Annotated in this window: 48 protein-coding genes and 1 tRNA gene; 10 read left to right on the top strand and 39 right to left on the bottom strand. The window is 64.0% G+C overall.

Features of this window, described 5'->3' with window-relative positions; all coding sequences use genetic code 11:
- Positions 1-277 precede the first annotated feature (277 nt).
- The gene (locus tag ACW73L_RS21365) at positions 278-814 is read left to right on the top strand and encodes a hypothetical protein (protein ID WP_498924567.1); all 537 of its coding nucleotides are present in this window, start codon (positions 278-280) and stop codon (positions 812-814) included.
- A gap of 181 nt (positions 815-995) precedes the next feature.
- Positions 996-1151, top strand: coding sequence for a hypothetical protein (locus ACW73L_RS21360; protein WP_498924566.1), 156 nt, complete (start codon positions 996-998; stop codon positions 1149-1151).
- 735 nt (positions 1152-1886) lie between these two features.
- Here ACW73L_RS21360 and ACW73L_RS21355 read toward each other — a convergent pair.
- The 20 genes from ACW73L_RS21355 to ACW73L_RS21260 form a co-directional block, all read right to left on the bottom strand.
- A tRNA-Lys gene (locus tag ACW73L_RS21355) sits at positions 1887-1962 on the bottom strand.
- 390 nt (positions 1963-2352) lie between these two features.
- Entirely contained in the window at positions 2353-2646 is a 294-nt protein-coding gene (locus ACW73L_RS21350) for a hypothetical protein (RefSeq protein ID WP_498924565.1), read from the bottom strand.
- A gap of 44 nt (positions 2647-2690) precedes the next feature.
- Positions 2691-2933: a hypothetical protein gene (locus ACW73L_RS21345; RefSeq protein WP_129884864.1), complete on the bottom strand. Its 243-nt coding sequence runs from the start codon at positions 2931-2933 to the stop codon at positions 2691-2693.
- Positions 2934-3032: 99 nt separating this feature from the next.
- Positions 3033-3710, bottom strand: a complete 678-nt coding sequence (locus ACW73L_RS21340) for a fumarylacetoacetate hydrolase family protein (RefSeq protein WP_129884863.1) — start codon at positions 3708-3710, stop codon at positions 3033-3035.
- Positions 3711-3897: 187 nt separating this feature from the next.
- A complete protein-coding gene (locus ACW73L_RS21335) occupies positions 3898-5601 on the bottom strand; it encodes an AAA family ATPase (protein WP_498924564.1) in 1704 nt (567 codons plus the stop codon).
- 55 nt (positions 5602-5656) lie between these two features.
- A complete protein-coding gene (locus ACW73L_RS21330) occupies positions 5657-5890 on the bottom strand; it encodes an FmdB family zinc ribbon protein (RefSeq protein WP_139557970.1) in 234 nt (77 codons plus the stop codon).
- A gap of 64 nt (positions 5891-5954) precedes the next feature.
- Entirely contained in the window at positions 5955-6206 is a 252-nt protein-coding gene (locus ACW73L_RS21325; protein ID WP_498924563.1) for a BolA family protein, read from the bottom strand.
- A gap of 4 nt (positions 6207-6210) precedes the next feature.
- Complete coding sequence (grxD, locus tag ACW73L_RS21320) at positions 6211-6543, bottom strand: Grx4 family monothiol glutaredoxin (protein WP_498924562.1); 333 nt, start codon at positions 6541-6543, stop codon at positions 6211-6213.
- Positions 6544-6596: 53 nt separating this feature from the next.
- Entirely contained in the window at positions 6597-6905 is a 309-nt protein-coding gene (locus tag ACW73L_RS21315) for a 2Fe-2S iron-sulfur cluster-binding protein (protein ID WP_498924561.1), read from the bottom strand.
- 98 nt (positions 6906-7003) lie between these two features.
- Complete coding sequence (locus tag ACW73L_RS21310) at positions 7004-7465, bottom strand: hypothetical protein (protein WP_498924560.1); 462 nt, start codon at positions 7463-7465, stop codon at positions 7004-7006.
- 31 nt (positions 7466-7496) lie between these two features.
- On the bottom strand, positions 7497-7823 hold the full coding sequence (locus ACW73L_RS21305; RefSeq protein WP_129884856.1) for a (2Fe-2S) ferredoxin domain-containing protein: 327 nt from the start codon (positions 7821-7823) through the stop codon (positions 7497-7499).
- A gap of 63 nt (positions 7824-7886) precedes the next feature.
- On the bottom strand, positions 7887-8225 hold the full coding sequence (gene nifW / locus ACW73L_RS21300; RefSeq protein WP_139557967.1) for a nitrogenase-stabilizing/protective protein NifW: 339 nt from the start codon (positions 8223-8225) through the stop codon (positions 7887-7889).
- The gene (nifV, locus tag ACW73L_RS21295) at positions 8222-9418 is read right to left on the bottom strand and encodes a homocitrate synthase (protein WP_498924559.1); all 1197 of its coding nucleotides are present in this window, start codon (positions 9416-9418) and stop codon (positions 8222-8224) included. Before nifV ends, nifW begins: the two co-directional genes overlap by 4 nt.
- Before the next feature lie 8 nt (positions 9419-9426).
- On the bottom strand, positions 9427-9771 hold the full coding sequence (gene fdx / locus ACW73L_RS21290; protein WP_129884853.1) for an ISC system 2Fe-2S type ferredoxin: 345 nt from the start codon (positions 9769-9771) through the stop codon (positions 9427-9429).
- A 53-nt stretch (positions 9772-9824) separates the two neighbouring features.
- Positions 9825-11693: a Fe-S protein assembly chaperone HscA gene (gene hscA, locus ACW73L_RS21285; protein ID WP_498924558.1), complete on the bottom strand. Its 1869-nt coding sequence runs from the start codon at positions 11691-11693 to the stop codon at positions 9825-9827.
- The gene (gene hscB, locus ACW73L_RS21280) at positions 11693-12226 is read right to left on the bottom strand and encodes a Fe-S protein assembly co-chaperone HscB (RefSeq protein WP_129884851.1); all 534 of its coding nucleotides are present in this window, start codon (positions 12224-12226) and stop codon (positions 11693-11695) included. Before hscB ends, hscA begins: the two co-directional genes overlap by 1 nt.
- 12 nt (positions 12227-12238) lie before the next feature.
- A complete protein-coding gene (gene iscA, locus ACW73L_RS21275; RefSeq protein ID WP_129884850.1) occupies positions 12239-12562 on the bottom strand; it encodes an iron-sulfur cluster assembly protein IscA in 324 nt (107 codons plus the stop codon).
- Between the two features lie 16 nt (positions 12563-12578).
- Entirely contained in the window at positions 12579-12983 is a 405-nt protein-coding gene (gene erpA, locus ACW73L_RS21270) for an iron-sulfur cluster insertion protein ErpA (RefSeq protein ID WP_139557962.1), read from the bottom strand.
- 13 nt (positions 12984-12996) lie between these two features.
- Entirely contained in the window at positions 12997-13416 is a 420-nt protein-coding gene (gene iscU / locus ACW73L_RS21265; protein ID WP_129884849.1) for a Fe-S cluster assembly scaffold IscU, read from the bottom strand.
- A 40-nt stretch (positions 13417-13456) separates the two neighbouring features.
- The gene (locus ACW73L_RS21260; protein WP_139557961.1) at positions 13457-14671 is read right to left on the bottom strand and encodes an IscS subfamily cysteine desulfurase; all 1215 of its coding nucleotides are present in this window, start codon (positions 14669-14671) and stop codon (positions 13457-13459) included.
- 711 nt (positions 14672-15382) lie between these two features.
- Between ACW73L_RS21260 and ACW73L_RS21255 the strand changes: the two genes are divergently transcribed.
- From ACW73L_RS21255 to ACW73L_RS21245, 3 genes are all read left to right on the top strand, one after another.
- Positions 15383-15571 carry a (2Fe-2S)-binding protein gene (locus ACW73L_RS21255; RefSeq protein ID WP_498924557.1) on the top strand — a complete coding sequence of 63 codons (189 nt, stop codon included), beginning with the start codon at positions 15383-15385 and terminating at the stop codon, positions 15569-15571.
- 309 nt (positions 15572-15880) lie between these two features.
- Positions 15881-16345: a MarR family winged helix-turn-helix transcriptional regulator gene (locus tag ACW73L_RS21250; protein ID WP_129884847.1), complete on the top strand. Its 465-nt coding sequence runs from the start codon at positions 15881-15883 to the stop codon at positions 16343-16345.
- 25 nt (positions 16346-16370) lie between these two features.
- A complete protein-coding gene (locus tag ACW73L_RS21245; RefSeq protein ID WP_498924556.1) occupies positions 16371-16817 on the top strand; it encodes a DUF1398 family protein in 447 nt (148 codons plus the stop codon).
- A gap of 881 nt (positions 16818-17698) precedes the next feature.
- On the opposite strand, the gene ACW73L_RS21240 is transcribed toward ACW73L_RS21245, so the two are convergent.
- Positions 17699-19162, bottom strand: coding sequence for a choice-of-anchor tandem repeat GloVer-containing protein (locus tag ACW73L_RS21240; RefSeq protein ID WP_498924555.1), 1464 nt, complete (start codon positions 19160-19162; stop codon positions 17699-17701).
- A gap of 412 nt (positions 19163-19574) precedes the next feature.
- Here ACW73L_RS21240 and ACW73L_RS21235 point away from each other — a divergent pair, with 412 nt between their 5' ends.
- Positions 19575-20054 carry a hypothetical protein gene (locus ACW73L_RS21235; protein ID WP_498924554.1) on the top strand — a complete coding sequence of 160 codons (480 nt, stop codon included), beginning with the start codon at positions 19575-19577 and terminating at the stop codon, positions 20052-20054.
- A gap of 19 nt (positions 20055-20073) precedes the next feature.
- Positions 20074-20811, top strand: coding sequence for a L,D-transpeptidase family protein (locus ACW73L_RS21230; protein WP_498924553.1), 738 nt, complete (start codon positions 20074-20076; stop codon positions 20809-20811).
- Between the two features lie 52 nt (positions 20812-20863).
- Here the strand turns inward: ACW73L_RS21230 and ACW73L_RS21225 are convergent, their stop codons facing one another.
- The 4 genes from ACW73L_RS21225 to ACW73L_RS21210 all read right to left on the bottom strand — a co-directional run bounded on the left by ACW73L_RS21225 (position 20864) and on the right by ACW73L_RS21210 (position 25458).
- On the bottom strand, positions 20864-21289 hold the full coding sequence (locus tag ACW73L_RS21225; protein WP_498924552.1) for an ATP-binding protein: 426 nt from the start codon (positions 21287-21289) through the stop codon (positions 20864-20866).
- Between the two features lie 166 nt (positions 21290-21455).
- Positions 21456-22370 (bottom strand): methane monooxygenase/ammonia monooxygenase subunit C, encoded by a 915-nt coding sequence (locus tag ACW73L_RS21220; RefSeq protein ID WP_498924551.1) that lies wholly within the window; start codon positions 22368-22370, stop codon positions 21456-21458.
- A gap of 94 nt (positions 22371-22464) precedes the next feature.
- Positions 22465-24882: a SpoIIE family protein phosphatase gene (locus tag ACW73L_RS21215; RefSeq protein WP_498924550.1), complete on the bottom strand. Its 2418-nt coding sequence runs from the start codon at positions 24880-24882 to the stop codon at positions 22465-22467.
- Positions 24883-25050: 168 nt separating this feature from the next.
- A complete protein-coding gene (locus ACW73L_RS21210) occupies positions 25051-25458 on the bottom strand; it encodes an anti-sigma regulatory factor (RefSeq protein WP_498924549.1) in 408 nt (135 codons plus the stop codon).
- Positions 25459-26273: 815 nt separating this feature from the next.
- Between ACW73L_RS21210 and ACW73L_RS21205 the strand changes: the two genes are divergently transcribed.
- From ACW73L_RS21205 to ACW73L_RS21195, 3 genes are all read left to right on the top strand, one after another.
- Positions 26274-26687: a VOC family protein gene (locus ACW73L_RS21205; RefSeq protein WP_498924548.1), complete on the top strand. Its 414-nt coding sequence runs from the start codon at positions 26274-26276 to the stop codon at positions 26685-26687.
- Positions 26688-26699: 12 nt separating this feature from the next.
- Positions 26700-27230 (top strand): SRPBCC family protein, encoded by a 531-nt coding sequence (locus tag ACW73L_RS21200; RefSeq protein WP_498924547.1) that lies wholly within the window; start codon positions 26700-26702, stop codon positions 27228-27230.
- Positions 27231-27634: 404 nt separating this feature from the next.
- Positions 27635-29098 (top strand): protein adenylyltransferase SelO, encoded by a 1464-nt coding sequence (locus tag ACW73L_RS21195; protein ID WP_498924546.1) that lies wholly within the window; start codon positions 27635-27637, stop codon positions 29096-29098.
- A 120-nt stretch (positions 29099-29218) separates the two neighbouring features.
- On the opposite strand, the gene ACW73L_RS21190 is transcribed toward ACW73L_RS21195, so the two are convergent.
- The 14 genes from ACW73L_RS21190 to ACW73L_RS21125 form a co-directional block, all read right to left on the bottom strand.
- The gene (locus ACW73L_RS21190; RefSeq protein WP_498924545.1) at positions 29219-30577 is read right to left on the bottom strand and encodes an FAD-dependent oxidoreductase; all 1359 of its coding nucleotides are present in this window, start codon (positions 30575-30577) and stop codon (positions 29219-29221) included.
- A complete protein-coding gene (gene xcbE, locus ACW73L_RS21185) occupies positions 30565-31641 on the bottom strand; it encodes a coenzyme M biosynthesis enzyme XcbE (protein WP_498924544.1) in 1077 nt (358 codons plus the stop codon). Before xcbE ends, ACW73L_RS21190 begins: the two co-directional genes overlap by 13 nt.
- Positions 31638-33008: a 3-sulfopropionylcysteine synthase XcbD gene (gene xcbD / locus ACW73L_RS21180; protein WP_498924543.1), complete on the bottom strand. Its 1371-nt coding sequence runs from the start codon at positions 33006-33008 to the stop codon at positions 31638-31640. The genes xcbE and xcbD overlap by 4 nt, the downstream gene beginning before the upstream one ends.
- Positions 33005-34531 (bottom strand): 2-phosphosulfolactate phosphatase XcbC, encoded by a 1527-nt coding sequence (gene xcbC / locus ACW73L_RS21175; RefSeq protein WP_498924542.1) that lies wholly within the window; start codon positions 34529-34531, stop codon positions 33005-33007. The genes xcbD and xcbC overlap by 4 nt, the downstream gene beginning before the upstream one ends.
- Positions 34515-35396, bottom strand: a complete 882-nt coding sequence (gene comA / locus ACW73L_RS21170) for a phosphosulfolactate synthase (protein ID WP_498924541.1) — start codon at positions 35394-35396, stop codon at positions 34515-34517. The genes xcbC and comA overlap by 17 nt, the downstream gene beginning before the upstream one ends.
- A complete protein-coding gene (locus ACW73L_RS21165) occupies positions 35389-36303 on the bottom strand; it encodes an XcbA family protein (protein ID WP_498924540.1) in 915 nt (304 codons plus the stop codon). Before ACW73L_RS21165 ends, comA begins: the two co-directional genes overlap by 8 nt.
- Complete coding sequence (locus ACW73L_RS21160) at positions 36300-37175, bottom strand: CoA-transferase subunit beta (RefSeq protein ID WP_498924539.1); 876 nt, start codon at positions 37173-37175, stop codon at positions 36300-36302. The genes ACW73L_RS21165 and ACW73L_RS21160 overlap by 4 nt, the downstream gene beginning before the upstream one ends.
- Positions 37168-38100, bottom strand: coding sequence for a CoA transferase subunit A (locus ACW73L_RS21155; protein WP_498924538.1), 933 nt, complete (start codon positions 38098-38100; stop codon positions 37168-37170). Before ACW73L_RS21155 ends, ACW73L_RS21160 begins: the two co-directional genes overlap by 8 nt.
- Entirely contained in the window at positions 38097-38870 is a 774-nt protein-coding gene (locus ACW73L_RS21150; protein WP_498924537.1) for an SDR family NAD(P)-dependent oxidoreductase, read from the bottom strand. The genes ACW73L_RS21155 and ACW73L_RS21150 overlap by 4 nt, the downstream gene beginning before the upstream one ends.
- Positions 38867-40426, bottom strand: a complete 1560-nt coding sequence (locus ACW73L_RS21145) for an FAD-dependent oxidoreductase (RefSeq protein WP_498924536.1) — start codon at positions 40424-40426, stop codon at positions 38867-38869. The genes ACW73L_RS21150 and ACW73L_RS21145 overlap by 4 nt, the downstream gene beginning before the upstream one ends.
- A 27-nt stretch (positions 40427-40453) precedes the next feature.
- Entirely contained in the window at positions 40454-40675 is a 222-nt protein-coding gene (locus tag ACW73L_RS21140) for an FmdB family zinc ribbon protein (protein WP_498924535.1), read from the bottom strand.
- A 39-nt stretch (positions 40676-40714) separates the two neighbouring features.
- Positions 40715-41836: a cobalamin-independent methionine synthase II family protein gene (locus tag ACW73L_RS21135; RefSeq protein ID WP_498924534.1), complete on the bottom strand. Its 1122-nt coding sequence runs from the start codon at positions 41834-41836 to the stop codon at positions 40715-40717.
- Between the two features lie 213 nt (positions 41837-42049).
- Positions 42050-43660 carry a GMC family oxidoreductase gene (locus ACW73L_RS21130; protein WP_498924533.1) on the bottom strand — a complete coding sequence of 537 codons (1611 nt, stop codon included), beginning with the start codon at positions 43658-43660 and terminating at the stop codon, positions 42050-42052.
- A gap of 8 nt (positions 43661-43668) precedes the next feature.
- Positions 43669-45081 carry an aldehyde dehydrogenase family protein gene (locus tag ACW73L_RS21125; protein ID WP_498924532.1) on the bottom strand — a complete coding sequence of 471 codons (1413 nt, stop codon included), beginning with the start codon at positions 45079-45081 and terminating at the stop codon, positions 43669-43671.
- Positions 45082-45758 lie beyond the last annotated feature (677 nt).

Here is a 45758-nt window from a genome sequence, read left to right as displayed (position 1 = left end):
ATACCGTATTTTACCCCGTCCAGAACGCCGGAGCCCCCGCCACACAACGCCTTCGGAGTTTTTCACCAGCCTGCTAGGTCTGGAGACCCAGGAAGGCCGAGCTGGCCCGCGTGACCAGCGTCAAGGTCATGCCAGTGAGTGCCGCTTCTGTCGATGGGATGACGCTCCCGCCATAAGAAAGAGCGTTGCCTCGTCAATTGAATTGCGGCGGACCCCGATTGAGATTTCTATCGTGAGGTGACTTATGAAATCAACCATATTTCCAATACGCCGACTCGTGAATACTGTAGTCAAGGCGATGGTTATGTTCGTCTCTTTTTCGGCTAGCTTCGGCCTCAGTCGATCAGTAATCGCTGGTGAGCAGTGGGGATTTTCAGTGCGCTCGATCTATGGCTGCTATATTGAAGCGCTTTCCGGTAACGTACTGCCTGATCCAAATAACCCAAATATCCAACTTCCGATCGCCTCGTTGATTCGCTTCTGTGCTGATGGTAAAGGGAATGCGCCGTCGGTTTCGGCCACGCACAACATCGCGGGATCCTGCATAATTGAGCAGACGGGGGAAGCCACATACAGCCTGGATCCAAATGGCTTGGGGACCGTCAGGGCGACCGTGAATAACGATGAGGTAAGCGCCGGATGCATACCGCCAATCAATTTAGCGAAGCAAGCAAATTTCGAACTTCGATTTGGAATTCAGCGACCGAGGGGCTGCCTGCAGACTATTGCTACAAGCCTCACTCTAAACCTGGGCAGTGGGCCAGCTATACCTGTCGGTTACGTCGCGCAGGGCGAGGCCTGTCCGCAGCGGTGAGCCTTCTCCAGTAACTTGCATGAGTCTCGGTGCCAGAAGGGCCGTGCGCCACGTCCGCCGACAAAGCAGGGACAGGAACCTTGCTGCGCATTCCGAAGGCCTAATCCTTCGATCATCTCAAGTCGGCGGAGCCAGGATGCGAGATCTTTAGTGTTCGGGTCAACGGCGGGACGTAAGGACCGTGAAACTGATAGCGGAGGCCAGCAAGGTGATCAATCTTGCCTCGGCGATGACGCCGGGCGTGGACAACACGGCCACTCTGAGCGGCATCGGCTCACCGGGCGCCACGGACGGGGTGATAATCGGACGCCTGCGCCTCGCCCGTGGCCGCCGCTAGATGGCTGATAACCAAAATGCTGTCGATGGAATGCCGGTTTATTGCAAAGGGCCACAGTGTCCGAGTAAGGGCCCCTCCGCGACCCGGACAGGCGCAGGTGCGGATGCAGCATACCGCGGGAGAATCTTTGCCGTTGCTGTGGGTCGACAGTGGGCCAGCACTACGCGCTGGGTGAGGTGGAAACGGACCGCGGGTGACGTACTTAGCGCTGGCTGAGGACGTTTGGCCATTATCCGTCCTACAAGCCCGCCCTGGGATGCCGGGGCGGGTTTATTGTTTCTACCGTCCGGCATGCAGGGATAAGAAGTCCAACGGCTCGAGCGGGGCGCGCCGATTGGGGGATGAAGACGGCTCCCGCGATTTGGAACCCATCGACGAACGAGAACGATCAGGAAGGGAGCAGAATCAGCCGCTTCTGCGCTTGAACGTGGAACGTGAAGCGGCGCGTGGCTAGTTCCACGATCTTTGGCTTGGGGGGATGGCTCTTTTGCCAGTTTTGACCGGAAATCCGACTGCTTGCCAAGCTGCCGTGCCAACCCAACCCGCTGAAGCCAGCATGAATGGCGGACCGGGCCTGTTCACAGTCAAAAGCTCGGCATAGAACCGAGAGGCCGATTCGCTAGAAATCAAAAAAAACGGCGCATCCCGCAGCGCGCCGTCAACAGCCCAATGTGGAAACCGCGCCAGCCGTGCGGCGCGTCTGTAAAAGCAGAGAAGGATTCTGCGGTGGGTGATTGGTGGGCCATGTAGGGATCGAACCTACGACAAACGGATTAAGAGTCCGCTGCTCTACCAGCTGAGCTAATGGCCCAAAGATATCTATCGATGGGGAGGGCTGTGGACGAGAGTCTAGCCCGTGACGGCCGCGCAGTGATTAAACGGCTGTCATTCGAACTAGCAGGGCGCATCAAGGAGACCGCGTTGCCGTTCGAAGCCGCGCATTATATGCCAGAAGCCGGTCGCATTGCAAAGGCCATCTTGATTGATCTTGTCGCTCCCGAGCTTCCGGTCGCTACCTTCACTGCCGCCGTGACGTGTTCCACACGCTTTATTCATCGATCCTGTCTGCAGCGAGCATGGCGCCGTAGCCGCGGGGGCGTCACTCTCCCGCTGATGTGTCCCGCGAAAATATCATCGAGCTGGCAGCCGACCGGTTGGAAGATCGGGCGCCATCGGAAGCTCTCTGGCTATCCGCCCCGTCTCAGTCTTCGTCGCCGGCGGTGACGGCTAACTGAAGATCGACGTCCCGGCTGAGCCATCCCACGGTGATGGCCCGGAGCGCGGCGTCTTCGGCATCGTCCCAGACCACGCACAGCAGCGCCTCTTCGCGCGTCAGCAACTCGTCGTTGTCGATCTTCCTGATCGCCGCCGCTGCCGCCGCAACGTCGGCATTGCTGCGCGCGAACACCTCCTTAGCGGCCTGAATCCCGCGCGCGAGTTCGTCCGGCGACGCCAGGTGTGCGTGTTTGCCTTCGATACCGAGGACTAGCGGCATTAGTGTCTCCGTTAGGGGTTGCGCGGTTGAGTTCATGCTCTGATTTACAGGGGAATGCCGAAGAAAGTGTCGTCGCTGCCGCCCCACACCTGATGCAGACGGAACGCGGACTGCCAGCGCGCGTTTTCGTCGTGTTGGGCGTCACGATGGGTGACGATCGCATCGTCCGGGAAACCCTCGGTCAGATACCCGTGGCCATTGCGCAGAAAACGGGCCAGTGCCTTGCGATCGACGGGCCACACGACAGCCCTCGGGACATCGTTGACGAGGATTGTCGTGACACGCACGGTCAGCCCTCCCCTGACTTTATGCTGCCGCGGCGACAGCACGTGATTGCTTGATGCTGGCCCATTCGATCAGCTGATCCACTATCCATCGGCAGTTGGTCAGCCTATGGTCACCCGCAGTGGTTCCAGGCCCGCGACCGTCGCTTCGACCACGTCGCCGCGGGTCACCGGGCCCGCATCGCCGGGCGTGCCGGTGTAGATCAGGTCGCCCGGAAACAGCTCGACGCGAGTCGACAGGTAGTGAACGATCTCTGGGATCTTCCAGAGCATATCTGCGACATTCCCGCTTTGGCGCACCTCGCCATTGACCGTCAATTCGATCTTCCCGGCGGCGATGTTGCCGCAGAAGTACTCCGGCGTAATCGCCGTGCAGACCGCGGAATGGTCGAACGACTTGGCCCGTTCCCACGGCAGGCCCTCGGACCTGGCATGCTCCAAGGCATCGCGCAGCGTCATGTCGAGACCCACGGCGTAGCCGAACACGTAGTCGTAGTCGACACGCGCGGCCGGGATGTCGCGGCCTCCCTTGTGCAGCGCCACGACCATCTCGACTTCAGCCCGCAGATCAGCCGTCCCCGTCGGATAGAGCAGCGTCGAGTGGTTCTGCGCCATCGCGCCGGCCGGCTTCATGAAGTAAATGGGTTCTTCGCCTTTAGCCCCTGCCCCGCCGGCACCCGGATAATTGCGCCCGATGCAGAAAATCCGGCGCACTGGAAACGGATTGCTGGACATTGCCTCGAGGGTCACGACGGGCGCGGGCGGGAACGCAAGATTCATGGGCAGCGGCTCTCCTGAGTAAGGCGGCGTGGGGAGGGAGACATCTTCAAGCGCGGCAGCAAGGTCCACCGCGCCCGGTCTGCGGCCCGAACATTACCGCGATACGCAGGCACCTCATGCCCGCGAACGCTGGTATCCGAGTCCGTGGCGGCTGACGGCCGATCGCCGCAACGCTTGGCCCTGCCACTCAATGGGCACTCGGCCTCCCGATGTCGAGACCGCGAAACACGGCGCAGCGTTTGAACACCTCGGCCGAGGGCGGCACGGCCTTGTGGGCACAGAACTTCGCAACGAGCTTGGCCAGCCCCTTGATGTCGCGCCCGGTCGCCGCCGGAAACAACTCGGTCAGTTCGTCGATCAGGGCGGGGTCGACCGGCAACTGGAACTGTTCGGTCATCACGGTCCAGATCTTCCGCCGCGCATCGGCATCCGGCGGATAGAACTTGATCATTGCGATGCAGCGGGACACGATCGCCTCGTCGATGTCGTCCACCCGGTTGGTGGTCATGAACAGCAGCCCGTTGAAGTATTCCAGCACTCGAAGAAAGACCCCGACCACCGCGTTGGTCGCGATGTTGTCATCCCGGCGCCGAATGTACACGTCGGCCTCGTCGATCAGCATCACGGCGCCCCACCGCTGGGCCCGGGTCAGGACATCCTTCAGCGCCGTCTCCATCGCGCCGACGTTGAGCCCGAGTTGTCCGGAATGCACACGGTACAGCGGTCGCTGGATGATTTCCGAATAGACCTCGGCCGTCAGCGTCTTGCCGACGCCCGCCGGACCGGCGCATAGCACCGTCGTGCCGCCGGACTTGCCGGCAATGATGTCTTCGGCCAGCACATCCATCTCCGCCGTCAGAATGTCGATGAGCTCGGTCTGTTCTTCGGGCAGCACCAGTTTGTGCTTCAGTTCCGGCTGATAACGGTACGGCACGAGGTCGTCGACATGCACCCAGACGTAATGGTGCAGTTCCAGATGAAACATCAGAATGTAGGCATGCACCGGCAGATGCGTGAACAGGTCCGCCGGCATGCTCTCCTGCAGCGCCTGGACTTCGTCCTCGGCTTCGTAGCGATTGCTCTTCGCGGCCTTGCGCAGATAAGGGCCGAGAATGTCGCCCGGCGCGTCCAGCGTCAACACGCGAGAGGTCAGAATGCCTTCGTCGTTGACCAGCCGCGCCCTGCCGTCACCGGAACACAGTACGACGCAATCCTTGCGCGTCCAGTCTGTACCGCGGTGCGTGGCCGAGGGGTCTTCGGCGTAGAACCCGATACCCTGCCCGGAAAACTGCACGCCGTAACGCGCGCGCCAGTCGAAATAGCGCTCGGCCGTCTGGTCGTAGGCGGCGATCAGGTCCGGGGTCTCCTTCAGAAAGCCTTTAGCCGCGAAGATCTCGCTGACCGTCTTGCCGGCGATGTCACTGGCGGTGATCCGAATGGTGCCGGTCGCCAATCCGCCTTTTGCGTTGGCCTTCAGTTCCATGAAGACCTTGCCGGCCTCATCGGTCGAGGTCGGCGTGTAGTCCAACCGGGTAATCACGTACGGGAGCGGACGGCCGGTGACCTGAGCGCTGAATAGCCAACCGCGAATGGCACCCACGGCCAGGTAGCGCGCCATCGCCGGCACGACCATCTCGAGGTCGTTTCCTTCGAAGCGAACCCCGTCATCGTTCAGTGCCTGCTGCAGCGTCGCCAGTTGGACTGCATGCGACTGCCAGTCCGGACCGGCCGACGCGTACAGATTCTGGAGAAACGCGATCTCCGCGCTCGCGAGGCGGGCGAAGGGAACCTCGACGGTGTTGCCGAAGCGCAGCTGATCCTTCAGCGGTGCCAGGCCGGGGAACGCACCCACCATGGCCTCCAGATGACAGCGGTCGATTCGCAGTTTCATGGGCGTCGAAGTCTCGGAGCGTGAAAGCTGACCAACCCGTAGCTGGTCCGGGCCGCTAGCGGGTGCGCGGCCGTTCGCTGCGTTTGTAATTGCTGAAATGCCCTTCCCGCGCGGCCTGGCTCCGTGCCTTGGCCAGGATTCCGGCCGTCTGACCCGGCGCGGCCGGGCGCGACACCTGTTTCTCCAGGTGTGTCCCCTGGCACTCGGGACAGGTCGGCGTATCGGACAAGCGCACCAGCAGTTCAAAGGTCCGATCGCAGTCGGTGCAATGAAAATCGTACAGTGGCATCGGAGTTCCTCATGGATCGCGGATCTTTCGAATCACGCGGCGCGCTACCGGGCCATGATGCTGGCTAGCCGGCAGCGGCCTGCGCTGAACACCACTCGTCCGGCGTATACACCTTCATGCTGACGGCGTGGAGCGCTCCGGTCGACAACGGTTCGCTGACGGCGGCCAGCACCCGTTGCTGCCGCTTGACAGTATTCAGTCCGGCGAACGACTCACTCACCACGACCAGCGTAAAGCTGCAGCCCTCGCCGGAGACGATGACTTCGCTATCGGGCAGCGCCGCCTTAATCAGGTCCTGGACTTCGGCGATCTCCATCCGGCTAGCCGGCCGCGGGCTGGCTGGCGACGGCCTGCTCCAGCATCGGCTTCAGCTCACCCTTCTGGGCCAGCTCGTCGACGATGTCGCTGCCGCCGACCAGTTCTCCGGCGACGAACAGTTGCGGGAAAGTCGGCCACATCGAAACGCTGGGTAGCTTTTCGCGGATCATCGGCGCCGCCAGGATGTTGACGTACGCGAACGGCACACCGGCCGCCTGCAGGCAACCGACGGCCTTGGCCGAGAAACCGCACTGGGGCATGTCCGGCACGCCCTTCATGTACAGCAGCACCGGGTGCTGGGCGATCTGCTCTCTTATGGTCTCTTCAATAGTCATCGGTCCGTCCGCTAAGGGGTTGAAGAAAAGCGCCGCGGCACTCGTGCTCGAATTCAGAATCCCGACGCGAAGCCGAGCAGTTCGATCGTGATGTCTTCGTCGCCGATGATCCGCGCCTGGCAGGCCAGTCGGGACTTCGAACCGATGCCGACCATGGTGTCGAGTTTCTGGTTCTCGATCGGCTGGATCCGCGACACACTCTTTCGACCCGCTTGCACGAACAGGTGACAGCTGCCGCATTCGGAATTGCCGTCGCATTCGTGTTTCAGTTTTTCGCCGGCGGCAATAACGGTTTCCAGCAAGGTCTTGCCGACCTCGGCTTCGATCGTCTTGCCCGACGGCATTATCGTGACGGTTGCCATAGTGATGTGACTCCTATTTGTTGTTTTGTAAGAAATTCATCGTCCGGTGCCGCTGTCGCGCTACAGGCCCGACCGCACCCTAGCTCCAAATCTGGCGCTCAGATCGCCGCGGCGATGGAACCGATAACCGAAGCGCCAACGCTGTCGCCGTGATCAAGCTCGGCCAGCTTCTCCAGAATCCGGTCGCAGCCCGGCTTGTCGCCCCGCCGCAGGCGTATGAACGCCAGCGCCTTCAGCGAAAACAGGTAGAAGTGCTGCGGTCCGTCGTGCCGAGACCAATCGACGGTATCCGCCGACAGCTCGCGAAAATCACCGGAGAACCCCCCTTGGCGCGCCGCGGTTGCCAAAGCCAGTCGCGCCGAGGCTTCGGCGTCGGCCAGCCGCCCCTTGTAGAAGTAGAACTTGTACAAGGAGAAATACACAGGCAACGCCTCCGGCGCTTCCCGCTGCGCCTGTTTCAGCAACGCCTCGGCACGCGTCGTGTCCGCGTAGGCGGCCATCGCTTCGTCGAGCAGGCCGCTGATCTTCGGCGAGACGGTTCCGGCATAAAGCGCGCGCATCGGGAATCTCCGGTGCCTGGCCGTGCGGCGCTCAGCCCCAGACGGCCGCAGGCGCCAGCAGACTCTCGACCGGCTCGCCGCCCTTGAGGTGCTGTTCGACAATCGTGCCCACGTCTTCCGGCTTGACCGCCGCGTACATCACGCCGTCGGGATACACCAGTACCGTCGGCCCCGAATCGCAGGCGCCCAGACATCCGGCAGCGGTCAGCGCGAACTCGCCATACATCCGGCCCTGCTCGAACTGCTGCATGAACGCCTGAAACACGGCGGTACAGCCCAACTGGCCGCACGACCCTCGCGGGTGGCCCGGCGGCCGGCTTTGAGTGCAGACGAAGACATGCTTGTTCGGTTTGGGCATCGATGACTCCGAGGTCGATCTGTTGGGAATACGGGGTTGCCAGCCAGCTCGTTGCGGCCCGTCTCAGGCCTTCTGCGAACGCGTCGCGAGGCTGACGCGCATGCTGTCCAGCGACACGCTCTTGCCGTCCTGCTCCTGGAAGACCTTGAAGACCTTCTCCTGCGCGGCGGTCGACGACACGAAATCGTCGTGGGCCCGGGTCAGCAGCACCTTGCAGGCCTCGCGGGCTGCCGCCTCGTCCATGTCGTCCGGAATCGGGGATCGGTTCAGGTATTGGTTGAAGCGCTTCAGAATATGCAGGCGGTTCACATGCACCACGTCCGGCTGATAGTCCACCCCGAAGAAATCGAGAAACTCCTCGGCCGCCGAGAACGTCTGGATGCGCTGCAATAAAGGATTCATGCGTTGTGCTCCTGGCCGTTGAATTGCCGCTGGTCGCGTCGGCGACCGTACGCGGTGGGTGATTGAGCGCCGGCCGCGTCGCGGTAAAAGCGCCGGAGTTCGTTGTCGCCGGGCGTCTGCTTGGTCTCGTTCGCATAGACCCGGATACGTTGCAGCAGCTGCGTGGCATCGCCATCGCTGAGTTCGATGCCCAGCGCTTGGTAGCGCCGGACGACCGCGTGCGACCCGGAATGCTTGCCCAGTACCAGACGATGCTCGCGACCCAGAGCGTGGGGATCGACACCCTGATAATTCAGCACGTTCTTCAGCAGGCCATCGACATGGATACCGGCTTCGTGCGTGAACACGGCCTCGCCGACGATGCTCTTGTCGGCGGCCACCGGGCGGCCAGAGGCGCGGGCCACCAGATCCGAAATCGCCGGGAACTGCTTCACGTCGATTCCGGTCTTGCGCCCGTACAGCACGTGCAGCGCCATGACCGTCTCTTCGATCGCCGCGTTGCCCGCGCGCTCGCCCAGACCGTTGACCGTGGTGTTGACGCGCGTCGCGCCCGCGCGCACGGCCATCAGCGTGTTCGCGGTGGCCAGGCCGAAGTCGTCGTGCGCATGCATCTCGATCTCCAGGTCGACCGCGCGCACCAGTCGCTGAATCCGCTCGAAGGTCGACATCGGCTCCAGCAGTCCGAGCGTATCGGCGAACCGCATACGCCGCGCGCCCGCCTCCTGGGCAACCGCCGCGACCTGCAGCAAAAAGTCCATGTCGGCGCGGGACGCGTCCTCGCACCCGACAGAGACCTCCAGTCCGGCATCGCGCGCCTTGCGCACGAAGCGGGCAATCGTCGAAAGCACCCAGGCGCGCGAGCGCCCGATCTTGTGTTGCAGATGGATATCTGAGACCGGGATCGACAGATTGACCAGATCGACGCCGCACTGGCCGGCCGCCGTGAGGTCCGCGTCGCACATGCGTCCCCAGACCATCAGCCGCGAGGGCAGACCGAGGTCCGCAATGGCGGCGATGACCTCGCGTTCCTCCGGGCCCATCACCGGTATGCCCACTTCCATTTCCGGCACGCCCGCTCGCGCCAGGGCGCGGGCGATGGCCAGCTTTTCGTCGGCGTTGAACGCGACTCCGGCGGTCTGTTCGCCGTCGCGCAGAGTCGTGTCGTTGATGATGACGCAGGCGTTATCGGTCATGACTTCCCCTACTTGTGCGGTGCTTCCTTGGCGAGGTTCAGGCTGTAACGCGGAATCTCGATGACCAGATCCGCAGTGCCGACGATCGCCTGGCAGGACAGTCGCGAGTTGCTTTCAAGACCCCAGGCCCGATCCAGCATGTCGTCCTCCAGTTCTTCGGAAGGTTCCAGCGAGGCGAAGCCTTCACGAACGACCACATGGCAGGTCGAGCAGGCGCAGGAGAACTCGCAGGCATGTTCGATCTCGATGCCTGCCTCAAGCAGCGCGTCGCAGATCGAAAGGCCGGTCTCGGCTTCGATCGTGTCCCCGTCGGGGCACAGCTCGGCATGGGGCAGAAGGGTGATGGTTGGCATACGAATCAGCGGTGTGGAATGGCCGGAGAAGTCACTGCGGGCAGCTTTGCTGATCAGATGCTCAAGGCATCGACGCGCTGACCGGTCAGCGCCGTGCGGATACTCAAATCCATCCGCCGCGCGGCGAATTCGGTGCTCAGCTCGTTGAGGGCATCGGCCGCCCCCTTGATGGCCAGCCAGTCGGTCCCTTCCGTGGCCGCGCGCAAGGTCCGCAGGCCTTCGAAAATGCTGGCCTGTTCGTCCGCATCGAGCAGATTGGCATCCTCGGCCAGGGCCGCTTCGGTCGCTTCCAGCAGGCGCACGGCTTCGGCACGCTGTTCGTGCAGCCGCCGCGCTTCCAGGTCGTCCTTCGCATGGGCGTAGGAATCCTCGATCATGCGGGCGACTTCGCCGTCGCTGAGTCCGTAAGACGGCTTCACCTCGACCCGCGCCTCGACGCCACTGATCTGCTCAGCCGCCGAAACGCTCAACAAACCGTCGGCGTCGACCTGATAGGTGACCCGGACCCGCGCCATGCCCGCCACCATCGGCGGAATCCCATGCAGTTCGAAGCGCGCCAGCGAGCGACACTCGCTGACCAGTTCGCGCTCGCCCTGCACGACATGAATCGTCATGGCCGTCTGCCCGTCTTTCCAGGTCGTGAATTCCTGCGCCCGGGCCACCGGGATGGTCGCATTGCGCGGAACGATCTTTTCGGACAGCCCGCCCAGGGTCTCGATGCCCAGCGACAGCGGAATCACATCGAGCAGCAGCCAGTCGTCGCCTGTCTTGTTGCCGGCCAGGAGATTGGCCTGCATCGCCGCGCCCAGCGCCACGACCTTGTCCGGGTCGAGGTCGGTCAGCGGCGTCTGCCCGAACAACTCGGCCACGGCCGCCTGGATGACCGGCATGCGCGTCGCGCCGCCGACCAGCACCACGCCCTTGACGTCCTCGACCGTCAGATCGGCATCGCGCAGCGCCTTGCGCACCGGGCTCAGGGTGCGCTTGACCAGACCTTCCGTCAGGCGGGTGAATGTCGCCCGATCGATGGCGATATTGGCGATGGAACCGTCCGACATCTCCGTGAGAAAGTCGACTTCCTCAAGCTTCGACAGCAGTTCCTTGGCCTCGCGGGCCGCGCTCAGCAGCCGCCGGGTATCGATCGCCGACAGCGCTGTGTAGCTATTGCGCTCGCACAGCCAGTCGTACACGGCATGATCGAAATCGTCGCCGCCCAGCGCCGGATCGCCGTTGGTCGCGAGCACCTCGAACACGCCGCGCGTGAGCTTCAGGATGGAGATGTCGAAGGTGCCGCCGCCCAGATCGTAGACCGCGTAAGTGCCCTCGGCCGCTTGATCCAGACCGTAGGCGACCGCCGCGGCAGTCGGTTCGTTCAACAGCCGGAACACCTCCAGACCCGCCAGCGCGGCGGCATCTTTCGTCGCCTGCCGCTGGGCATCATCGAAATAGGCCGGAACCGTGATCACCGCGCCGACGATCTCGCCGCCCAGCGCCTGCTCGGCCCGCTCGCGCAGGGCCTTCAGGATTTCCGCGGACACCTGCACCGGGCTGATCAGCCCCGCGACGGTCTCGAACTGCACCATGCCGGGCATGTCGACCAGGCGGTACGGAACTTCCCCGCGCGCGGCCACATCGCTCAAACCACGGCCCATGTAACGCTTGACCGAAACGAAGGTATTGGCCGGGTCCTCGCTCTGATAGAGCTTCGCCCCGTGCCCCACTTCGATCTCGCCGTCCTTGTGATAGCGGACGACCGAAGGCAGCAGGCTGCGGCCTTTGGCGTCAGCCAGAACCGTCGTGCCCGAGTCTTCTACGGTCGCGACCAGGGAATTCGTCGTGCCGAGGTCGATGCCGATTGCCAGCCGCCGAACCGTCTGCTGACTTGGCGAGGGTGCCCCGGGCTCTGAGATTTGCAGCAGCATCAGTCCTCCAGTGCGGCCAGTGCGTCGTTGATATCGCGGCCGAGTTTGTCCAGGAAAGCCAGTTGGCGGACCAGAGCGGCCGCCGCCGGCAGCTTGTGATCGTCATCGAGCAGCGTCGCCAGCGTCTCGAACAAGGTGTTGCGCTCGACCTTCAGGCGCGTCACGAGGCGGCCCAGCGCACATGCGTCCCGATCGCCGGCGGCCGTCTGCAACTCCTCCCGCCAGTCGATCTGCTCCAGCAGGAATTCGGTCGGCATCGCCGTGTTGTCCTCTTCCTGCGTGTCGACACCGCGGATCTTCAGCAGATACCGGGCCCTGGCGAGCGGCTGTTTCAAGGTCTGGTAGGCCTCGTTGGTCAGCGTCGCCCATTGCAGGTGCAGGCGTCGCTCCGCATCGCTCAGATTCGCCGAGCGGTCGGGGTGCACCCGCGTCTGCATCTCGAGGTAATGACGATCCAGTTCGGCCAGGTCCAGTCGAAAGCGCACCGGCATCTGCAACAGCTCGAAATGATTGTCGACGCCGACCGGACTCATGACCTGATTCATCTAGACGTTGAAGCTCTCACCGCAACCGCACTGTCCTGTCACGTTGGGGTTGTTGAACTTGAAGCCCTCGTTCATTCCCTCGCGGACGAAATCGAGCTCGGTCCCGTCCAGGTAGGCCATGCTCTTGGGATCGACCAGCACCGTGACCCCGTGGCTCTCGAAGCACTGGTCCTCGGGGGCCGACTCGTCGACGAACTCCAGCGCATAGGCCAGCCCCGAGCAGCCCGACGTCTTCACCGCAAGCCGCAGTCCCAGGCCGTGACCGCGTGCGGTCAGGTGCTTCTGGATTTGCTTCGCCGCTTTTTCCGTCAAGTGAATCGACATGGCATACCCCTCGCGATTACTGCGTCGAGGCGCAGGATGCGCCGCCGTCCACCGAAAACGAGCTGCCGCAACTGCAGGAGGCCGAGGCATTCGGGTTCTTGATCACGAAACGGGAACCCTCGAGGCCTTCCTGGTAATCGATCTCGGCGCCGGCCAGATACTGCAGGCTGGCGGAATCGACGAGCAGGGTCACGCCATCCGTCTCGACCGTGGTGTCGTCGTCGGCGATGCCCTCTTCGAAGGAAAACCCGTACTGCATGCCGGAACAGCCGCCGCCGGAGACGTAGACCCGCAGTTTCAGGTCGGGATTGCCCTCATCGGCAATCAGCTCGCTGACCTTGCCGGCGGCGTTACTCGTGAAGATCAACGGCGGCGACGCCGGGGTCAGATCCTGCATTGCATTCGTAGCGACCATGTTCATCGTTCTCCGTGCTTCACGCTGCCGACTGGCAGACTTTGTAACCGTCTTCGGCCGTCCCGCTCTTGGCCTTGTAGTCGGATACCGCGGCCTTGATCGCGTCCTCGGCCAATACCGAGCAATGGATCTTCACGGGCGGGAGGGCCAGCGCCTCGGCGATCTCGGTGTTCTTGATCGCGAGCGCCTGTTCCACCGTCTTGCCCTTGACCCATTCGGTCACCAGCGAGCTGGACGCAATGGCCGAACCGCAGCCATAGGTCTTGAATTTGGCATCCTCGATGACGCCTTCGTCGTTGATCTTGATCTGCAGCTTCATGACGTCGCCGCAGGCGGGCGCGCCGACGACGCCGGTGCCCACACCGTCGTCCTCCTTGTCGAAGGAACCGACGTTGCGTGGGTTTTCGTAGTGATCGATGACCTTGTCGTTGTACGCCATGACGGGGACTCCTGAGGTTTTTGCAGATGAAGAAGACCGATTAGTGAGCGGCAGCGGCCCATTGCACCGAACTGATATCGATGCCGTCCTTGTACATTTCCCACAGCGGGGAAATGTCGCGGAGGCGCTCGACAGCCTTGTGAATCAGTGAAATCGCGAAGTCGACATCGGCTTCCGTGGTGTAGCGCCCGATGCTGAAGCGGATGGAACTGTGCGCCAGCTCGTCGCTGCGCCCCAGCGCGCGGAGGACATACGACGGCTCCAGACTGGACGAGGTGCAGGCCGAGCCGCTGGAAACGGCCAGGTCCTTGATCGCCATCATCAGCGACTCGCCCTCGACGTAGTTGAAGCTCGCGTTGAGGTTGTGCGGCACGCGCTGCTCCAGATCGCCGTTGATGTAGACCTCTTCGATGTCCGCGATGCCGGCCAGCAGCCGGTCGCGCAGCGCACGAATGCGGGAGGACTCCGCGGCCATCTCTTCGCGGGCGATCCGGAACGCTTCGCCCATGCCGACGATCTGGTGCGTGGCGAGCGTGCCGGAGCGCAAGCCCCGCTCGTGGCCACCACCGTGCATCATCGCCTTCAGGCGGATGCGCGGCTTGCGGCGGACATACAGCGCGCCGATGCCTTTCGGGCCGTAGGTCTTGTGGGCCGAGAAGGACATCAGGTCTACCGGGAGCTTCGCCAGATCGATCGCGACCTTGCCGGTCGACTGGGCCGCATCCACGTGGAAAATGACGCCGCGCTCGCGGCACAGGGCGCCGATCGCGGCGATATCCTGGATGACACCGATCTCGTTGTTGACGTGCATGATCGACACCAGCGAGGTATCGGCACGGAAGGCTTCGCGGAAGGCTTGAAAGTCGAGCAGGCCGTCCGGTTTGGGGTCCAGATACGTCACCTCGAAGCCCTGGGCTTCGAGCTCGCGCATCGTGTCGAGCACCGCCTTGTGTTCGGTCTTCAGCGTGATCAGGTGCCGACCCTTGGTCTCATAGAAGTGCGCCGCACCCTTGATGGCCAGGTTGTTCGACTCCGTCGCACCGGAGGTCCAGATGATCTCCCGAGGATCGGCATTGACCAGCCGTGCGACTTCTTCGCGGGCTTCCTCGACGGCCTTTTCCGCCGTCCAGCCGAAACTGTGGGACCGGCTTGCCGGGTTCCCGAAGTTCTCCGTCAGGAAGGGAATCATCTTCTCGGCAACGCGAGGATCGACGGGAGTCGTTGCGGAGTAATCGAGATAAACCGGTAACTTCATCAAATGCTCTCCGAGGTTCGCTCGCCACTGGGATCGATCGTTCATCGCCAGCTGCTGTGGATTGCGCGTTCTTGCTACAGGACAAAGCAATACCTGCGCCATCATTGGAAATCGCATAAGCAACTGACTTTAAATTATTTCTACGAGCCGATTCGGCGGCGGGCTTTGTCTGCTTTCCGACAAAACGGCCACGGAGGCCTCACGAAAGACGCGGAATCGTTGCGTCGGGACGCACTTATGCGAACGGCCGGAAGCACGTGAGAGAGTGGCCCGTAACGGAAGAAAGCGCGCCGGGACTGCACCACGATGCCGGTGGCAAGCCTTGTACCGAGCCGAGGCCGCTGACCGGCTGACCGCGAGCCATGCACCGCCGCCCGTCAGGGCGACGGCTGCGGACCAGGGAATCCCCGCCGCGCGAGACCTCTTCGGCTGGGCAGCAGCGGCCGTGGACCGCCGGCCGTCCACAGTACCTTCTGGTTCTCGGATCCGGATCCACCGATGGCGCACCGGTCAGGTACCGGCCGGGGCGGCTTGTCGCATTTGCTACAAAACAGCCGGGCGCGTGCACGCGAAGTGACAAAGGAGACAGGGAACTTGACGGTGCCGAAAGCGTCTGAGAGCCATTCCCATTTGGAATCCTACCAGTCCGCGCTTCAGCGGCACGCCTCGTGCTTGTTCGTAATTGAGTCACCGTCACTCCCGGAGAGATCGATGTACGTATGCATCTGCAAGGCCGTCACCGAAACCCAGATCCGCGAAGCCGTCCGCGAAGGTCTGTGCACCCATCGGGACGTCTCGCGCTGCCTGCGGGTGGGAACGGTATGCGGCAAATGCGCCCCGGATGTACGCGCTCTTTTGCCGCCCCGGCATCAGCCGACGAACATCAGCCCCGCCTCGTGAGGGTTCTCCGCGTCGCGCCTGTCAGGGCGACGCGGCGCGAAATCATTCGCCGCCATTCCCGCACCTCGGGCTAACCCGGAACGCCTCCGCCACGACCGTTGGCGCGCATCCACTGCCCTGTCAGTCCCGGTCGCCAGCGGACACGCCAACGACCTCCGCGGCATCGTCTCGCACCCCGCCGCACTCGCCTCGATCCTCGTGCCCCGGCCGAAAGAGCACGACGCACCCCTATCAGCTACCCCTACTCCCGCGCCTTGACTTTTAGTTTCTTAGGAAACTACACTGCCCGAAAAGTTTCCAGGGAAACCAATGAAACAAGCCATCAAACAGGTCAGTCCGCTCGAAGCGCACCTGGGCTTCTGGATGCGCTTCGTCTCCAACCGGGTCTCGGAAGAGTTCCAGGCGGCGGTCGAGGAATGCGGCGTCTCGGTCACCGAGTGGGTTGCGTTGCGCACGCTCTACGATGCGGCCGACACCAACCATCGCAGCCTGACCGAGGCGCTGGGCATGACGAAGGGCGCTGTTTCCAAGGTGATTGCCCGGCTCGAACAGAAGGGGCTGGTCATGCGACGCGGCAGCGAGTCGGACGCCCGCGTTCTCAACGTGAAGCTGACCCGGGCCGGACGCAAGCTCGTGCCCCGGCTGGCCGAGTTGGCAGACCGCAACGACGCAAGATTCTTCGGCCATCTCCCGGAGGCCAAACAAGCGGAGCTGCGGGAACTGCTGGAAGAGATGGTGCGCTTGCACCGACTGAGGAAAGTGCCGGTGCGCTGACCTCCCCCACCCACAGGAGATCACCATGAACGAACAGACACGAGCCATCATCGAAGACTGCGCCCACGCCTCCAAAGCCGGCACGGCGCAGTTCGGCGACGTCGTAAAGGCGTTGACCGACGCCGGCGTCGAGAGCTACTACGCGGACTATCGGGGCAACGCCACCACTTACTATCTGCCGAACGGCGACGCTCACTCCATTGCGCTGGCGCCGCCAGCCACGCCGATTGCTGAGGCCTTCGACACCGCCGCCATCCAGGCGGCGATCAAGGCTGCACAACAGGGTGAGGTGATGTTTCCCGAATTCCTGGCGCGGTCGCGCGCCGCCGGCTGCGTCGGCTACATGGTCTGGCTGGCCGGCCGTCACGTGACCTACTTCGGCCGGCTTGGACAGACACATGTCGAGCCCTTCCCCAACCGAACAGGATCAGGCGGACCGTTGCGCCTGAATACGGGCAGGGCCGCAGAGTGAACCCAGCGGCAACTCGTAAACCCGCGTAGGTCCGATTAGCGGAGCGTAATCGGACGCATGCCTTGGAGGAAGGATGCAATGTCTCCGCAAAGAAGCCACCGATACCCAACAACCGACGCGCGTTCATCCCAGGTGGAACCTGACTCTTTACGCTGAATCTCTTGCAGCCCATCTGCGTCGGATTCGCGGGCGTTACACCTTTCAAAGCGACGCAGGGTGGTTTTGCTCGATCATTTGCACCGCGTATGGGCGCTACTGCCAAGAAGTGCCAATTGAAAAACTCGCTAGAGCTTGATCGAAATTCGCGCTTCCAAGAGCGTCACACGAGCGGGTGAAACGTTTTGATCTTCGGCTCCCTGAGAAGAAGCGAGGAATTTAGGAATGGAATCTTTTGTACGCCTTTTCTCGCGACCTCTCGGACTTCAAACGGGATGAGAATTACGTTCAAGTGAATCCGCTCAGGCCCAGCCGACACGGTAGTCCTACCAATGCCAGGATCCGAGGTAACGATGCATTCATCCGATTACGCTGAGCTAATCGGACCTACTGGCTGCATCGGTTATAGCGGCGGGAGCTTTCCGGGATTATCTCGACAGGAAGCGTTTAACGCGATGCCGATGGCGTTCGCCGGAACCAGCTCTTTGGCAGCGCGCTTTTTTCGACTCGCTTGACCGGTTGACGGTCCAGCAACGGGTTCGTTGACCGGGCGAGTGGCCGAGACAGCAACGTGAGGAGCAGGTCGCGACGTCGGCGGGCCGAACCGAAACGCTAGTTCGTGTAATGACCCGGACACCTTTTTCAATCCACCAACAGAAGGTCTGTGGTTCGCCTTGGCCACCTGAATACCGGCGGCCAAGGCTGGGCACGGGTACTAGGGATAGTCATGGAACGATCGGGAAGCTCGTCGGGCTTGAAACCGTGCCCCTCGACGTGGTCACCGTGACGATACCCGTTGCCGCACCGGCGGGCACCGTAGCCTTCACCAGCGTACGGGACACCACTTTGAAACTCGTCGCAGCGATCCCTCCAAATGCAACGGCCGTCGTACTGTTAAGTCCCTGACCCAATATAGTGACACTCTGACCGATCTTGGCGGCCTGCGGCAGTACCGTCACCGTTTGGGGGGCGCCGACATCCAGGCTATAGATCAGCGCTTGGTCCTGACCGGCAATCAGACCATAGATGCGCCCGTTGGTGTGCAGCATCGGCGGTGACTTTGGGTTGCAGCCATCGTTTGCGGCACCGCCTTGAAAGACATGCTCGACCGCAAAAGTATATGCCGTGGGCGCGGCCGGGGAATTCGGTGTCAGACTGAACAGTGTTCCGCATGAAGCCTTTGAATCACCGCCACTTGCCGTAGTGCCGTAAAAGACACCGTTGCTACCAAGCACCATTCCGCTAAAGGGGGTAGAACCGTCTCCAGTACCCTTGAAACTATAAATCCGCTTGACTGGTGCCGAGTTTCCTGGCTCGAGCATGAACACGACACCGCGTTCGGCACTCCCACCATCCTGTGCAGTGCCGTAAAGATTGCCATCCAGTCCGCGGACCAAGGGACCATTTGGCAATCTTCCAGATGTCGGCTTGTGCGTGAAGTCATACAAGCCATTAAACTGCTGATACATACCGTCTATGGTGATCGAGAAAAGCCGACCCTGGCCGTGAACCCCACCTTCCTGAGCGGCGCCATAGTAGGTTGGTCCATATTGATTGCCATCCCAACCAATAAGTAAAGGTGATTGTGCATCATGACCCGCTGCACCAAGTTTTTTCACGAGATATAAGCCGGATCCGGGAGTAAACCCATAGACATAATCGTAGTAGCCATTGGAAAATCCCGTCGCCAACCCATACAGACTGCCGTCAACTCCCTCGACAGGTGCCCCGGTTGATAGGGTTTCTTCATCCTTGAAATATCCTGCAACATAAAGATGTGAGCTCTTGAGTTTGAACAGGTATGCCGGATACTGCCCGCCGCTGAAGCCATAAAATGCGCCGTCTGATCCTAGCATTAAACCCCCGGAAGGATGAGCAAGAGATGCTGCATTGGGATTGTCACAGAAACCTGCAAATTCGGCATATTGCCCTTGCGGCGTAATGCTGAAAGCAACTCCGCAGTCATCCCGGCCACCATTGGGTGTTGTACCATAAATATTACCGTCCTGACCTTGAACCAATATCCCAGTTGTTGTCGGCGTAAAGCCGTAACCTTTAGGGAACTGGTGAAATACCTTGTACTCGGAAGCTTCCACCAGGGTAGACAAGGGCAAAGCCGACACGAGAATCAGGCAGCAGGACTTTAAGCAAACGCTACGAAACATTCGTCTATGCCACAGCGCATTCATGGGAATTTACCTCTTTAGATCCGTGCTAACATACCCGCACGGGCAGGCTCGGGTGAATCGGTGCGTTGCCACCACGCCTCCATGTTTAGTACATATCGGGAGGCTTGTTCCGATGCACCCTCGAGGTTCTAGTTGGCCTGGCGGACATTTTTCCGGCATCATTTCCACCGGAACTGTTTAACGTGATCGCAATGGAGTTTGCCCGAATCAGCGCTTGGGCAGCACCCAGTTTCCTCGCTCGATTGAGCGCGTGAAGGGCCAGCAGCGGCTTCACAGTCCACGCGGACGGCCGAGACAGCCATGTGAGGAGCGGGTCGAGATGCCCGCGGGCCGAACCCGGGCACTTGTTGGTTTAATCGACCCAGGCCCCTTGCACTTCGGGCGTGGCGTCATTGCGCTACAGGATATACAGATGATCTACGTGGTCGAGTTTCCGCATCAGGGGAATCCCCGCGCCTGGTTTGCCTTCGACAAGGAAGACCTGGCACGCAAGGTCCACGCCCGACATACCGGAGAGAAGCTTATCTTCGGGACGGCGACGCCGCGGCAACTGCTCGCGGCAGCAGGACACGCACCGGAGTCAGCCGCTGCGCGCAGCGAACAGGCCGCGATCTTCACGCTGGGCGAGGCCCATGGCTGGGACACGACACTGTATCGAGCGGATTACTTGCTCGGAGACGGCGTCTACGACGCCGAACCGTTCTCGGAGTTCGAAGCCTGCGTCGCAGCGATTGCGGCCGATCTGCAACTGTGCCGGGTGTACATGTCCGACGACGCGGCCACCGCAGCGCTTTACGGCGACCCACTCTACAGCCCCGACGAAGGCTTCCATGCCCACATGGCGCTGCGGGAGCAACTGATCGCGATGGAAGTGATTGCGGACGACTTGTAATGAGGGCCAGGGTTACAGTGTGAAGCGCCTGTTCCTGGTGCTGGCTGCCTGCGGCGCTGGGTTGATGCCGCCCGCGGTTCGGGCCGACGCCTGCCCTGCCCTGCTGGAAGGCGCACGGCGCCTCGCGCTGGTCACCTTCACGACGATGTCCTCGCCCGCGGCGACCTTGCGGCTATTCGAACGGCAAGGCGTTGACGACATCTGGCGCGCATTGCTACCACCAGAACCGGTCATGCTGGGAGCCAAGGGCGCGGCCTGGGCCCAGGCGTTCAGGCACTTTAAGCGCCGCCGCGATCCGGTGAAGCGCGAAGGCGACCAGCGAACGCCGGCAGGTATCTTCGCGTTCGGACCGCCATTCGGGTTCGCTCCGTCTCCGCTGCCGGACTACCTGCATCTCCAACCCGACACGGTCTGCGTCGACGACCCTCGCTCGGCTGCCTACAACACGATCACCGCGCGCCAGAGCATCGGGCCCGGCGTGAGCGTCGAGATGATGCGCAGCGGCCCGCTCTATCGCCGTGGGCTCGTCGTGCAATACCCCACGAGCGCCGCGACACGCGCCGGTTCGTGCATCTTCATTCACGTCTGGAAAAATCCCACGACCGGCACCGCCGGCTGCATTGCCCTGCCCGAGCCGCGGGTTGCCGCGCTGCAGGACTTCGCTGCTGAGCCAGCCGCCGTGCTTGCCGTCCTGCCCGAGGAACCCCCCGCCCCACTCACACGATGCCTGCCGCAAGTGAAGGCGGCGCCGCGCTGACCGACACCTTAGAAACTCTGTCCTGAGAAACACTGTCCTTTCGCCTGGAGCGTCACCCCAGGCTCTTCGTCATCTCCAACACGTGGCCGTCCGGGGTTCGGTAAGAGGCAACCGAATCCATCAGGTTCCGGATCAGGAACAGGCCGCGCCCGCGTTCGAGCATCTCGTCGAGATCTGGCGCCGGCAGTGTGTCGAGATCGAACCCATGACCCTGGTCGCACACGGTCATCCTGAGATCCTCGTCGGCCAGGCGAATGTGGACGTGAACCTTGTGCTCAGGTCCGTTCGGGTCGGCGTGCTCGATGGCGTTGACCACCGCTTCGGTCAAAGCAAGATTCAAGCTGTAAGCCAGCAGGTCACGGTCGCCCGAGTAGCGGTCGATCGCGCTCGCGATCTGTTCCCCGATATTCCCCACCATCGCGAGATAGCGGGTCTGGCCGGGGATGACGACGTCGACTTCGATCTCTGGTATCCCCATGACCGCCCCCGCTGTTAAATGGTCAGGCCACTGGCCTGGGCCAAACCTGAATCTACCGGACCTGCATCAGCATGCACTCCCCCGAGCCCGGCGTCCACTGTACTCAAGCTTCTGGGGTCGATCGCCCGCGTAGACCCTGGTCTCGGCTCGCCAACGGCATCGATGATCAGAGATCCGGGCACAGATCGGCCTTGATCAGATACGCGATGCTGGAAAAAACCTGGGACAGTACACCGCAAATGGCGAGCGCGAACCAGCCGAACACCACGAAGCCGAAGTGCAGTGGCGCTACGAAGACTTCCTCCATGAACCAGAAGGTGTGGCCCCATTCATTCAGCCCCACGTTGGGCAGGATCGTAAACGGACCGATCACCGCCAGCAGGTAGGGCACGGACAAGCCCTTGGCAAAATAGGGCAGGCGCGTCCGCGCATACAGGAAAGCGCCGAACCCGGTGATGATGTAGATCGGATAGCTCAAATAGAACACCACGATATGGCTGGGTGTGAAGTCCGTGTCGCGCACGACTGTCTGGTGCCAGGTGCCGTCCTGTTCGGTGAAAAAGCTGTTCCCCCAGTAGATGGCCCAGGCGTAGGCCATCAGCCACAGCAGATGTGTCAGGTTGCGGCGCAGTTCCTCGCGCGGCGCCAAGGTCACAAACGCGGCGTCCCGGCTTTTCCACAGCAATTCCCTGAGGCCGCTGCCTCCGCGCCGCGCCAGTTGCGTCTCGGTCGCGATGAACCGCGCCCAGTACAGCTCCAGGTTGCGATCCCGGGTCCGCCACAGCCATCCGCACAGCAAGGCGCCTACTGTGACTTCGAGCACGAGGTTGGTGTACATGAAGTTCATCCAGTAGGTCTCGAACTCGGGAGCGAAGGCGTCCAGCCCGGCCGACCAGCCATAGCGGCCTTCATAGGCGCGCACCAGCAGATAGACCGCGCTGTAACCCGCCAGCACCCACACGACATGCAGGCGCCGAAACAGGGGCGCTGGCTCGGCTTCCCCATGCGGGCCATGCTCCGCACCGGCTTCGACGACCGGAACAGGCATCGGCTCCCGGAGCAATTCGTCTGATGTGCTCACGTTGCACCTGCTGTGTGATTCACCCGTTGGACCCGGTGGGGCGCCGATAGATTCCCCACGCTACCCGCGGTTTTCGCGGCCGGCCCCCGGCCACTCAGGTCAGCTTCAGCACCACCATCGACACGTCGTCCGAGAAAGCCCTGCTCTCACAGAAGCTCTGGAGACGGGCGATGACCGCATCGATGATATCCTGGGGCGCGGCTTCCGTCTGTTCCGCAAAAACGGCGCGCAAGCGGTCGGTGCCGAAGAATTCTCCCCCCTTGCTCTGCGCCTCGGTGATGCCGTCCGTGTAGAACAGCAGGGTATCGCCCGACTGCAGGCGGAGCCGGCGCTCCTCGAAATTCGGGTTTTCCTGGACTCCCAGTATCAGTCCCTCGGCATCGAGTTCGGTGCAGACACGGCTCCCCTGCCGCAACAGCAACGGACAGTTATGCCCGGCATTGGCGTAGGTCAACTCGCGCGTGGCCGAGTCGTACTGGGCGTAGAACATCGTGATGAAGCGATCCGAACGGTTCAGATCAGCGAACAGCAGTTCGTTCAGATGGGACAGGATGGCAGCCGCACTCCGCGCTGGTCCGGTCATATCGCGCATCATCCGGTGGGTTTCCAGCTTCAGCGTCGTGCGCGCTTCCGCCATGATCATCGCCGCGGCCACGGAGTGCCCGGACACGTCGGCGATCACGACATCGACCGCTGTGCCGGAACTGAAGTAGTCGAAATAGTCGCCGCCGACATGGGTCGCCGGCAGGCACATCCCCGCTGCCATGACCCCATTTCCGGACAAGGGCGCGGTGGGCAGCAACGACAACTGGATCTGCTTGGCGATTTCCATCTCGTGACGTTCCTCCTCCAGCCTCCGCAGCGCGGTAACGTCGGTCTGCGTCCCGATGAAATGCGTCAGCCTGCCCTGATCGTCCCGGACTGGCGAGATCAACAACTCGTTCCAGAACTCGCTGCCGTCCTTGCGATAGTTCTTCAGCGTCAGGTGACAGTCGCTCCCGTCGCGCAGCGCCTGACGGATCTGCTCGATCGCCTGGGGATCGGTGTCCGGTCCCTGCAGGAACCCCGGATTCCGCCCCATCACCTCATCCCGCGCGTGACCCGTCATCGCGATGAAGGCAGGGTTCGCGTAGATGATGGGGTTGCCGCGCTGGTGGGGGTCGGTGATGATGATGCCGACACTCGATGCCTCCATGGCCCGATCGCGCAACCGCAAGGCATCTTCGAACCGCTTGCGTTCGGTGACGTCACGATCCACCCCCCGCCACTTCACCAGATTGCCTTCGGCATCGAGGATCGGCGCCCCGGTCGACTCCGTGAATACCTCGTGTCCCTGCTGGTGCTGATAGCGGTTGACGATCCGATGGAAGGTCTCTTTGCTGGCAAGCAGGGATGACAAGGCCGGCGCGACGCGGTGGCGATCCGCCTCGGTGAACAGGTCGTAATAGAACTTCCCGAGAACTTCGCCGGCGCTATAGCCCAGAATGGACTGCACCGCGGCGCTCGAGTAGAGGTAACGCCCTTCCGCGTCCTGCTCCCAGATCCACTCGCCGGTCATCTCGGCCACCTGCCGGAAGCGGGCTTCGCTCTCCGACAGATTTCTTTCGGCCAGTTTGCGCTCGGTCACGTTTTCGATCAGGCCGATCGCGAACTGCAGTTCGCCGGCGGGTGCGTAAACACCCGATACGGTCTTGCGCACCCAGACCGCGGTCCCCGCTTTCTGGATGAATCGCTTCTCCAGTCGGTATTCGCTGCGCTGCCCTTCCGCCAGTTCCTGGAACCAGCGGCGGGTGATTTCCATGTCGTCCGGCGCCGTCAGATCGAACACGGTCTTGCCATGCAGTTCGTCGCTGTCGTACCCCAGCATCTGCTGCAGGGCGGGATTGCTCTCCCGGATGCGCCCAAGCTTGTCGAGCAGCGCGATACCGAGGCCCGCCCGTTCGAAGAGGATGCGGAATCTCGCCTCACTCTCGCGCAAGGCCACCTCGGTCAGCTGTCGCTCCGTGATCTCTGCTTGCAGTCGTGCGCGCGCTGCAGTGAGTTCGGCGTCTTGTCGAGCGGATTGCTGCTCCGACTCGGCGCGCATCCGATGCACTTCGACCTTGTCACGCTGGAACTCGGCAATCGTGCGGTCCTTTTCACGATCCGCCTCCAACAGCGCCCGGTGGTCCTCCAGGACGCTTTCGTAGGCGGCATTGCGAATCTTCAGCGCTTCTTCGTAACCGCACAGAATGGTCTCCAGCAGGATCGAGGTCTGCTGGAGGCGGTGGTCAAGCGTGGGCGGTGCCTCGTCTGGAAGCCGGGATGCGGCGGACTCGCGGCAGAGTTCATGCACCACTTGCTGATGCACGGCCGCCAGGGTCGGCGCCGTCACTTTCTCGATGACGGACTGGCAACCGAGTTCGTAGCTCCGCAGCCGGGCTTCATCCGACGCGCCCGACAGGTAGTCTGCTACGGCCGCTCGGTAGCGGGGCCTCAGTTCGGCCGAAACCCACGGACTGTCGTCAGTCATGCTCGCCTCCCGAGTTACCTCAGTCAGAGCGTGGCATTGGCCCCGTGCCGGTGCTCAAATCCGGTTGACGTTCGCGGCACTGCAGCCCTGTCATCCCGCCGGGTGGGAAAGGTTGCCGACACCGGCGCGCGGGTCAACCGCCGGGAGCGCGCGAGGTGACATCCGGCTTCACCTCACCCATTTCTTCATCGTCACCGTGGTGCCCTTGCCGCGCTCCGACCGAAGTTCGAATTCGTCCATCAGGCGTTTGGCGCCCGGCAAGCCCAGACCGGCTCGACCGCTCGTCGAATAGCCTTCGCGCAGGGCCAACGTGGTATCGGCGATTCCCGGTCCTTCATCGCGCGCCTCGATGATGATGCCGCGAGCGCCCCGCTGCTCTCCCTCGGCAAGCACGATGTCGCCGCGCCCGGCATACTGCAGTATGTTGAGCGCCAGTTCCGACACGGCGATCGCGATGAAGGTCTGTTCGACGGACCAGAAGCCCAGAGCAACGGCCAGCGTCCGCGCCTGCTGACGGGCTGTCAGAACATCGTCGTCCGATGCAATCGCGACACGAACTTCATCGGCCACAGGCATGTCCCGGCATGATCGAAGGGCTGGCCCCGGTTCATTCGTCGGTCCCGCGATAACGGTAGCGCTTCGCCACATTCTCAGCACATCCTCGTTCTCGACCAGGGCCTGCGGAATTCCATACCAATGCGTGCGACCGGGCAACATTTTTGCCGCCTGGCGCCTCCCCGAACGAGGCGGTGCCAGGCCATGGGGATGGCGGTCGCGCTCGACTCGCTGGTGCGTCGGATGCCGCGCCGCGGGGATATCGGGACGCGCTGTTCAGATACACCCATCATCGCAAGGGACTCCCGACTTACCGGCCAGCGCCGGCGACCAAGATTGATTCTATGCTGCTTCCGCTGGTCTTTAGACAGCCGGCAGCCCCTTTGCTCCCGCTCGGGCTGTCTTTTCCAGGCTCGGTGTCGGCCTGCAGCGCTGCGCGGCGGCCTCCGTTACGCTCAGCGCCAGACGGCGATGTCGGCCGAGCAGACCGCTTAGGCAACGCATGCAGCCTGCGGCGAGCACAAATCCGGTATGGGTTCAGGCATTCTGTCCTCCCGGATCGACAGGGATGTCGGATAAGCTCCGTCCCAGCGACGGCCCGGCGATCGACCGCTAAAACGCAACGAAGGCCCCCGTGAAATGTCCGTGCCTGCCGGAACTGTAACGGTTCACACCTCCCCGCCCGCTCCCACTTCCCAGCAAAGGGGGGGGTGAATGGTTATGCCGAAACTGACCGCCGAGTTGCGAGGGCAGGAACCGCTCCTGCGCCGCCAAGCCGCCGCGCTGGCGAATGCCGGCCGGTCATGACCAACCGTACCCAACCGCGAGGAAAGCCCATGCATGTCAGAACCTATTTGTTCTTCGATGGCCGCTGCGACGAAGCGCTCGCCTTCTACCGCGAGGCGTTGGGAGCCGAAGTGGAAGCGCTGATGCGTTTCAGCGAAAACCCGGACCCGCCAACGGCCGACTGCCAGATGCCGCCCGGCTGGGAAAACAAGGTCATGCATGCCAGCCTCCGTATCGGCGACACGACGCTGATGGCCTCCGACGACCGATCTGCACAGCAACCCGACTTTCAGGGCTTTTCGCTGGTGCTCAATGCGGCCGACGAGGCCGAGGCCGACCGTCTGTTCGCAGTGCTGAGTGAAGGCGGGCATGTGCAGATGCCGCTGGGCAAAACGTTCTTTTCGCCGCGCTTCGGTATGGTCGCCGATCGCTTCGGGGTCTCGTGGATGATCATCGTCGAATAGCGAGGGGTTATTATGTTGGCGAACACACTGATAGGCATCGCGGTGTTGGTGGCCGCGTTGCTCGTATACGCAGCGACCCGGCCCGGCACCTTCCGTATCGAGCGCAGCATCGTCATCCAGGCACCAGCGGAGAAGGTCTTTGCGTGGATCAACGTTCTGCGCGCGTGGAGCCGTTGGTCACCCTGGGAAGCAAAGGATCCGGGCATGCGGCGCAGTTTCAGCGGCACCGACAGCGGCAAGGGCGCGGCCTATGCCTGGGAGGGCAACAAAAACGTCGGCACCGGCCGCATGGAGATCATCGAGGCGTCGCCGCCGAACCGGATCGTCATCAAACTGGATTTCATCAAGCCGTTCGAAGCCCACAACACGGTGGAATTCACTCTGCAGGCGCGGGGTGCAGCGACGCAGGTGACCTGGGCGATGTTCGGCCCGATGCCCTACCCCTCCAAGCTGATGACGACGTTCTACAGCATGGAAAAAATGTGCGGGAAGGACTTCGAAGCCGGTCTTGCCCAACTGAAGACCGCTGCCGAGCAGGATTGAGAGGACCGAACTGGCCTGCCCACGTGCGCACCGCGCGAATGACGATCCGGGCAGACCATGCAGATGCGTGTGGCACCAACCCCGGCGGTGGAGTTGAACCAAACCGTCACGGCGAACATGCCCGAGGTGGCACCGTCGTGCATGGCGCTGCTCGACAGAATGCCAGACTGGCATGAACTGGTAGGCTATCGCCTGATCCATGCGGCCGAAGCCGACCTGTGCGCGCGGCGCCCCCCGGGGTTGGGACCGACGCGCTCGCCCCCGACAGGCTTGGCCGGACGCGTCCGTCGTGTCGTTCATCGAGCAATTGGCGGACAGAAGCGGTCCAACGAGGCCAGGAAGCTGCACCAACCGAGCGGGTCTGGCCCTGATTCCATCCATAGTCCCGTTACCCAGGAGCCTTCATGACCTTCGCCTTCGACAACACCTACGCGCAACTGCCCGAGCGATTCTTCGAACGGCTGGCTCCGGTTCCGGTAGCGCAGCCACGGCTCGTCAAACTCAACGAGGCGCTCGCAGAGAGCCTCGGACTGGACCGGGATGCCCTGCGTTCGCCCGAAGGTCTGGCCGTGCTCTCGGGCAACCGCGTGCCCGAGGGCGCGGCGCCCTTGGCCATGGCCTACGCCGGCCATCAGTTCGGGCATTTCGTGCCACAACTCGGCGATGGCCGCGCGATTCTGTTGGGGGAGATACTGACCCCCTCCGGCGAGCGCTTCGACATTCATTTGAAGGGCTCCGGGCGCACCCCCTTCTCGCGCGGCGGCGACGGCCGGGCCTGGCTCGGTCCGGTGCTGCGGGAATACATCCTCAGCGAGGCCATGCACGCTCTCGGGATCCCGACGACGCGTTCTCTTGCCGCCGTCGCAACCGGCGAGCAGGTCGTGCGCGAGACCGCGCTGCCGGGAGCTGTGCTGACGCGGGTCGCACGCAGCCACGTGCGGGTGGGCACCTTCGAGTACTTCCATGCGCGCCATGACGTCGACGGACTGCGGCGGCTCGCCGACTATGTGATTGCTCGCCACTACCCGGAGGCGAATGCGACGGAGCAGCCCTACCGAACCTTTCTGTCGGCCGTCATCGGACGCCAGGCCGAACTCGTCGCCCGTTGGCTCGGCGTCGGCTTCATTCATGGCGTGATGAATACAGACAACACCTCGATCGCCGGCGAGACCATCGACTACGGCCCCTGCGCCTTCATGGATTCCTATCACCCGAACAGAGTTTACAGTTCGATCGACCACCGCGGACGCTACGCCTACGGCAATCAGCCCCGGATTGCGCAGTGGAACCTCGCCCGTCTGGCCGAGTCGCTGCTGCCGTTGCTGGATCCGGACCCGGACACGTCCCTGGCGGTGGCCCAGGACCTGATCGAAGGCTACTCCGCGCGCTTCGAACAGGCTTACCTTGCCGGATTCCGGGCCAAGCTCGGTCTCTTCGAAGCACGGGACGAGGATCCCGAGTTGATCGACGGACTGTTGCTGGCGATGTCGGAGAACGCGGCCGACTTCACCAACACCTTCCGCAGCCTGTGCGACGCCGCGGCGGGAACGGCCGGGCCGGATGCGGCCCCGCTCGCCGATGCCGCACCCCTCAACGCATGGCTCGGGTTTTGGCGTGCGCGCCTGGCCAGCGAAGCGGGCGATCCGCAAGCACGGGCAGCCGCGATGCGCCGCGCGAATCCCGCCGTGATCCCGCGTAACCACCGGGTCGAGGCCGCGCTGAATGCCGCCGTGAGCGGCGATCTCGATCCACTCGACTCACTGTTGCGGGTACTCAGCCGCCCCTGGGACGATGGCGCCGAGACTCGCGCCTACAGCCTGCCCCCCGAGCCCCATGAAGTGGTACAGAAGACGTTTTGTGGAACCTGAAGTCCCGCTAAGTGAGTCGCTGCCCTGATCGGGCCTTTCCAGCGTTGCCGATCGGCTCGAAGCGGCCAGTTCCGGTGGCCGCCCGGCCCCGCCGCCTCGACGTCGCAGCCAGATCCGATGTCAGGTCCTATCACGCGTCTTCCTAGCGAGCAGTGCGGAGGCCACGATGATCGGCGAGAGCACCGGGCTGAACGGCGGCGCGTAAGCGAAATCCGCATTCTGCAAATCGTCGCAGGTCAGATTGCCCAGCAACGCGGTTGCTGCGATGTCGATGAGTTTGTCGACCCGGCCGGTGCCGGCTGCCTGGGCCCCGAGCAGGCGCCCGGATCCCGCTTCGGCAACCAGCTTCAACGCTAGCGGTCTGGCCCCGGGATAGTAGCGCGCGGTGTCTTGCGCCTGAATAAGCGCGGTGATCGGATCGAAACCCGCCAGGCGGGCATCAGCCTCGGTGAGCCCCGTCGCGCCAACCGCAAGCTCGAAACACTTGAAGATACTGGTGCCGAACACACCGGGAAAGCGCGCATCGCCCCCCGCCGCATTTTCGCCAGCTACCCGCCCCTGGAGATTGGCGTTGTCTCCAAGCGGTAGCCAGGTCGCATTCTGCGTGACGCGGTGCCGAGATTCGGCGCAGTCTCCAGCGGCGAAGACGTCCGGCGCACTGGTTGCCATTCGTTCATCCACCGCAATGGCCCCGGTCGGACCGATTCGGATGCCCGACGCGGCCGCCAGTTCGACTGCGGGCCGCACGCCCAGGGCCAGCACGACGAGTTGTGCCGGCAGGGTGTTCCCGCCCGAGGTGAGGACTGACTCCGCGCGATCGCCCCGCCCATTGATGCGAATCAGACTCTCGCCAGTGATGATCCTGACCCCTTTCCGATCCAACAGGCCGCGGACCATCGGGGCAATTTCCGGATCCACGCGCGGCGGGAAATAGTCGGCGCGTTCCAGCAGGCAGACGTCGAGCCCGCGCATCATCAGAGCTTCCACAACTTCGAGCCCGACGTATCCCCCGCCGACGACCACCGCCTGTCGCGTCGTTGCCTCATCCAGTAAGGCCAGCAAGCGATGCATCGCCGCCATGCCGCGCAGAGCCGTAACGCCCGCCAGGTCGATGCCGGGCACCTTCGGAACGATCGCGCGGGCACCCGTTGCCAAAATCAGCCGATCGTAGGGCACTGTTTCCCTTTGGTCGCTTTCAAGATCGTGGACATGAACGCGATGGCCTGCACGGTCGATTTCGGTCACCCGGTGACGAACCCGGGCATCGATGCGGTCACGCGCAAAGTCTTCCGGACGCCGGATGATCAATGCATCGGGCTCGGCTATCGCACCACCGAGCACATAAGGCTGGCCGCAACCGCTGTAGGCAACACATGGTTCGTCCTGAAACAGGGTAATGGCGAGATCAGGATCGACCCGGCGCGCCCGCGCGGCGGCCTTGGTACCCGCGGCAACACCGCCCACGATTACAAGACGCACGAGGGTTCCGGACTGGAAGTGGCGCGGTCGGGCAACCAGGTGCCATCGCCGGCGAACAAGGCGGGCTCGCCCCCGGTATGCAGGAACACCACGGAGCGGACGGGCAGCTGGCCGGCTTTCCGCAAAGCAATCAGGGCAGCCATTGCCTTGCCGGTATACGTCGGGTCCAGCAGGATCCCTTCGGTGCGTGCGACCAGCCGGATCGCATCCGTGCCCTCGGCGCTGGGGATACCGTACCCCTCACCGAGGAACCCCGCATGCACGATCGGAGGAGCCGCAGCGGCGAGTCGTGCGGATATTCCCATCCGCGAAGCGGCTTCCGCTGCCAACCGCTGAATCTGCGCGCGGGTGGCTTCGGCGTCCCGGCTGACGGCGACGCTCTGGAGTGCCCAGGGGTAACCGAGCAGGGCGTTGCCGACCAGCCAGCCGGCGTGAGTCCCGCCCGAGCCTGCCGCAAGCAGGATGGCGTCCGGTTCGATCCCTTGAATCTGGCATTGCAGGAGAAGTTCGCGCGCTGCCAGGACATGCCCCAGAGTGCCCAGCGCACAGGCTCCGCCGCGGGGTATGGCATAGGGTCGCCGGCCGGTCGCGCGGAGGCGAGCGCACTGCTCGTCGATCCCGCGATCCACCGATGCCCGGTCGGAGTCGCCCGTAAAGCTGACCTCTGCACCCAACAACCGGGTCAGGCGGTAGTTACCATCGATGACGGCGGGCGGATCGCCCCAATAGATGACGATACACCGGAGGCCGCCATGCGCGGCGGCTGCGGCCGTGGCTCGCACGTGGTTGGACTGGCACCCAGCGCCGGTCACGAGCGTATCGGCTCCCCGCGCCAGCGCGTCGCCCAGGAGGAATTCCAGGCCGCGAACCTTGTTCCCGCCGAGCCCGAAGCTGATCAGATCGTCGCGCTTGAACCAGATGTCGAGTCCACCGAGCGCCGCGCCGAGGCGCTTCATCGGAAGCAGTGGGGTCGGAAATTCCGCAAGCCCGACGCGCGGGATCTGCTCCAGCGCACTCCAGGCCGTTGCGTCAACCCCGGCCGCGCCTTGAGCAGCCGGGGTCATTGGTTCGCCTCTGGCCCGATACTTCGCAGAACCCGATCGACCATTTCGGCACAGTGGCCGGTGTCGGTGCGTGCAGTCAGCAGGGTTCGAAACGCCTCGTCGCCCAGTTGCGCGCGAATCTCCTCGGAGTCCGCAAAGGCATCCCGGAACGGGACGCCCCGGCTGGCGGCCTCCGACGCGAGGCGGTGAATCAGGGCATGGGCGGATTGCTTGCCGAGCCGCGGCGCCAGCGCGAGCATGACGCGTTCGGCGTGCACGGCCCCCTGCGTTGCCTCCAGGTTGTGCAGCATGCGGGATTCGTCGACTTCCAGGTGCATCAACGCATCATGCAGCAAGGCCAAAGCCTTGTCGGCGGCGAGACACGCCACTGGCACAATGGCCCATTCCGCCTTCCAGGCGCGGCCATCGCGTTCGTGATCGTGTACCAGATTCTCGCCCATCTGCGCGGCGGCATGGCGCACTTGCCGGGCCAGGGTGCCGAGGTGCTCGCTGATTTCGGGATTGCGTTTTTGCGGCATCGTGATGCTGCCGACGACGCCTGCCGCGCTGGCTTCACGCAGTTCACCGATCTCGGGTCTCTGCAAATTGTAGATTTCGTGCCCGATACGGTCTCCGAGCGCGGACAGCAAGGTCAGCAGGTTCAGCCACTCGGCCAGGCGGTCGCGCGAAGCAGTCCACGAAATGGCGGGCACGGCGAGTTCCAGGCGTTCCAGGAAACGCCGTTGCACCGCAAGTCCCTGCGGACCGAAGGAAGACAGGCTGCCGACGCCGCCGGCGAGCTGCCCGACGGCGAGGCGGGGTGAGATCTCCACGATCCGTTGCCGATGGCGCAGGAGCTCGTCGAGCCAGCCGGCAACCTTGTAGCCGAATGTGATCGGCAGCCCCGGCTGGCCGTGCGTTCGGCCGCACTGCGGGGTCGTTCGATGGCGTGCGGCGAGCCCCGCGAGCACACCGACGAGCCCGTCCAGGCGCTCTCGCATCAGGCCATGGGCTCGCTTGAGCACGCGGGCGTTGTGTGTGTCGGTGATGTCCTGCACGGTTGCGCCGTAGCAGAGCCATTCGCCGCTGTCACCGGGACAGCGGCGTTGCAGCGCATGAATCAAGCCCAGCAGAGAGTGATTGGTCTGCTCGAAACCGCGCCGGACTTCGGCGAAAAAGGGATCGTCGAGCGCGATCCGCGGGCAGGCTTCGCATAGAGCGTCGGCCGCGCGCTGGGGGATCAGGCCGTACTCGGCCTCGGTCGCCGCGAGTGCGGTGAGCACCTCGATCCAGCCGGCCACGACCGAGGGTTCCTCGAACAACGCACGCATCTCCGGGGTCGCCCAGGAATTGCCGAAGATGGCCGAATCCATGATGTGCACGCTCATGTCGGGCATCGCTCCCGGCACCTCTGCAGCAGGGATTCCTCGGACGCCCGTTGTCGCTCCTGTTGCTCGGCCGTCCATGCCCGAATCTCGGAGAACCCCGCACGCTGGTCGGCGAGCACCGCATCCAGTGCAGGCGGAGCGGCGCCGCCGGGCCCGATGCGCGCGTGGACGGACGCTTTAGGATCCAGCGCGCGGACCAGCGCGGCAGGCGTCAGCTCGACCCGGAAGCCGAGCACTTCGATCGAACAGGCGGACAGCTCGTTCACGCTCAGCGCGGACAGCGGCCGCAGCCCGGCGGTCTGTCGCACCAGAGTGCCGACCAGCCGATGCGCCTGGCGAAAATCCAGACTGCATTCCGTCACCAGCACCTCCGCGAGATCCGTCGCCGCGGCATCGCAGCCCGCCAATAACTCGAGGCCGCGCGGGGCGTCGAAGCGCAGCTCGGCAACCACTTCGTCGAGCAGAAGCACCGCCTCGCAGGTGTCGGAGACCGCGCGCGGGATCGCGCCGTACAGGCCCAGGCGGTTGTCCGGCTGGCCGGAGGGCGTGCGGGCAGCCGCGGCGGTCGCCGCCAGGGTCCCGATCATCGCGTTGGCCGTGCCGCGAACGTGCGTCAGCGCGAACGGGTTCCTCTTCTGGGGCATGATCTTGCTGGCCCGCGCGTGGCGGTCATCGAGTTCGACCAGCCCGAACTCGCGGGTGGCGAAGATCTGGAGATCCTCCGCCAGACGGTCCAGATTGATCAGGATCGTCGTCATCAGACCCGCGGTTTCGATCGGGAGATCGGCCTGCCACATCGCATCGCGGGCATGCCCCACGAGCCCGTCGAAGCCGAGCAGCTCTGCCTGGCGTTCGCGCGATTGGGGCAGTCTCGACCCGTTGGTACTGCCGCACCCCGCGGGCGATCGGTTCACCCGCGCATAGACGCCGCGAAGCCGGTCGCCGTCACGCAGGAGCGGTTCCGCGAAGCCGGCCAGATAGTGGCCGAATGTCGTCGGCTGCGCCGCCTGCAAATACGTGTAATCCGGCATCAAGGCCTCGCGCCACTCCGATGCTCGGGTAGTCAGCGTATGGCCCAATCGGGTTGATGCATCGGCGAGATCCAGCAATCCCGCGCGAAGTGTCATCAGGAACGCGGTCGTGGTCGCCTCGCGCCGGGCCCGGCCTATGCCCAGCCAGCCGGCCGCCGATGTCCTGACCGCAAGCCAGGCTTCGCGGTTGGTATAGAGATCCCCGCGAATCGGGTCGGCGTGGAAGTCCTCCGGCTGGGTTTGGAGCTTCAGCAGGGCGCCGAGCAACTCGCTGCCCTCCGCGGCGGGAATCACGCCGACCTCGATCATCGCCAGCGTATGCGCCAGGTCGGTCAGACCGAGGGCTGCAAACAGCCCGGCCTGATCGGCGAGTTCCCGCCGGAATACCGTGTCGACCAAGCGCGCCGACGGCCCCTCGGCGAGGCGCGAGCCGACCTCGAGCACCTGGCTCGCGACACCAACGGCAGGGTCGTAGTCAGGATCTATGGACATTCAGCTTCACCGGTGTTTCGTCCTGTTTCGGCTCGATCCGCGCCGGATCCCAGGCACCGGTGCGCAGCAACTCGTCGGTGACCCAGTGCAGGGTATCGAAGCGCAGGCGGCATCGCAGACACTCGACTGCCAGGATCTGATCGGCCGGGATGTTCCCCAGCCCGACGTTGGTGCCGAAGCGCCGAATCAGGACGGTCTGCTGCGCCGCCAAGGGTGCTTCCCAGATCAGGCGGCGAGTCGCATCGCCCAGCAGCGCGCAAAGCGTGGTCAGCGTGTCGTCGATTACCTGTCCGTGCTCATCATAGATGCCGACGGCCCGCCCCGACTCTCGCGCCTCCATGACGACCCACTCGGCGCCGTGCTCGAGGTCGGTCAGCGCCTGCTCGGCCATCTGTTCGGCGGACGGCTGCGCGCGCGGGTCCTTCTTGCCGACCTCGGTGATCGGAACGAGCCCGGCATCACGCGCACAGGCGATGATGTTCCTGCGCCGCACCGCCGGCATCGGAATCGTGCCATCGGAGATCTCGATGGCACTGAATCCCAGGTCCTTCGCGTGCTTCATGTAGTCGTGGCAATGGTGTTCGACCAGGGCGACTTCGAGCAGCGTTCCGCCCGGAAAGCTCAGGATGCCGTGATCGGCCAGCAATCCCAGCTTCCGTTGCAGCAAGGGGCGCGGCAGGAATACCGAGGTGCCGAACGCGAACTTCCAGTGGTCGATGAAGGCGGCGGCCTGCTCCAGGGTATCCAGCAGACGGCGTTCTCCGACACCGGTGTCGATGACCATGGTGAGTCCCCGGTCGCGGGGCTTGCGGGTCCGGTCACGAATCAGACCACCGACGATGGCGTCCCAGGCCAGCTCAGTCATCGCGCGACTCCATTGCGAGCAGGGAGAGGGCACGTTCGATCATCGGGAGGTCCGATCCCCAGGGTACGATGACCGTCTTCCCCTGTTGCTCGAGATCGAACTCCAGCAGACAGCACTTCACCAGGGTCGGCTGCGTGGAGAACGTGGCGAGTTTGCGCGGACACATCTCGATCCGGGGCGGCTCGTCGCCGTAGTAATGGCGATGGAACTGCAGGCTGCGCTCGCAACCGATCAGGGTCCAGGCTTTCCGCTCGGGCGGCCGCTCGTCGAGGAAGTAGACCGGAGCGCCAAGGTCGTCGAGACCGCCGGAGCGACAGGGAACCAGAAAGGCCTCCGGTGCGCTGCCCTGGCACAGCGCCGGCAGTTCGATGCGTTCCAGTTCCAGACAGATCGCAGGCAGATCCGCGTAGCTCAGCACCTGCTCGGCCATGGCCAGCAGTTTGGGCGGGGCCGGCGGCGAGACCTCGACGACGCGGACCACCAGGGGGTCGGGATGGTGAATCAGGTTGATGTGATCGAAGGCCCCCTGAACGATCAGGGTGCCATCGGGTCCAACGCCGAGCTCCCGGGCCAGCCGCGCCAGCGCCGAGCGGTTGGCGGGATCGATCTGCGGTGCGTGGGCGAACACGGCCGAGTCCGGCAGCGCCAGTACCTCGACGGCCACGACGCGGTTGAACAGATCCTCCGCGCCGTCGCGCCGAATCGCCGCGACGGCGTAGCGCGAGCCCGGGTCGTGCAGCACCACGACGTCGGTCCGCCGGTACACCTCGCGTTCCATCAGATGGCGTTCGATCGCATCCATGGTCATCGGGCCGGCATAAGGCTGGAAGCTGACCCGCCGGTACGGCAGAGGCACGAAGTTCTTTGTCGTCCTGAGACCGCCGACCTCCAGCACCGCGCCGTTCATGCGTGTCTCTCCGGGCGGCAATCGGGACCTGAAAAAGTCCGCGACCGGTCCTCAGGCCGCAGCTCCCGCTCGTGAATCCGCAGCGGATCAAGGCTGCGGATCAGCGCGCAGACCTGCGCGGGCGGCAGCGGGGTGGTTGCCACAGGCTCGCTGATCGGGAGTTCGAATCCGGTGTTCGCCTGCACCAACTCCGCGTCGGCATCCGGAAAGACCTCACGGAGCCGCAGGTGTCCGGAGGCGTCGAAGTCGAACACGCCGAGTTCGGTGATCAACCAGTCCGGGCCGTCGCCGATCAGTCCCTGCACTTGCCGGGTGCGGCCGTCTCCAGCCCGATGTCCGGGGCTGGTGATGAAATCGCAGCGCTCGACCAAACGGAAACGTCGCGGGCCACGGCCGTCCGACACCGCGCGGTGCGCCACGGTCCACAGTGTCAGGTGCCGGGCGTCACAGGCCAGATTGCAGCCGCCGCCCCCGCCAGGGAGTTTCAGTTTCAATTCGTCTACGCCCAGTCGGGTCGTGTTCAGGTTGCCCCAGCGGTCGATCTGCAGTCCCGACAGGAACATCCGCCCCAGACGACCGGCCGCCGCCAGATCGAACAGTTCCTCGATGTCGAGCTGGCATTCGGCGCCGCGATCCATGACCCAATCATTGCTGGTCGGTGCCAGAAAGGGCGGCATCGGGTTGACCGCGTAGGTAGCGCCCGCAACGAGCACGAGGTTGGGTGCATGCGTACGTTTGGCCACGTGCAGCGCGAGTTGCACGAGGGGAGAACCGAAGCCGTGAAAGGCCAGGATGCCGTCCTCGATCGTGCGGGCGATCCGATAGATCAGCGCTTCGCCCAGACTGCAGCGATCACCTCTAGGCTCATGCATAGAGTTTCATCCACGCGTCGGGTCCATCCTTCCAGGAGGCCAGACGCTCAAGGGTGGCGCTCCCGCCGATCGCCTCCAGGTAGGCGGCATGATCGGGACATCCGTAGACGAAACGCTGCAGATACTCGGCTTCGAAACGTTCGGCACCCGCACTGGCGCACGCGTGGTAGTGCACCGTATGTGGGCGGTCGTAGCCATAGAACGGGTAACAGGCCGTGGGATGCGCGCCGTAGGCGACCTCGACGACGGCGGTCACGTAAAAATACGGGACCGTCACGCCGAGGCGCCGGAGTTCCTCGGTCGACAAGATCTGCTCCACCGTCGCGATCACCTTCCTTGCCGCCCGCGCGAACAGCCGATCGGCCACCGGGGGCCCCGCGATGTGGAGGTTGCCGTGCGCGTCGCCGTAGTGCGCGTGAAGGATCGCGACGTCCGGGCGCAGGGCCGGAACGAGGATCAGATCCTCGCCGGTGTAGGGACATTCCAGCGTCTTGAACTCCGGGTGCAGGTCGAGAAACCCGCTGCCCTTGACCGAGCGGATCGGCAGGAACGGCAGGCCGGCGATCGCGGCGCGCAATTGCTGAACCAGCGTGTAGCAGCACGAGTCCCTGATCGCGACCGTCCCCGACTCGCAGGCACGGCGGTAGTTCGGCGCCATACCGAAATCCTGCTCGAAGCCGACATAGGATTCGGCGCTGGCGGCAACCAGCCCGGCTCCGCACAGCAGATCCACGTCGATACCGTGGGCCGAGCCGATCAGTTCCAGATCGCCGGTACCCGCCCGGATCAATGCCCGCAGCGCCGCCATTGGCTCACGGGACGACAGCCCGCCGCCGATCGCCAGACAGTCGCCGGGGCGAATGTGTCCGATCAGAGTCTCCAGATCCGTCCGTTTGTCGGCTTGTGTGTAGACCACGGCGTTCATAGGGCGGTCATCGCACCGTCGACGCAGAAGGCCGTCCCCGACACGAAGCTCGCCTCGTCGGACGCGAGGAACAAAGCGGCCTGGGCAATCTCCTCCGGCCGGCCGAAGCGGCCGATCGGGTACTTCGCGATCTTGTCGCGGGTGTCCTCGTCCGAGTCGCGTGCCATGATCGCGCGGTCGAGGTCGGTCCCGGCGACGCGGCCGGGGCATAGGCAGTTCACGCGGATGCCGAGCCCGGTGTAATCGACTGCCATTTGCCGGGTCAGCGCGATGACCGCGCCCTTCGAGGCGCAATAGGCCGCCATCCGCGGAATACCGATCACGCCGGCGATCGAGGCGATGTTCACGACCGAACCGCCTTCACGGCGCATCGCCGGCAGCGCGGTACGCGCGCACAGATAGGTGCCGGTCACATTGACTGCGAGGGTCCGATGCCAGAGTTCGGGCTCGGTCTCTTCGACGCCGGCGAATTCGGCGATCCCCGCGTTGTTGACCAGCACGTGGATCACGCCACCAAAGCGGCCGCGGATCGCCGCGAAGGCTTGCTCGACGGCCTCCGTATGCGCCACATCGGCATGATAGGCGTCCGCATCGATACCCTCGGCGCGGAGTGCGTCCGATGCCTGAGCGAGTTTGTCCCCGGCGCAGTCGATCAACGCGACGCGCGCACCCTGCCGACCGAACAACTGCGCCATCGCGAAGCCGAGACCCGCGGCGGCCCCGGTAATCACGGCGTGCTTGCCGGCCAGTCGCCCGGTCACCGTCGTCACAGGCTGCGCAAGATCCGGCTGCCGGCGCGCAAGCGGCACAACTGGATGAAATAGGACGGATTCAGGAACAGCTCATCCATCTCCCCGAGTTCGTCCACCGTTAACCCGTTCCGGACCATCGGCGCCAGATACTGGAATCCGTCCTTCGCGCCATAGCCGACGTGGAAGGCGCCCAGAATGCGCCGCGAATCGCCGTCGATCACGAGTTTCTGGAAGCCGGACAGCTCCGGCTTCATCAACGCGTACAGCATCACGCGATCACCCGCGGGCAGGGCGACCGTGTGCCCGTCGGGGTTGTCCGGCGGCAGTTTCAACACGACGATGTTGCGGTAACGCTCGCGCGCCTGCTCTTCGCCGAGCCCCAGCCAGCAGACCTCGTAGTGGGTATGCAGGAAATCCGGATAGTCGCGCGGCTGGTAGCGCGCGTCCTCCCCCATGATGTTGCGCGCCGCGCAGGTCCCGCCCTTGCGCGCCTTGAACATCTCCATCGGCCGGCCGACCAGGTCGCCGACTGCGTAAACGCCCGGCACCGAGGTCTGCATCCGCTCATCGACCCGTACCGAACCGTCGTCGTCGAGGTCGACGCCGAGCACCGCGTGAGCCTCCTCGGAATTGGGTCGCTCCCCCAGCCCGAGAAACAGGAAATCGGTCGCGATGCGCCGGGGCCCGTGCGACCCGGAAAGCGTCACTGCGCGGATGCGACCGCTCGCATCGTCCTCGCACGACATCACCTCCGCAGGGTTCACGAATTCGATGCCCTGGTCTTCCATGCGCGCGATCAGGAACCGGCGCGTTTCACCATCGGGCAACAAGGTCAGCGGCGGCTGCCGTGACACGACGAAGGTCTTACGCCCGGTTGCGTTGAAGAAGCACGCGTACTCGATCGCAGTTTTGCCGCTGCCGACGACGACGGCCACCGGGCCGGGTTCGTAGTCGAGCGCGTCGACCAGCGTCGCGTAGTTGAACACGCCGCCGAGTCCATCACCGACACCCGGCAGCGGCCGAGCTCGCGCGCCGGTGGCCAGCACGAGGTTGCGGGCGCGGTAGACCTGCTCACCGACCGCGACGCTGCGGGCATCCACCAGGCGGCCGGGCTGGCCGAGCACGAATTCCAGCTCCAACTGTTCCGCGCTCTGGTAATTCATGAAGGCATGGGGGCCGGTGCGCCCGCGCCGGAACATCTCGACGATGTCCAGCATCGAGACGGTCTTGCCCCGCAAATCCTGGAACCACAGCTTTCCGGAAAAGGTGCGCTCCAGCATCAGCTGCGCGGCGACGTCCGAGAAGACGTGGTGCGGGACACAGGCATGGTGCGGACACGAACCGCCGAGGAACGGCCAGCGGTCGATGATCAGTGGTCGCCCGCCCATGGCACGCAGGTAAGCGGCGCCGAAGCGGCCTCCGGCGCCGCCGCCCAGGAAGATCGCGTCAAACTCACGGGTATCGCCATGCCGGATGTTGAACAACGGATCGCCCCCGGTGCCGGCCATAAGTCGGGCCTCGATGGCTTCCGCCCAGCGTTTCGTCGACCAATGCGCCTCGCTGACATCGACCACTTCGGTTACCCCGGCAACGTCCAGGCTTCAAGCCTTGTTCGGGTCGTGCACTGGAGCGCCGCAACAGGGGCATCCGCCCCCCAGCGCGGACTCCAGCGGATGCGGGACCGGCGGCGTATCGCGTAGGGGCCGGGCGCGGTTCCCGCCGCAGGCCGAGCAGACCCACTCCTCCGGCTCCCGGGTGCCGGACAGCACCATGCCGGAGAAGGTGTGGCCACAATCGGGGCATTCCAGCCGGTAGACCGGCACCGGGGCGACCTCGCTAAAGGCGGCGTGTTAGATGACCCGTCAGGCCGCCGCTTTCTTGGCTAGTTCCGCTCGCACGAGTTCGGTCCCCTGAACCAGAGCGTGCAGCTTGTCGATGGCGATATAGCGTTGCAGCAGGATCAGGCCGCAGTCGGTCGTGACGCCGAGCCGGTCCGCCGGGATCACGTCCAGCAGGCGACGGATGCGCTCGGCGACCTGCTCGGCGGTCTCGGTAATGGTGCTTTTCACATCGATCACACCGGCCCAGAAATTGACATTCGGCGGCAAGGGATGGGCCCGCAGCACGTCGAGGCCGCTCATGTCGTCGCCGCGCCGACCGCAGCTTTCCAGGTTCAGCACGTCGATCTTGGCCTGATAGGCTTTCGGCACGACCGATGCCGTTGCGGATGGCTCCTTACCGCGGCGTTTGGTCAGATCGAAGATCTCGCCCGACTGCGCGGTATCGTCCGGAAGATATGCCGGCGTTCCACCCCAGTTGCCCCAACACACGTGGACGATGATCTGGGCGTTCGATACGCCTTCGACCGCGCGGTTGAACGCCTCGATCGCCCAATCCTCAAATCCGTACGGCCAGGTGAATTCGTCGAGCTGTATGAAATCGACGCCGAGCCGATCGATCTCGCGAAGGTCCTCGTTGATGGCCGCCGCGAGGGCCATCGCGCGTTCGCGCGAGGATTTGTAATGCAGGTCATTGGTGCACTGGGCCAGCACCTGAACCCCCGTGTACTGCACCTTGATCGGCTTGCGGGTAGCCCGCTTCAATGCGCGCGCCTGTTCCACCATGATGCCGCCGTGCCGGCGAATCGCCTGGTCGAGCGTTCCTGCGTGCAGACGACTGTAAATCGGAAAACCGAGATGACCGCCCTTCAGGTTGTAGCCCAGGCGGCGAAGGTAGTAGTAAAGGGCTTGATCGGCGTAGTTGTCGCCGTGGACCCGGCCATCGGCGATGATGTCCAGGCCGGCGTTCTCCTGGTCGCGCGCGATCGCGCCGACGGCATCTTCCAGCGCTTCGCGCACCAGCGCGTCCGGCGGTTCCTGGTCGCCGGTGAAAGCGCGCGCGAACTCGGCGTCCCACCAGCGCGGGTTCGGATAGTTGCCAACCATGCTAGTCGGTATCGTGATCTCCTGGCCGCGAATCTTCATGCTCCCCTCCCCAGCCTCTAGGGCCCGATGCGTCTTGTTCGGTAGATCCGTCTTCTTTTGGTGCTTCCCGGCACTTCCGGCCACATGTCAAGCCATCGATGGGCCGAATCGAGAAAATACGCCCTCCACTCTCAGTTGACAATCCGTATTTGTTCTCGGTTGACAAGTGGATTTTTCCGGTTAGGGGCAAGCGCCGAGTCATCGACGCGGTGGTCACACATCACGGTGATGTCGTTGCAGGATCAGATCGGCCGCCTTCTCGGCAATCATGATGGTCGGCGCATTGGTGTTGCCGCCGACGAGGGTCGGCATGATGGACGCGTCGACGACGCGTAGGCCGTCGATACCGCGCACGCGGAGTTCCGGATCGACGACGGCGCGATCGCCGCGGCCCATCTTGCAGGTTCCGGCGGGGTGCCAGGTCGTCGAGGCCGCCCTGCGGACGAAATCTTCGAGGTCCCGGTCGCTGCGCGTATAGACCCCAGGGGCAATCTCCCTGCCGCGGATATCATCGAAGGCGCTCGCGTAGAGGATTTCCAGGTTCCAGCGAACACCGGCAATCGCACACCTCAGATCCTCAGGGCCATCCAGATAGTTGGGGTCGATGACCGGACGGTCCAGCGGGTCGGCGGAAGCCAGCGTGACGCGACCGCGGCTGACCGGCCGGTTGACATAGGAGGTCAGCGACACGCCATGGCGCCGGACATAGCCTGCCTCCGGGTAATCCGGGGACAGGCTCATCAGGAAGAATAGCTGCAGGCCGGGGACGGCCTCGTCCGGGTGGCTCCTGACAAACGCGCCCGCTTCCAGTGCGTTGGAACCGGCCGGGCCGGTAAGGTCGGTCTCGTAGGCACGCAGGGCTGCTGCACGCGCATCGGCCCCGAGCGCGGAAAAGCTCAAGGGCTGCGTGATTTCGCAACGAACGCGCGTGTGCAGATGATCCTGCAGGTTCCAGCCGACACCGGGCAGGTGCAGACGAACCGGGATGTCTGCTGCCCGCAGTTCCTCCTCGGGACCGATGCCTGAAAGCAGCAGCAATTGGGGTGAGCGGATCGCACCCGCGGAGAGAATGACGCAGTGCGTGGCCACCGCGCTTTCCGCCGTGCCGCGGTGCAGGAAATCGACCCCCGTCACGCGACTCCCCGCGAAGCGGAGTCCGGTGGCATACGCGTGCGTCAGGACCGTCAGATTCGGCCGTGTCCGTGCGGGATGCAGGTAAGCATTGGCGGCACTGCAGCGGGAACGTCGATCATAAGTCGCCTGCAAGGGACCGCAGCCTTCCTGGCTCTGCCCGTTGAAATCCGGGTTGTACGGAATGCCGATCTCCTGCGCCGCGGCGAGATAGCGTTCCACCAACGGATTTCCGGCAGGGTGGCTCTCGACGACCAGCGGCCCGTCCACGCCGTGAAAAGGGCCGGCGAACGCGCGGTTGGACTCGGATCGGATGAAATAGGGCAGGACCTCGCGATAGCTCCAGCCCGGGTTTCCGTCCGCGGACCAGGCGTCGTAATCGGCGCGATGTCCCCGGATGTAGATCATGTAGTTGATGCTGCTCGAGCCGCCGAGCACCCGCCCTTGCGGCATGAAGATCCGGCGTCCGTTCAGATGCGGCTGCGGCACTGTCCGGTCGGACCAATCGGCGGGGCCGTCCTGCAGCTGTGGATACAGCGCGGGAATGCGGATCGCAGGCGCATCGTCCTCGCCGCCGGCTTCGAGCAGCAGCACCCGGCAGGCCGGATCGGCCGACAGGCGGTTCGCCAACACGCACCCGGCCGAACCGGCACCAACGATCACATAGTCATATCCGGCGGTGCCTGCTGCCATTGGCTCGCCTATCGCCCGTAGCGTTCCCAGTGGGACCGGAACAAGGCATCCTCGCTGATCGGACGCGGCTTTATCGGGCGCGACACCCAGGTCAGGTTGACGAAATGACGGGCGTTGACGTTCTCGGTCGTGATATTGCGGCCCCAGGTGCCGCAGCTGAGGCTCAGCGTGTAGGGCAAGCCGTTGCGGGCGCTCCCGGCGCCTTCGTTGAGGCTCTGGTTGACCATCACGCGTGCGGTCCGGGTACCGAACGCCAGCGCGTCGACATGTTCGTCCGACCGGGTATGGATACCGCAGGTATGTCCGCGCCCCTGGTAGTCGGTGATCGCGTTCACCCGTTCCACGGCCCGGTCTATCGCACCCTGGTAGCGATAGACCGCGAGCACGACGCACAGCTTTTCGCCGGAGAAGGGGTAACCCGGACCCGTGCCCTCCTCTTCGACGATCAGGAAACGTGTGCTGTCGGGCACCGTGATGCCGGCCAGCCGGGCGATTTCCGGCGCGGACTTCGCGATCACGGCCAGGGCGGGAACGTGCGCACCGGGGTCGGGCCACATCAAGCGACCCAGCGCGGCCTTCTCGTCTGCCCCGCACAGGTACCCGCCCAGGGCGCCGAGCCGGGTCAGCAAGTCGTCGTAGATCGAGGCTTCGACGACGAGGGCGTTGTCGGCCAGGCAGCTGGTCGCATAGTCGAAGGTCTTGGCTGCGGCGATCATCTTCGCGGCGTCATCGAGGTCCGCGGTTTCATCGACCACGTGCACCGCATTGCCTACACCGACGCCGTAGGCCGGCGTCCCCGAACTGTAGGCGGCCTTGACCATGGCCTCTCCGCCGGTCGCGACGATCAGGTCGGCGTGGCGCATCAGTGCCTGGGTCTTTCCGAGCGAGGGTGGCGCGATCACTTGTATCAGATCTGCCGGGGCGCCGACCTGCTCGCAGGCCTCGCGCATATAGCGCACTGCCAGTTCAGTGGTGCGCTGGGTGCGCGGATGGGCCGCGACGATGATGGCATTCCGACCCTTCAGCGCGAGCAACGCCTTCAGCGGGGGCGTCGCATCAGGCCCGGTCGTCGGGATCAGCGCCGCGACGACGCCGACGGGCTTGGCGATTTTTACCAGCCCCCGCTCAGGGATCTCCTCGACCACGCCAACGGTTCGCAGCCCCGCCATGTCCGCCAGCGTTCCGATGATGCGGTTGCGGATCTTGACGACTTTGTCGGCGAAGTTGCCGAAGCCGCCCTCTTCGACGGCGAGCTGCGCCAGCGCTTCGGCGCGATCGGGACGCACAACCGACCACGCAACGGCCGTCGTCAGCGCGTCGACCTCGTCCTGGCGATAGGCCTCGATCTGCGCCTGAGCCGTGCGCGCTCGTCCGACCAAAAGGTGCGCAGCGCTTTCGTCGTCCGAAAATTCGGCATGCATCGGCAGGACCTCCCCACATTCCACTGCTGCCACACTGATTGCCGCCGCTCCAGGCAAGTGGTCGTGCCCCGGCCAACGCGGATATCGGCAGAGTTCGCGGAATAGTCCTTCGATCAAGCGAGGGTTGCAAGCGGAGGATGCGAGTCGTGTGGTTGGAAAGTACGGACTAGCCCTGGGAAAGAGGACCCCTAGACATGTTCGAACGCTTCATGTCGGCTTCTCGTCCGTCCTGGCTGGCGACCCGGCAATGAACGTCCTGCTGTTCGACGCCGTCGCGTCGCTGGCGATGACTGGAGCAATGTCCGGGATGGACGGTGGCCGCGAAGGGACTATGCGTTGACGCAGGCCACCCGGGAGTGAACTGTCGTTCCCTGTGCTTGATGCGACTGTCGGCCGCGCCCCTGCTGCGCTCACGGGGGCAGGCCATCGATCCCTCGATTTCACTCAGCGGGTCGTGATCCACTCGGGTACGACGGCCACTGAAAGCCCTGGTAGTCGCTCGGACGCCGTGCTGGAGGGCCGTGATGGGGCGTCACAGCCTGACGGAATAACTTGTCAGTTCAGTGAAACAGCACCTCGGCGTCATAGCCCTGTTCCTGTGCCAGCCGCTTCAGTTGCTTCAGCGCCGCATTCTGCAGTTGACGGACTTTCTCACGCGGCATCCCGACCGTGGCGCC

It is taken from the genome of Methylolobus aquaticus (assembly GCF_054172105.1).
The sequence above is the reverse complement of the archived record's forward strand: the minus strand, read 5'-3'. Positions and strand labels throughout refer to the sequence as shown.

Bases quoted from the DNA above. Each gene is read 5' to 3' on its own strand.
- comA (WP_498924541.1), bottom strand. From the start codon at position 35,396: ATGACTGAGCTGGCCTGGGACGCCATCGTCGGTGGTCTGATTCGTGAC.
- ACW73L_RS21235 (WP_498924554.1), top strand. From the start codon at position 19,575: ATGATCTACGTGGTCGAGTTTCCGCATCAGGGGAATCCCCGCGCCTGG.
- xcbD (WP_498924543.1), bottom strand. From the start codon at position 33,008: ATGAGCGTGCACATCATGGATTCGGCCATCTTCGGCAATTCCTGGGCG.
- xcbE (WP_498924544.1), bottom strand. From the start codon at position 31,641: ATGACCCCGGCTGCTCAAGGCGCGGCCGGGGTTGACGCAACGGCCTGG.
- ACW73L_RS21160 (WP_498924539.1), bottom strand. From the start codon at position 37,175: ATGCATGAGCCTAGAGGTGATCGCTGCAGTCTGGGCGAAGCGCTGATC.
- ACW73L_RS21165 (WP_498924540.1), bottom strand. From the start codon at position 36,303: ATGAACGGCGCGGTGCTGGAGGTCGGCGGTCTCAGGACGACAAAGAAC.
- ACW73L_RS21240 (WP_498924555.1), bottom strand. From the start codon at position 19,162: ATGAATGCGCTGTGGCATAGACGAATGTTTCGTAGCGTTTGCTTAAAG.
- ACW73L_RS21155 (WP_498924538.1), bottom strand. From the start codon at position 38,100: ATGAACGCCGTGGTCTACACACAAGCCGACAAACGGACGGATCTGGAG.
- ACW73L_RS21330 (WP_139557970.1), bottom strand. From the start codon at position 5,890: ATGCCACTGTACGATTTTCATTGCACCGACTGCGATCGGACCTTTGAA.
- hscA (WP_498924558.1), bottom strand. From the start codon at position 11,693: ATGCTGCTGCAAATCTCAGAGCCCGGGGCACCCTCGCCAAGTCAGCAG.
- nifV (WP_498924559.1), bottom strand. From the start codon at position 9,418: ATGACCGATAACGCCTGCGTCATCATCAACGACACGACTCTGCGCGAC.
- ACW73L_RS21315 (WP_498924561.1), bottom strand. From the start codon at position 6,905: ATGGCAACCGTCACGATAATGCCGTCGGGCAAGACGATCGAAGCCGAG.
- ACW73L_RS21310 (WP_498924560.1), bottom strand. From the start codon at position 7,465: ATGCGCGCGCTTTATGCCGGAACCGTCTCGCCGAAGATCAGCGGCCTG.
- xcbC (WP_498924542.1), bottom strand. From the start codon at position 34,531: ATGTCCATAGATCCTGACTACGACCCTGCCGTTGGTGTCGCGAGCCAG.
- iscA (WP_129884850.1), bottom strand. From the start codon at position 12,562: ATGTCGATTCACTTGACGGAAAAAGCGGCGAAGCAAATCCAGAAGCAC.
- fdx (WP_129884853.1), bottom strand. From the start codon at position 9,771: ATGCCAACCATCACCCTTCTGCCCCATGCCGAGCTGTGCCCCGACGGG.
- ACW73L_RS21305 (WP_129884856.1), bottom strand. From the start codon at position 7,823: ATGCCCAAACCGAACAAGCATGTCTTCGTCTGCACTCAAAGCCGGCCG.
- erpA (WP_139557962.1), bottom strand. From the start codon at position 12,983: ATGAACATGGTCGCTACGAATGCAATGCAGGATCTGACCCCGGCGTCG.
- grxD (WP_498924562.1), bottom strand. From the start codon at position 6,543: ATGACTATTGAAGAGACCATAAGAGAGCAGATCGCCCAGCACCCGGTG.
- ACW73L_RS21200 (WP_498924547.1), top strand. From the start codon at position 26,700: ATGTTGGCGAACACACTGATAGGCATCGCGGTGTTGGTGGCCGCGTTG.
- ACW73L_RS21125 (WP_498924532.1), bottom strand. From the start codon at position 45,081: ATGCATGCCGAATTTTCGGACGACGAAAGCGCTGCGCACCTTTTGGTC.
- ACW73L_RS21225 (WP_498924552.1), bottom strand. From the start codon at position 21,289: ATGGGGATACCAGAGATCGAAGTCGACGTCGTCATCCCCGGCCAGACC.
- iscU (WP_129884849.1), bottom strand. From the start codon at position 13,416: ATGGCGTACAACGACAAGGTCATCGATCACTACGAAAACCCACGCAAC.
- ACW73L_RS21245 (WP_498924556.1), top strand. From the start codon at position 16,371: ATGAACGAACAGACACGAGCCATCATCGAAGACTGCGCCCACGCCTCC.
- ACW73L_RS21195 (WP_498924546.1), top strand. From the start codon at position 27,635: ATGACCTTCGCCTTCGACAACACCTACGCGCAACTGCCCGAGCGATTC.
- ACW73L_RS21210 (WP_498924549.1), bottom strand. From the start codon at position 25,458: ATGCCTGTGGCCGATGAAGTTCGTGTCGCGATTGCATCGGACGACGAT.
- ACW73L_RS21205 (WP_498924548.1), top strand. From the start codon at position 26,274: ATGCATGTCAGAACCTATTTGTTCTTCGATGGCCGCTGCGACGAAGCG.
- ACW73L_RS21255 (WP_498924557.1), top strand. From the start codon at position 15,383: ATGTACGTATGCATCTGCAAGGCCGTCACCGAAACCCAGATCCGCGAA.
- nifW (WP_139557967.1), bottom strand. From the start codon at position 8,225: ATGAATCCTTTATTGCAGCGCATCCAGACGTTCTCGGCGGCCGAGGAG.
- ACW73L_RS21215 (WP_498924550.1), bottom strand. From the start codon at position 24,882: ATGACTGACGACAGTCCGTGGGTTTCGGCCGAACTGAGGCCCCGCTAC.
- ACW73L_RS21325 (WP_498924563.1), bottom strand. From the start codon at position 6,206: ATGGAGATCGCCGAAGTCCAGGACCTGATTAAGGCGGCGCTGCCCGAT.
- ACW73L_RS21250 (WP_129884847.1), top strand. From the start codon at position 15,881: ATGAAACAAGCCATCAAACAGGTCAGTCCGCTCGAAGCGCACCTGGGC.
- ACW73L_RS21335 (WP_498924564.1), bottom strand. From the start codon at position 5,601: ATGAAACTGCGAATCGACCGCTGTCATCTGGAGGCCATGGTGGGTGCG.
- ACW73L_RS21340 (WP_129884863.1), bottom strand. From the start codon at position 3,710: ATGAATCTTGCGTTCCCGCCCGCGCCCGTCGTGACCCTCGAGGCAATG.
- ACW73L_RS21260 (WP_139557961.1), bottom strand. From the start codon at position 14,671: ATGAAGTTACCGGTTTATCTCGATTACTCCGCAACGACTCCCGTCGAT.
- hscB (WP_129884851.1), bottom strand. From the start codon at position 12,226: ATGAGTCCGGTCGGCGTCGACAATCATTTCGAGCTGTTGCAGATGCCG.
- ACW73L_RS21135 (WP_498924534.1), bottom strand. From the start codon at position 41,836: ATGAAGATTCGCGGCCAGGAGATCACGATACCGACTAGCATGGTTGGC.
- ACW73L_RS21350 (WP_498924565.1), bottom strand. From the start codon at position 2,646: ATGCCGCTAGTCCTCGGTATCGAAGGCAAACACGCACACCTGGCGTCG.
- ACW73L_RS21130 (WP_498924533.1), bottom strand. From the start codon at position 43,660: ATGGCAGCAGGCACCGCCGGATATGACTATGTGATCGTTGGTGCCGGT.